53 protein-coding genes and 1 tRNA gene (1 of these 54 running past the window's edge) are annotated in these 57671 nt (G+C 62.4%); 36 read left to right on the top strand and 18 right to left on the bottom strand.

The genetic code is table 11. The features are described from left to right. Positions 1-224, top strand: the 3' end of a protein-coding gene (malQ, locus tag BMX62_RS05950) for a 4-alpha-glucanotransferase (protein WP_090205846.1). The gene continues 1276 nt to the left of window position 1, outside the view; 224 of the gene's 1500 nt are visible here — the last part of the coding sequence; its start codon lies beyond the left edge, outside the window; the stop codon is at positions 222-224. On the opposite strand, the gene BMX62_RS05945 is transcribed toward malQ, so the two are convergent. The 11 genes from BMX62_RS05945 to bchF form a co-directional block, all read right to left on the bottom strand. Beyond that, positions 209-3472: a sensor domain-containing protein gene (locus BMX62_RS05945; RefSeq protein ID WP_090205842.1), complete on the bottom strand. Its 3264-nt coding sequence runs from the start codon at positions 3470-3472 to the stop codon at positions 209-211. The genes malQ and BMX62_RS05945 overlap by 16 nt on opposite strands. Positions 3473-3571: 99 nt before the next feature. Further along, positions 3572-4201, bottom strand: coding sequence for a bacteriochlorophyll 4-vinyl reductase (bchJ, locus tag BMX62_RS05940; RefSeq protein WP_090205838.1), 630 nt, complete (start codon positions 4199-4201; stop codon positions 3572-3574). A gap of 14 nt (positions 4202-4215) precedes the next feature. Beyond that, positions 4216-5085 carry a putative photosynthetic complex assembly protein PuhE gene (gene puhE / locus BMX62_RS05935; protein WP_090205834.1) on the bottom strand — a complete coding sequence of 290 codons (870 nt, stop codon included), beginning with the start codon at positions 5083-5085 and terminating at the stop codon, positions 4216-4218. Positions 5086-5137: 52 nt separating this feature from the next. Continuing rightward, positions 5138-5632: a photosynthetic complex assembly protein PuhC gene (puhC, locus tag BMX62_RS05930; protein WP_090205830.1), complete on the bottom strand. Its 495-nt coding sequence runs from the start codon at positions 5630-5632 to the stop codon at positions 5138-5140. Further along, a complete protein-coding gene (puhB, locus tag BMX62_RS05925; protein ID WP_090205828.1) occupies positions 5629-6318 on the bottom strand; it encodes a photosynthetic complex putative assembly protein PuhB in 690 nt (229 codons plus the stop codon). Before puhB ends, puhC begins: the two co-directional genes overlap by 4 nt. Continuing rightward, positions 6315-7145, bottom strand: a complete 831-nt coding sequence (gene puhA / locus BMX62_RS05920) for a photosynthetic reaction center subunit H (RefSeq protein WP_090205825.1) — start codon at positions 7143-7145, stop codon at positions 6315-6317. Before puhA ends, puhB begins: the two co-directional genes overlap by 4 nt. Before the next feature lie 26 nt (positions 7146-7171). After that, positions 7172-8608, bottom strand: coding sequence for a BCD family MFS transporter (locus tag BMX62_RS05915; RefSeq protein WP_090205822.1), 1437 nt, complete (start codon positions 8606-8608; stop codon positions 7172-7174). Next, positions 8605-9324 (bottom strand): magnesium protoporphyrin IX methyltransferase, encoded by a 720-nt coding sequence (bchM, locus tag BMX62_RS05910; RefSeq protein WP_090205819.1) that lies wholly within the window; start codon positions 9322-9324, stop codon positions 8605-8607. The genes BMX62_RS05915 and bchM overlap by 4 nt, the downstream gene beginning before the upstream one ends. Positions 9325-9455: 131 nt before the next feature. Beyond that, a complete protein-coding gene (gene bchB, locus BMX62_RS05905) occupies positions 9456-11054 on the bottom strand; it encodes a ferredoxin:protochlorophyllide reductase (ATP-dependent) subunit B (RefSeq protein WP_090205816.1) in 1599 nt (532 codons plus the stop codon). A 4-nt stretch (positions 11055-11058) separates the two neighbouring features. Continuing rightward, positions 11059-12321 (bottom strand): ferredoxin:protochlorophyllide reductase (ATP-dependent) subunit N, encoded by a 1263-nt coding sequence (locus BMX62_RS05900; protein ID WP_090205813.1) that lies wholly within the window; start codon positions 12319-12321, stop codon positions 11059-11061. Next, complete coding sequence (gene bchF / locus BMX62_RS05895; protein ID WP_090205811.1) at positions 12318-12818, bottom strand: 2-vinyl bacteriochlorophyllide hydratase; 501 nt, start codon at positions 12816-12818, stop codon at positions 12318-12320. Before bchF ends, BMX62_RS05900 begins: the two co-directional genes overlap by 4 nt. A gap of 336 nt (positions 12819-13154) precedes the next feature. Between bchF and BMX62_RS05890 the strand changes: the two genes are divergently transcribed. From BMX62_RS05890 to BMX62_RS05870, 5 genes are all read left to right on the top strand, one after another. Continuing rightward, positions 13155-14084, top strand: a complete 930-nt coding sequence (locus BMX62_RS05890) for a cobalamin B12-binding domain-containing protein (protein WP_162273507.1) — start codon at positions 13155-13157, stop codon at positions 14082-14084. 41 nt (positions 14085-14125) lie between these two features. Next, entirely contained in the window at positions 14126-15550 is a 1425-nt protein-coding gene (ppsR, locus tag BMX62_RS05885; protein ID WP_090205948.1) for a transcriptional regulator PpsR, read from the top strand. 149 nt (positions 15551-15699) lie between these two features. Further along, positions 15700-16599, top strand: a complete 900-nt coding sequence (gene chlG, locus BMX62_RS05880; RefSeq protein WP_090205803.1) for a chlorophyll synthase ChlG — start codon at positions 15700-15702, stop codon at positions 16597-16599. Between the two features lie 125 nt (positions 16600-16724). After that, entirely contained in the window at positions 16725-17912 is a 1188-nt protein-coding gene (locus BMX62_RS05875) for a geranylgeranyl diphosphate reductase (protein ID WP_202906216.1), read from the top strand. A gap of 10 nt (positions 17913-17922) precedes the next feature. Beyond that, complete coding sequence (locus tag BMX62_RS05870) at positions 17923-18186, top strand: hypothetical protein (protein WP_090205799.1); 264 nt, start codon at positions 17923-17925, stop codon at positions 18184-18186. A gap of 51 nt (positions 18187-18237) precedes the next feature. On the opposite strand, the gene BMX62_RS05865 is transcribed toward BMX62_RS05870, so the two are convergent. The 4 genes from BMX62_RS05865 to BMX62_RS05850 form a co-directional block, all read right to left on the bottom strand. Further along, the gene (locus BMX62_RS05865; RefSeq protein WP_090205794.1) at positions 18238-19725 is read right to left on the bottom strand and encodes an alpha/beta fold hydrolase; all 1488 of its coding nucleotides are present in this window, start codon (positions 19723-19725) and stop codon (positions 18238-18240) included. After that, on the bottom strand, positions 19722-20417 hold the full coding sequence (locus tag BMX62_RS05860; RefSeq protein WP_090205791.1) for an HAD-IA family hydrolase: 696 nt from the start codon (positions 20415-20417) through the stop codon (positions 19722-19724). Before BMX62_RS05860 ends, BMX62_RS05865 begins: the two co-directional genes overlap by 4 nt. A 3-nt stretch (positions 20418-20420) precedes the next feature. After that, entirely contained in the window at positions 20421-21134 is a 714-nt protein-coding gene (gene ubiG, locus BMX62_RS05855) for a bifunctional 2-polyprenyl-6-hydroxyphenol methylase/3-demethylubiquinol 3-O-methyltransferase UbiG (protein WP_090205940.1), read from the bottom strand. 119 nt (positions 21135-21253) lie between these two features. Then, entirely contained in the window at positions 21254-22591 is a 1338-nt protein-coding gene (locus BMX62_RS05850; protein WP_090205936.1) for a TRZ/ATZ family hydrolase, read from the bottom strand. A gap of 108 nt (positions 22592-22699) precedes the next feature. Between BMX62_RS05850 and mtnA the strand changes: the two genes are divergently transcribed. The 18 genes from mtnA (at position 22700) to BMX62_RS05760 (ending at position 43215) form a co-directional block, all read left to right on the top strand. Continuing rightward, positions 22700-23758: an S-methyl-5-thioribose-1-phosphate isomerase gene (mtnA, locus tag BMX62_RS05845; RefSeq protein ID WP_090205787.1), complete on the top strand. Its 1059-nt coding sequence runs from the start codon at positions 22700-22702 to the stop codon at positions 23756-23758. A 153-nt stretch (positions 23759-23911) separates the two neighbouring features. Next, positions 23912-24988 (top strand): hypothetical protein, encoded by a 1077-nt coding sequence (locus BMX62_RS05840; RefSeq protein WP_202906215.1) that lies wholly within the window; start codon positions 23912-23914, stop codon positions 24986-24988. Positions 24989-25144: 156 nt separating this feature from the next. After that, a complete protein-coding gene (gyrA, locus tag BMX62_RS05835) occupies positions 25145-27721 on the top strand; it encodes a DNA gyrase subunit A (RefSeq protein WP_090205784.1) in 2577 nt (858 codons plus the stop codon). A gap of 106 nt (positions 27722-27827) precedes the next feature. After that, complete coding sequence (gene serC / locus BMX62_RS05830) at positions 27828-28910, top strand: 3-phosphoserine/phosphohydroxythreonine transaminase (protein ID WP_090205779.1); 1083 nt, start codon at positions 27828-27830, stop codon at positions 28908-28910. 1 nt (position 28911) lies between these two features. After that, positions 28912-30075: a phosphoglycerate dehydrogenase gene (locus BMX62_RS05825; RefSeq protein ID WP_090205776.1), complete on the top strand. Its 1164-nt coding sequence runs from the start codon at positions 28912-28914 to the stop codon at positions 30073-30075. A gap of 29 nt (positions 30076-30104) precedes the next feature. Further along, a complete protein-coding gene (gene pheA, locus BMX62_RS05820) occupies positions 30105-31196 on the top strand; it encodes a prephenate dehydratase (RefSeq protein WP_090205771.1) in 1092 nt (363 codons plus the stop codon). Positions 31197-31272: 76 nt separating this feature from the next. Further along, positions 31273-32397: a histidinol-phosphate transaminase gene (hisC, locus tag BMX62_RS05815; protein WP_090205768.1), complete on the top strand. Its 1125-nt coding sequence runs from the start codon at positions 31273-31275 to the stop codon at positions 32395-32397. After that, positions 32394-33251 (top strand): prephenate dehydrogenase, encoded by an 858-nt coding sequence (locus BMX62_RS05810; protein WP_090205765.1) that lies wholly within the window; start codon positions 32394-32396, stop codon positions 33249-33251. The genes hisC and BMX62_RS05810 overlap by 4 nt, the downstream gene beginning before the upstream one ends. Before the next feature lie 29 nt (positions 33252-33280). After that, positions 33281-34609, top strand: a complete 1329-nt coding sequence (aroA, locus tag BMX62_RS05805) for a 3-phosphoshikimate 1-carboxyvinyltransferase (RefSeq protein WP_090205928.1) — start codon at positions 33281-33283, stop codon at positions 34607-34609. Further along, entirely contained in the window at positions 34609-35295 is a 687-nt protein-coding gene (gene cmk, locus BMX62_RS05800) for a (d)CMP kinase (RefSeq protein ID WP_090205764.1), read from the top strand. The genes aroA and cmk overlap by 1 nt, the downstream gene beginning before the upstream one ends. 101 nt (positions 35296-35396) lie before the next feature. Next, positions 35397-37082, top strand: a complete 1686-nt coding sequence (rpsA, locus tag BMX62_RS05795) for a 30S ribosomal protein S1 (protein WP_090205760.1) — start codon at positions 35397-35399, stop codon at positions 37080-37082. 88 nt (positions 37083-37170) lie between these two features. After that, on the top strand, positions 37171-37470 hold the full coding sequence (locus tag BMX62_RS05790) for an integration host factor subunit beta (protein WP_090205757.1): 300 nt from the start codon (positions 37171-37173) through the stop codon (positions 37468-37470). 45 nt (positions 37471-37515) lie between these two features. Further along, positions 37516-37809 carry a LapA family protein gene (locus BMX62_RS05785; RefSeq protein ID WP_090205754.1) on the top strand — a complete coding sequence of 98 codons (294 nt, stop codon included), beginning with the start codon at positions 37516-37518 and terminating at the stop codon, positions 37807-37809. 6 nt (positions 37810-37815) lie between these two features. Beyond that, positions 37816-39015, top strand: coding sequence for a lipopolysaccharide assembly protein LapB (gene lapB, locus BMX62_RS05780; protein WP_090205753.1), 1200 nt, complete (start codon positions 37816-37818; stop codon positions 39013-39015). Positions 39016-39095: 80 nt separating this feature from the next. Continuing rightward, positions 39096-39815 (top strand): orotidine-5'-phosphate decarboxylase, encoded by a 720-nt coding sequence (gene pyrF / locus BMX62_RS05775; protein ID WP_090205750.1) that lies wholly within the window; start codon positions 39096-39098, stop codon positions 39813-39815. A gap of 110 nt (positions 39816-39925) precedes the next feature. Next, on the top strand, positions 39926-40210 hold the full coding sequence (locus BMX62_RS05770; RefSeq protein ID WP_090205746.1) for a ComEA family DNA-binding protein: 285 nt from the start codon (positions 39926-39928) through the stop codon (positions 40208-40210). Between the two features lie 155 nt (positions 40211-40365). After that, a complete protein-coding gene (gene galU / locus BMX62_RS05765; protein WP_090205743.1) occupies positions 40366-41253 on the top strand; it encodes a UTP--glucose-1-phosphate uridylyltransferase GalU in 888 nt (295 codons plus the stop codon). 39 nt (positions 41254-41292) lie between these two features. After that, positions 41293-43215 carry a hypothetical protein gene (locus tag BMX62_RS05760; RefSeq protein WP_238375876.1) on the top strand — a complete coding sequence of 641 codons (1923 nt, stop codon included), beginning with the start codon at positions 41293-41295 and terminating at the stop codon, positions 43213-43215. A 7-nt stretch (positions 43216-43222) separates the two neighbouring features. Here the strand turns inward: BMX62_RS05760 and BMX62_RS05755 are convergent, their stop codons facing one another. From BMX62_RS05755 to BMX62_RS05745, 3 genes are all read right to left on the bottom strand, one after another. Beyond that, the gene (locus tag BMX62_RS05755; protein ID WP_090205736.1) at positions 43223-45820 is read right to left on the bottom strand and encodes a CHASE domain-containing sensor histidine kinase; all 2598 of its coding nucleotides are present in this window, start codon (positions 45818-45820) and stop codon (positions 43223-43225) included. A gap of 132 nt (positions 45821-45952) precedes the next feature. Continuing rightward, a tRNA-Asn gene (locus BMX62_RS05750) sits at positions 45953-46028 on the bottom strand. A gap of 62 nt (positions 46029-46090) precedes the next feature. Further along, complete coding sequence (locus tag BMX62_RS05745) at positions 46091-47278, bottom strand: pyridoxal phosphate-dependent aminotransferase (RefSeq protein WP_090205733.1); 1188 nt, start codon at positions 47276-47278, stop codon at positions 46091-46093. Between the two features lie 139 nt (positions 47279-47417). On the opposite strand from BMX62_RS05745, the gene uvrB reads away from it, so the two are divergent. The 12 genes from uvrB (at position 47418) to BMX62_RS05685 (ending at position 57531) form a co-directional block, all read left to right on the top strand. Beyond that, positions 47418-49409, top strand: a complete 1992-nt coding sequence (gene uvrB, locus BMX62_RS05740; protein ID WP_090205729.1) for an excinuclease ABC subunit UvrB — start codon at positions 47418-47420, stop codon at positions 49407-49409. Continuing rightward, positions 49409-50365 (top strand): L,D-transpeptidase family protein, encoded by a 957-nt coding sequence (locus tag BMX62_RS05735; protein WP_238375875.1) that lies wholly within the window; start codon positions 49409-49411, stop codon positions 50363-50365. The genes uvrB and BMX62_RS05735 overlap by 1 nt, the downstream gene beginning before the upstream one ends. A 56-nt stretch (positions 50366-50421) precedes the next feature. After that, on the top strand, positions 50422-51774 hold the full coding sequence (locus tag BMX62_RS05730) for a M48 family metalloprotease (protein ID WP_090205726.1): 1353 nt from the start codon (positions 50422-50424) through the stop codon (positions 51772-51774). Beyond that, positions 51771-52454: a TVP38/TMEM64 family protein gene (locus BMX62_RS05725; protein ID WP_162273506.1), complete on the top strand. Its 684-nt coding sequence runs from the start codon at positions 51771-51773 to the stop codon at positions 52452-52454. Before BMX62_RS05730 ends, BMX62_RS05725 begins: the two co-directional genes overlap by 4 nt. 110 nt (positions 52455-52564) lie before the next feature. After that, entirely contained in the window at positions 52565-53140 is a 576-nt protein-coding gene (locus tag BMX62_RS05720) for a hypothetical protein (protein WP_090205720.1), read from the top strand. 93 nt (positions 53141-53233) lie between these two features. Further along, a complete protein-coding gene (locus BMX62_RS05715; protein WP_090205717.1) occupies positions 53234-53950 on the top strand; it encodes a DUF3581 domain-containing protein in 717 nt (238 codons plus the stop codon). An 82-nt stretch (positions 53951-54032) separates the two neighbouring features. Continuing rightward, positions 54033-54344, top strand: a complete 312-nt coding sequence (locus tag BMX62_RS05710) for a type II toxin-antitoxin system RelE/ParE family toxin (protein WP_090205711.1) — start codon at positions 54033-54035, stop codon at positions 54342-54344. Then, positions 54337-54624, top strand: a complete 288-nt coding sequence (locus tag BMX62_RS05705; protein WP_090205708.1) for a helix-turn-helix domain-containing protein — start codon at positions 54337-54339, stop codon at positions 54622-54624. Before BMX62_RS05710 ends, BMX62_RS05705 begins: the two co-directional genes overlap by 8 nt. Before the next feature lie 39 nt (positions 54625-54663). Further along, the gene (locus tag BMX62_RS05700; RefSeq protein WP_090205705.1) at positions 54664-54924 is read left to right on the top strand and encodes a FitA-like ribbon-helix-helix domain-containing protein; all 261 of its coding nucleotides are present in this window, start codon (positions 54664-54666) and stop codon (positions 54922-54924) included. A 62-nt stretch (positions 54925-54986) separates the two neighbouring features. Beyond that, positions 54987-55370, top strand: coding sequence for a DUF6394 family protein (locus BMX62_RS05695; RefSeq protein ID WP_090205701.1), 384 nt, complete (start codon positions 54987-54989; stop codon positions 55368-55370). 22 nt (positions 55371-55392) lie between these two features. Then, the gene (locus BMX62_RS05690; RefSeq protein WP_090205698.1) at positions 55393-57120 is read left to right on the top strand and encodes a potassium channel family protein; all 1728 of its coding nucleotides are present in this window, start codon (positions 55393-55395) and stop codon (positions 57118-57120) included. Between the two features lie 30 nt (positions 57121-57150). Then, positions 57151-57531, top strand: coding sequence for a YajD family HNH nuclease (locus BMX62_RS05685; protein ID WP_090205695.1), 381 nt, complete (start codon positions 57151-57153; stop codon positions 57529-57531). Positions 57532-57671: the final 140 nt, after the last annotated feature.

Here is a 57671-nt window from a genome sequence, read left to right as displayed (position 1 = left end):
CCGAAGCCATGCCCTGGCCACTGGTACGCTGCGCCCTGGCCTCGGTGGCCAGGCTGGCCATATTGCCCATGCAGGATATTCTGGCCCTGGACGGACGCCATCGCATGAACGTGCCAGGTACCTGTGAGGGCAGCAACTGGTCTTGGCGTTTTGACTGGCATCAGGTGCCTCCGGGGCTGGCGGAGGACATGCACCGGATGCTGACCCTCTACGGGCGTTGCTGATCCTGCTGTTCTGCCTGGGGCAGTAACCGGGCGGATGTGTGCAGCAAGGGTTCAATGTCCTCAGGGGGGCGGGGATGACTGAACAGAAAGCCCTGTCCCCGTACACATTGATGGTCGAGCAAAAATTGCTGCTGGTGCAGGGTTTCCACCCCTTCCGCCACCACTTCCAGGTCCAGGTTGAGCCCCAGCCCGATCATGGCCTTGACGATGGTGGCCGCCTGTCCGCAATGCTCGTTGTCCTGGTCCAGATTTGTGATGAAAGACTGGTCGATCTTGATACCGTGGACGGGCAGGTGGCTGAGATAGCTCATGGAGGCGTAGCCTGTGCCAAAATCATCCAGGGATAACTTGAACCCGGCAGCCCGCATCCTTGCCAGGATGGCAATGGCATCCTCCATGGATCGCATGGCTGTGCTTTCGGTGATCTCAAACTCCAGCAACCCAGGGTCGATCTGAAAGGTATCCAGGGTTTTTTGGATGTCCTGTACCAGATTGTGCTTGTACAGTTCCTGGGTGGTCAGGTTGATGGCCACTGGCACCGGGGTGATGCCGGCTTCCCGCCAGTGCAGAATCTGCTGGCAGACCTGGCGTAACACCAGAGGGCCAAGATTAAGGATCAGGCCGCTACTTTCTGCAATGGGGATAAAACGGGCGGGGGGCAGCAGGCCCAGATCCGGGTGTACCCAGCGTGCCAGGGCCTCCAGACTGAGAATCTGGCCGGTATGCATGTCCACTCTGGGTTGGTAGTGCAGCAGCAATTCATTATCCCGGCCCAGTCCCCGGCGCAGGGCCTGTTCCATCTGAAAATTTTCCCTGAGCTGCTTGTTCATGCTGGCGGTGAAGAAGCAGTAGGCATGGCCACCGTCGGCCTTGCACCGATAAAGGGCCGCGTCTGCCCGCCGCAGCAGTTCATCGACGCTGTCGGCATCGTCCGGAAACAGGGCAATACCGGTACTGGTGGTGATCACCAGATTTTGGTCCTGAATGATCAGCGGGGTTTCCATGGCCTGATGGATGCGTTCGGCCAGTTGTACCGCATCCTGGGTTCTGGCCAGATGGGTGGCCAGAATGACAAAATGATCTCCCCCCAGTCGAGCCAGGGCGTCATCCGGGCCGATCAGGGTCTGTAGCCGGTCGGCCAGGGTTTTGAGTAATTCATCACCGGCCCCATGTCCCAGAGAATCATTGACCCGTTTGAGATCGTCCACATCAATGGACAACAGGGCCAGGTGGTCTGCCTTGCGTTGGGCAACCCCCATGGCCTGACGGATGGATTCCCGCATCACGGCCCGTTTGGGTAGGCCGGTCAGGGGATCATAGTGGGCCAGATAGCTCAGCTGGTCGGACAGGGCCTTGCGGTCGGTGATATCCACCAGCCCGCCATAGAGCTGGATCTGGCCGGATGATGTGGTGGAGGGCAGCAGGCATTCGGTGGTGGCCATGACCCACCGGGGTGAACCCAGTTTGCACCGCAGGCGCAGTTCACAGCGGGAGGCCCGACCAGGCTCAAGATTGAGAATTTCCTGGCGGAAGGTGTCCTGATCTTCCTCCAGCACCAAAAAGCCCCAGCATCCCTGGGCATGGATTTCCATGGCACTGTAGCCGGTCACCGCCTGAATGGAGTCGGTGATCCATTCCAGCTTGAATTGCCCCTGTTCATCCCGCCGACAGGAATAGGCAATATCGTTGGTTACGGCACAGACATGGCGATAGCGGGCCTCGCTGTCCTGGAGTTCCTTTTGGACCCGGCAGCGTATCATCAAACTGACCAGATGTTCTGCCACCACCCGCATTCGGGCAGGTAAATCAGGATCATGGTCTCTGGTCTCCCCGGACCAGGCATCCAGCACCAGGACACCCAGTAGATCTCCATTGCTGGCCATGGGTACCAGCCGGGTCAATACCGGATGGTCGGGACTGAGCAGTTGATGTTCTCTGGCCAGTTCCGGGGGCTGTCCTGGCCCTCGCTCCAGGGTGAGTATTTCCCTGGCCCGCATCCGGTGGGTCGTCCAGGGCAATTGGGTCACCGGCACCGTGTCTGTCATGGTTGCGTCCCGTTGATCCGGGTCCGGGGTCGACCACAGATGGGTCAGGGCCAGACAGGTCTGGTCCGGGCAAAATTCCAAAATCCGGCCACGGGCCATCCCAAAGAAGCGACCAATCTGTTCCAGGGCCTGGACCATGGCCAGTCCCAGGTGATCCATGTGGACGTTCACAAACAAGGAGGAGATATCCGCCAGCATGGCCTGAAAACGCAACTGATCTTCCAGGGCCTGATGGGCCTGCTGGGCTTCGGAAACGTCCCGGTTGATCCCCCGGTGACCCATAAAACGGCCATGACTGTCGATCACGGGATTGCAGATATGTTCGATCCAGCGAATGTCTCCAGAGCGGGTGAGAATACGCAGACGCAGCGGTGTGGGGAGGGTGGTGCCGGCGGCCTGACCGCAACTGGCCTTGTGGTCACGGTAGCGGGCCAGGTCATCGGTATGGATGATTTGTTCCATCAGGGCAGGATCTTCCATGAAGGCTTCCGCCCGATAGCCGCTGATTCGTTCGCAGGCCGGGGAAATATAGCGTAATTCCCCATCCGGTCCGGTCCAAAAGTCCCAGTCTGGTGAAAAATCAGCAAGAATACGGTAGTTGTCCTCACTGTCCTGCAGCCGGGCATAGGATTCCAGCAGGGCGTCCCGTTGCTGGATAGGCAGGGTCTGGTCTACCACACTGCAGATAAAGCCAGGCTGGGCACCATCGGGTTCGGGAATACGGATCAGGGCCACATCGGCAATCAGGGGCCGACCATCCGCCCGCCGCAGTCGCACCCCTTGGCAGTCTGCCCGGCCATCGTGACGGGCGCGCTCCAAGGCGTTTTCCAGAAAGCTGCGATGTTTGGCTTCCGAGAGTTGAGTGAACAGGCGTCGGTTCAGTGCCAGCAGGCGATGGGCCGCCGTATTGGCATCCTGCAAAAAACCGGACCAATCAATACGCAGCACCGGCAGTGGCAGTTCCTGGTAAAGCCGGCTGAACCGGCTCAGGGCCAGTTCCGTGGCTTCCTGACTGTCCAGCAGGGCTTCTTGCTGAATCCGCAGTTCGGCATGGTAAATATGCAGCTCTTCCAGCAAGGTCTCCATGTCCAGTTCCCCCTGTTTGAGGGAGAACAGGGTATTTTCAAAGCTGCGATCCTTGAGAATTTGTCTGGCGCGTTCACGCAGGGCACTGGAGCTGAGCATGGATTGCTTGAGAGCCATGGAATGATCCGAAAAACGCCTTTTTATCAATAAAATGTGCGCAAAAATACTGCGGGCACGGCCCCGGTCACTGGCTTGACATGCTTGACACTGGGCGCATTACCGGGCCTTTTCGGTTGCTGTTTTCGTTGACCAGCGTACTTCAAACAGGCAGACAGGCGCCCCCATGGCGCCGCAGGCAGTTTCCTGCACCTGGGTATCGGGATGGACCAGTTTTCGGAACAGATGTTCAAAGGTGGCCGCGTAATAGTCACATACAGGCATATCTGCGCGCACCGCCTTGCAGATGGGGCCGTTAATGATCCGCAATGTCAGGTCCGGGCCATGGCGCACCTCAAACTGGCCGCTGCCGGTAAAGGTCCAGGCATTGCGGGCAATGGCGGCAAGCAATATCCGGGCAGCCGGGCCAGCAGGCAGGATCCGCAGCAGAATCTGTACGGGACGGGGAATACGGTGGGCCAGCAGGTAATCGGCGGTCAGTTGGCCTGCTTCCCTGCATACCGCCTGGGCTTGCTCCGGGGTCAGATGTTCCCTGATCACCTGATGCAGGGCCGTGACATCCTTTTCATCCACCATCTGTTCCGGGGGGGCGGCCAGATGATGGGCCAGGCCGGCGGCCTCGAAAATACGGGCGGCAACGGCGTCCCCCTGCTGGAGAGATAACGCCTGGGCCATACGGGTAATGGAGTTGGGGCCAATGGTGCCGGGGGTCTGCGCGTGGGAAGTCATCTGGGATCTTTGAGCTATGAACGAAATCGGGTTGGACTGGCGGTCAGTCCGCTGTCGGGAGCATCCTTGTCAGCATCGTTGGCTGCCGGAATGCTGGGGCTGATGGGGTGAAACTGAGGTTCGGACTGACGGGAATGCAGCGCCCAGTTCCACAGGGCCTGGGATGGCATCGGCAGCACCAAAAACCAGTGTTCCAGGATAGCCAGGATCATGAGAATGGCCAAAAAGGTGGCCATGGTGGCCTGATGGGCAGACACCTGATCACTTAATGCCATCTGTACCAGCCACACTGCCGCCACTGTGGAGAGGGTGACGGACACCGGAAACAGCAGATTCATGGGGCGCTTGCGGAAATAGCTTTCCAGGTAGCGCAGATGGTCGGGCAGCCATTCCTCATTGAGATTGCGCACGCCTAAAAAAACATTGAGCTTGGTGCTGGTGCGCATCACCCACAGGATAAGGAAGGTGTACAGGCCCATGAGGTTAGCCCCTCCCCAGGTGACCCAGAGGATGGCAGCGGCGCCGATCAGCAGTGCCAGTTCGTGATGAATGATGGCCTGGATGGCATAAAGGAAGCGGCGCCCGCCGTGGACATTGTCCGGGCAGCGGGTGCGGCGGGAGCCGGTGATCAGCCCCATGAGAAAACTCATCTCCACCCAGCCCCAGATCAGGATGGCGCAGGTGAAGGCAATATAGGCTCCGGCCACGGACACATCGTTGCTGGTGACAGCCAGACCATAAAGCGCTGCTGCGCTCAGTACAGTGGCTCCCAGCATACTCCAGCGATAGGTACGCCGGGGCAGTCCGTCCAGATAGATGATGGCTCCGGTGCTAAACCACCAGAGAAAGACCACATAGAGCATTGGCAGGCCGAACTGTGTCACGGAAGCAGTTTACCCGGTTTCGCGGCCTTGGGCGCAAGTGAAGAGGCCGAGGTCAGGAATCCCTGGCGGCGTCCAGAAGCTGACCGAATGCAGCGGCGTTGGTGGAGCCGAAGGCGTTGAGTTCGTAGCGCAGGCCGGTGGCGGGGTCTTCCAGGGTCAGATGACCATTGGACCAGCGGGTAAGCAGCAGCGGTGCAGGATCACGTTTTTCTGCTTCGGTGCGACGATCCAGTGCAATGATACGCACCACCGTGCGCATGAAGCCCCCTTCGGAAGGGGCCAGTACCTGCAACACCCGGTCGTTTGAAGCGTCCAGTACCGCCAGGTAGCCACCAGGTCGGTCTTCGGTACGCAGATTGAGGGTGTGTACGGCAGTGACCGGCGTGGCATCAGCCGGAGAGGCATCGCCCTGGGTGGGGGCGGAACGGGTGGCCGTGGCGCTGGCGCCGAGGTAATACACCCCGGCGGCCAGCATCACTGCCAGCACCCCCACGCCCGCCAGTACCCATGGGGTTATGGATCGTTGGCTGGACGGTTGCTGGGTCATGGTGCGGTCTGGCTCGATGAGGTCTGATGGGTTGCATTGCTTCCGGGGGTGCCGCCGGTCAGCATCCCGGTGAGTTCCGGTCTGGCATTGGGATCAGCCGGCACATACTCCCCCTGGATGGCCTTGCCCAGCAGTTCGGCAACCCGACCTGCGTCGGGAATGCAGCGCAGCATGGGCTGAGGCGTCAACAGCCGCCAGGGACGGACATGGGGCCACATGATCATGTAGGACACCCGCTCAGGGGGTTCCAATGCCAGGGGAATGTCGCCGGTACCGTCACCGTGAAGCTTGACCGAGGCAGACTGAATCACCCGGTAGGGCAGGTTCACCGACATCTGGATGGCCACACCAAAACGAATGACAATCCGGCGGTTGGTGATGGTATAGACCGTAGCCCGCGCCATCACCCAGGCCAACAGGTAAAGCAGCGCAACTGCCGTCACCGAAAGCGTGAAAAACAGGGCAACATCGCCCAGGGCTGCACCGAAACCGCCGCCCTGCATCAGGGTATAGCTGCCTCGGGCTGCCAGGAAGATGCCCAGATAAATCATGACCTTTCTGACATGGAAAGCCCGCCGGGCAAGGGCGCCCCACAGGGGGACGCCTTGCCACAGAATGTGCTCCCCCTCGGGGGGGAGCTCGGGCAGACCACGGATCGGTTCAGGAGCGTGGTCGTCGTGACTCACAGGAAGGCTTCCCTGCGTTCCTCGGAGGCGTAGAAGTGACCACCGCCAAAGTAGGCCATGATGCGGTCTTCTTCCAGGCGAGTGACAGACTCGGCGTTGCGGGTCAGGGGGGCATCGGCGAAGTGATGGGACATCACGGACACCACGCGCACCTCGAAGGGACGACCGTCGATCATACGCTCACCCAGATCGGCACCGGCCTTGGCCTTGGCAGCGCGGGCCACTTTGGCCAGGAACATGGGAACCAGAACGGTGCGGTTGGCGATGTCGGAACTGACTTCCACTTCCAGGTAACGGGGCATGGCCTCGGAACGGTCCACCCAGATGTCACGCACGGTACCGGCCACCTTGCCGTCAGCGGCGAAGACGGGCATGCCGCGGGGATCGGGATCACGGGAAGGCACACCAAAGCCGTGGCTGGTGATACGCATGGGCACGATACGGGGAATGCCGTCCATGGTGACATCAGGCTCATCAGCCCGCTGGGCCCAGGAGGCCGGACCCACACCATCAATCATGGGGTTGCCGGTGGGCTCCAGCGGCGAACCGGGGAACGGATTGCAGGGCTTGGCGTGAACTTCACGGGTATCCGGGTTGCCGTTGGCGATGATGATGGCGCCACCGTCAGCGGTCAAGAACTGCTTGGGACCGGGGGCGGGGGGGAAACCCTGAACCGTGATGTGGGGCGAACGATCAGACTCCAGTGGGTAGCCTTCACGCTTGTTTTCACGATGGAGATAGTACACTAGGCCCGCAAAGAAGAACCAGAAGACGTACAGCGTGACTTGCGCGACATCCATATATTCAGTAATGGCACCGGTTGGCATTGCATTTCCTCCAAGTTTCGAGCGGCCTAGCCGGGGAAGTCGGCCATGCCGAACCTCGATGAAGATTGCTCTCGGGAGGCGCCCTTGTTGCGCATGAGCGGCCCGATTGCGATGAGTGTGGCAAACAACAGCACTATTTCAATCTGGTAGACCACCGTGTAGCCCCATTCCGGCCCGGTCAGGGCCGGTCCCAGCAATTCCCGGCTGGTGATGGCATTGACGACGTCGCGGATTACGCCCCCCAGGATGATTCCCAGGCCCAGGGCGGTTGCCTGTACGGCACCCCAGGCGCCGAGGGCGATACCGCTTTGTCCACCATTCTCCCGGCTCATGGCCGCAATCAATGTGCCCACGGCGAAAAAGCCTGTACCGAAACCGATGCACGTGGCACCGATACGGAACAGCAACGCCGAATCCATGGGTGCTGCAAGGATCACCGCCGTGAACGCACCAATGCCGATCAGTGCGCCCAGGGCCGAGAGCCGATAGGGGTTCCCGCCGCGATTGAGCCACCAGGCCGCCAGGGCCAGGGAAGCCAGAGTACCGCCCGCAAGCAAGGCCGTCAGTGTCGTTGTGGCACTGACGGACAACCCCAGAATTTCTCCGCCATAAGGCTCCAATAATATGTCCTGCATCTGGAAACCGGCCGTTCCCAGCCCCACCACCACCAAAAACCGCATTGCATGGCTTTGGTTCATGTAATTGCGCCAGGCGTCTTTGAAAGGCTGTCGCGGCGCATGTTTTGAGGTGCGGGCAGGGTTACGGGCCTCTTGCTTCCATAATGCCAGACAATTTACAAGGAAAGTCACAACAGCCGCGCCTTGTATGACCTGGATCAGTTTCATTTCGCTGAAATCAATCAGCAATGCCCCCAGGGTCAGGGCGCTGATCAGCATACCCACCAGGAGCATGGTATAGAGCAGGGCCACCACCCGTGGTCGCTTGTCTTCCGGGACCAGATCGGTGGCCAGGGCCAGTCCCGCGGTCTGGGTGGTATGCAGGCCGGCGCCGGTGAGGAAAAAGGCCAGGGCCGCGGCGGCGGGTCCGGCCCAGTCCGGCCCCATCTCGCCGCCGCTGGACATGAGCAGCAGGGCAAAGGGCATGAAGGCCAGACCACCGAACTGCATCAGTGTGCCGATCCAGATGTAGGGTACCCGTCGCCAGCCCAGGGCGGAACGATGGGTGTCGGAGCGGTGTCCGATGAGGACACGGAAGGGCGCGAACAGGACCGGCAGGGCCACCATCAGGGCCACCAGGGCCGCCGACAGACCCAGTTCCACGATCATGACCCGGTTGAGGGTGCCCGTCAGCAGGACGATGGCCATGCCCACGGAGAACTGGAACAGGGACAGGCGCAACAGCCTGCCCAGGGGCAGATCCTGGGTGGCGGCATCGGCGAAGGGTAAAAAGCGCGGCCCTACCTGGGACAGCGCCCTGGCGATCTGTCGGCTGACGGCCTTCACGTCACATTATTCCTGCCTGTGCTCAGCTCCAATGCCTGGGAAGTATAAAATCCCTTGGAGATTCGGTGGGTTTGGACGGGTTTCCAGCCGTCCAGGGCGGGTTCGGCGGCAATCAGTCGCAGCAGTGTCTTTTCGGCCACCGGCTCGATGGCGGGAGAGCGGTCGCTCTTGGGAAATACCTTGCCCACCGTATGCATGATGGCCAGGGCCGGGGTGCGGGGGGCAAAGGTGAACAGCAGCCCCGCATGGGTGCGGGCCGCCAGCACCGAGAGGGCCTGGACGATGTCCTGGGACTGATAGTGGATCAGGGAGTCCATGGCCACCACATAGTCAAATTCCCCCAGCTTGGGGTCCAGGTAGTCGCCCACATGGAAGGTAATCTCACCGGTGCCCAGGTCTTCGGATTCGGCCCGTTCACGGGCCATGTCCACCAGATTCTGGGACAGGTCAATGGCAATCACATGGGCCCCGCGCCGGGCGGCCTCCACCGACAGCATGCCGGTACCGCAGCCTGCATCCAGCACCCACTTGCCCGTAAGATCCTGGGGCAGCCATTCCAGCAGGGTGTTGCGCATCTGTTCCCGGCCAGCCCGCACCGTGGCCCGGATGCGGCCCAGGGGTGTATCGGAGGTGAGTTTTTTCCAGGCATCGACAGCGGTCCGGTCGAAGTAGGTTTCCAACTGGCCGCGTCGCTTTTGATAAGAGGGAGAAGGCATCAGGAAAATCCGTGTGAGTCAAAATGGGGCAGGATGATCCCTGATTATAGCCGGCCACGGGGCAGTCCTCATCCCCGCAGGGGGGCGATCCTGATCAGGGACATGGCAGCGGGCGCCCGGGCCGGCATGGGTCACCGGCCAAAATGGGCCTTGGCGTCGTACAGGGTGTCGATTTCGATGCGACTGATACCCCGTTCCCTGGCAAAGCGTTCGGTGTTGCGTCGTGCCTTGCCACGGACGAAAAATGGAATCTTGCGCAGTTCCTTTTCCGCCTCCGGGGACCAGACCGGCTCGCCGTCCGCCGCCGTGGCTTCCGGTTCTGGGGTATCCGCCGTGGCGGCGGCAGGGGCCGTTGCCGCCACCGGGCGGGTTTCCGCCGGTGCACTGGCCCCCAGATGGGAAGGGCCCGCCTCGGCATGGAACTCGAAGTCTTCTCGGAACATGCCCAGCAGGTGTTCCTCCAGGCCCATCATCAGGGGATGGACCCAGGTATCGAACAGGACGTTGGCGCCGCCAAAGCCCATCTGGGGGGCGTAACGGGCCGGGAAGTCCTGCACATGGACCGGCGCGGAGATGACGGCGCAGGCCACCCCCAGACGCTTGGCGATATGCCGCTCCATCTGGGTGCCCAGCACCAGTTCCGGATGCAGTTCCGCCACCTGGGCTTCCACTTCCAGATAATCGTCGGTGATCAGGGGTTCGATGCCGTACCGTTTGGCGGCCTCCCGCACCTCCCGGGCGAATTCCCGGCTGTAGGTGCCAAGCCCCACCACGGTAAAGCCGAATTCCTCGGTGGCCACCCGGGCCGCGGCGACGGCATGGGTGGCATCACCGAAGATGAACACCCGCTTGCCGGTGAGATAATTGGAGTCCACCGAGCGGGAATACCAGGGCAGGCGGGAGTCGCCGTCCTCCAGGGCGGGCGCCGGGTCCACACCGGCCAGGGCGGCCACTTCGGCGATGAATTCCCGGGTGGCGCCGACCCCGATGGGCACCACCTTGGTGAAGGGTTGCTTGAACATCCGCTCCAGCCATTTGGCGGCGGTGGCGGCGATTTCGGGATACAGCACCACATTGAAATCCGCCTCGCCCAACCGGGTGATGTCCACGGGGGTGGCGCCCATGGGGGCGGTCACATGGACATCAATACCGAGGCGGTTGAGCAATCGGGTGATTTCCTGAATGTCATCCCGATGCCGGAATCCCAGGGCCGTGGGGCCGAGAATGTTGCACCGTGGCCGTTGTCCTTCGGGGCGGGGCGGGCGCTCGGTACCCGGCGCCGGGGCCTGGGGGCCGGCCAGCCCCCGGACCAGTTGGTAGAAGGTTTCCGAGGCGCCCCAGTTCTCCTTGCGCTGATAGGACGACAGTTCCAGCGGGATGGCGGGAACCGGCAGGCCCAGCCCTTTGGCCAGACCGCCCGGATCATCCTGAATCAGTTCTGCGGTGCAGGAGGAACTGACCAGCATGGCCTGGGGCTTGAAGCGCTCGCAGGCTTCCCGGGCCGCCGTCATGAACAGTTCAGCGGTGTCCTGGCCCAGATCCCGCCCTTTGAAGGTGGTGTAGGTGACCGGCGGGCGCTTGTCCCGGCGCTCGATCATGGTGAAGAGCAGATCCGCGTAGGTGTCCCCCTGGGGGGCATGAATCACATAATGCAGCCCTTCCATCCCGGTGGCCACACGCATGGCGCCCACATGGGGTGGGCCTTCATAGGTCCAGACCGTCAGTTGCACGACATCAGACTCTCAGTTTGGCCTTCCGCAGCAGCGGACGGGCGAAAAGTTCAGCAAGATCAGCCGCCTGGTCATAGCCCTGAATGGGGGTGAAGACCAGTTCGATGGACCACTTGGTGGTGATCCCCTCGGCTTCCAGCGGATTGGCCAGTCCCAGGCCGCAGACCACCACGTCGGGCCGGGCGGCGCGACAGCGGTCAAGCTGCTTGTCCAGATGCTGGCCTTCGCTCAGGGTGGTGCCTGCCGGCAGCAGTGCCAGTTCTTCCGCCAGATGCTGGCGATGGAGATGGGGGGTGCCGATCTCCAGCAGTTCCATGCCGGCTTCCCGGTGCAGGAAGCGGGCCAGCGGAATCTCCAACTGGGAATCGGGCAGCATGAACAGGCGCTTGCCCGCCAGTTGTTCACGCATTCGGGCCATGCCCCGTCGGGCACGTTCAATGCCGGGCGCGGTCACCTGATCGAACCGGTCCCCGGCAACACCAAAGGTATCCGCCACCGCCTTGAGCCAGCGGGTGGTGCCTTCCTCCCCCAGGGGGAAGGGCGCGGCAATGCGGGTGGCGCCCCGCTGTTCCAGGCAGCGGGCGGTGTCCCCCAGGAAGGGCTGGGCCAGGATGTAGCGGGTGTTGGGACCAACGGCGGGCATCTCGCGGGAATTGCGCGCCGGCAGGAACTGCACCCGGGTGATGCCCATGTCGGTGAACAGGCGCATGAACTGATCTTCCACCACATCCGCCAGGGTGCCCACCACCAGCAGATCGGGGGCGGCATCGGCGGGGGCCTGGGGCAGTTCCGGGACCAGCGCCGCCAGACAGGTGTCCTCGCCCTGGGTGAAGGCCGTTTCCAGACCGCTGCCGGAATAGCTCAGAACCCGCACCTGGGGCTGGTGCTGCTGGGACAGACGGGAGGCGGCCCTCTCCAGATCCAGCTTGATGACCTCGGAGGGGCAGGAGCCCACCAGGAACAGCATGCGGATATCGGGGCGGCGTTCCAGCAGGCGGGCCACCACCCGATCCAGTTCTTCATTGGCATCGGCCAGGCCCGCCAGATCCCGTTCCTCGATGATGGCGGTGCCGAACCGGGGTTCGGCGAAGATCATGACGCCAGCCGCCGACTGCATCAGGTGGGCGCAGGTGCGGGAGCCGACGATGAGAAAGAAGGCATCCTGAATCTTGCGGTGTAACCAGATGATACCGGTGAGGCCGCAGAACATGGAATTCTGTCCCCGCTCCCGAAGGACGGGGATATCCGTCAGCTTGTCACTGCTCATTTGGCCGGCCCTTCCGTGGCGGCGCCCTGCAGACGGGCGGCCCGCAGCTTGATCAGGAACTGGGCGGCATTGATCACGTAGACCGCATAGGCCACCAGGGCCAGATACAGCTGCTGTTCAGTGCTCAGGAAGTTCCAGAACAGGGAGACCATGTAGGCGGTGTGCAGGGCGATCACCAGCATGCTCACCATGTCTTCCCAGAAGAATGCCTTGGCGAACAGATAGTGGCCGAAGACCACTTTCTCCCAGATGGCGCCGGTGACCATGATGGTATAGAGAATGAGTGTCTTGAGGACGATGGAGGCATGGGCTAGCCAGAGTCCTTCGCCGGTCATCAGATAGCGCACCACCAGCCAGGTACTGACGATAAAGACAAAGAACTGCAGGGGGGCCAGAATACCCTGAACCACCGTCCAGGGGGTTTCGTCGCGCCGCCGGCGTTCCTCGGGCGTGTAAAGCGGGCGGGGCTTGCGCTCACCGGCTCCAGCATGCTGCATCGGACCTTTCTCCAGACAGATCAACGTGGTGGCGAGAGTGTGTACAAGGGTCCAGGGTTTGTCAATCAAAGTGGACAGGATGCCGCCGATACGCCGGGGCGGGGCTTTGGCTCGATTACCCCTGGTTTTTTTGGGTAAAGTTCCATGATCCTGCTAGACTTCCGTATCCGTGCGGGGGTCCGGCAGGGCCGGCATGGCCAGGCTCGAACATGCCCACTGCCCCCCGCGGCGGCTTTCCGACATCCTTGGGAGAAATGTATGGTGACTGGGAGACGACCGGCCGGTCTCGATGGCAGGGTGCCGTCCCGTGGCCATGAGACAGAAACTGACCCACGGATGCGTGGTGGCGACGCTCCGGGCACCCCACCGGTTGGCCGGGCCGCCCACGCCGATAACGATCACCCGCAAGACCTGCTGGATCAGGATACCCGGCGGTTGAGAACCGAACTCTCCAGAGTCATCGAGGGGGAGATTATTCCTCGCCTGATGTTGGTTCATCGTGCCCGTGGGCCGGAAGATGGCCATTGTGCCAAGGCGCGGACACCCGACATCCCGATGACGCCGGATGTCCAGGTGTCATCCATTGGCACGCAGGCGGTGGAGACATTTTCCCATCTGGTCATGGCCCAGGATACCGACGCCATTTCGTCCTACCTGGACACATTGCGCGGGCGCGGGGTTTCCCTGGAGATCATTCTGGTGCAGTTGCTGGCCCCTACGGCCAGGTATCTGGGAGAACTCTGGGAGACCGATCAGGCGGATTTTACCGAGGTCACCGTGGGGCTTTGCCGGCTTCAGCATCTGTTACGCGAGCTGGGCAGTGCCTTCGAGGCAGAACCCGGCCACGGATTACCCGGTCAGAAGCGTGTGCTGATGGCGCCGGTGCCGGGGGAGCATCACACCTTCGGGTTGCTCATGGTGTCCGAGTTCTTTCGGCGGGCCGGCTGGGAGGTGACCTGTGACCCGGCCCTCGGCGTTACCGAGTTGAATGATCTGGTGCGCCGGGAATGGTTCGATGTGGTGGCCCTGTCCCTGAGTTGCGAACCCCTGCTGGAGCGGGCGGCCAGTGTCATCAGGGGAGTGCGCCGCGCCTCCTGCAACCCTTCCGTGGGCATACTCATCGGCGGTCGTTTGTTTGCAAACAACCCGGCCCTGGGTGCGGTGGTGGGCGCTGATCAGGTGGCAATCAATGGGCAGGATGCGGTGCAACGGGCCGATGAGATGCTGGCCCGCCAGGTGGGGCGAGTGAATCGGCAGTTATGCTGATGCCGCCCTGATACCTTTAATTCTTGGAAAGTGTGGAGCGTGTGAAGCAGTTCAAGGCCCCAAGGCAGTCCCTCGGGGAACTGGAACCCGACCAGATCGCATCACTGATTGCGGCGGCGGCGGATGTTTCCCTGATCCTGGATGACGCCGGTGTCATCCAGGACATCGCCTTTGGCAGCGATGAGTTGTCCATGGAGGGGTATGGGCATTGGCTGGGCAAGCCCTGGGTGGATACGGTCACGTCGGACAGTCGCAACAAGATCGAGGCGCTGTTACGGGATGCCGATACCGCCGGTGACAGGCGCTGGCGGCAGGTCAATCACCCCTCCAGTCGGGGGCTGGATGTGCCGGTCATGTATTCAGCCATCAGAGTGGGGGATGGGGGACGGGTTGTGGCCCTGGGTCGGGATCTGCGCGCCATTGCCGCGCTTCAGCGGCGTCTGGTGGAATCCCAGCAGATGATGGAGCGGGAATATGCCCGTCTGCGCCAGGCCGAGACCCGTTATCGCCTGTTGTTTCAGGTGGCCTCCGAGGCTGTGATCATCATGGACGCCACCACCCGCAAGGTGATGGAGGTCAACCCCGCCGCCGGTGAGTTGCTGGGGGAGAGTGCGGGAAAAATGATTGGCAGGGTGTTTCCCGATGGTTTTGGCCTGGAGGATGCCCAGCCCGTTCAGGACATGCTGGCCACGGTGCGGGCGGTTGGTCACGGGGCAGAGGTGGGTGTTCGTTCCCAGTCCGGTGAGCGGGAGTTCATCGTCGCCGCCTCCCTGTTCCGTCAGGGCAATGCCGCCCATTTCCTGGTCCGGTTGCGTTGCCCGATGATGGATGCCCTCTCCACGGTGGGGCCGTGGATGCATTCCCAGGTCATGACCCTGGTGGAAAGGGCGCCCGATGGATTCGTGGTCACCGATCCCGGCGGTCGCATCCTGGCTGCCAATCCGGCTTTTCTTGAATTGATCCAGATACCGACGGAGGATCAGGCGCGGGGGCAATCCCTGGGGCGCTGGCTGGGTCGGCCCGGAGTGGATCTGAGTGTACTGATCGGTACCCTGCAAGAGCATGGGGCCGTGCGGTTGTTCACCACTGCGCTACGGGGTGAATACGGCTCAGTTACCGAGGTGGAGATTTCCGCCGTGGCCGTGCTGGATACCGACAGTCCCTGCCTGGGATTCAGTCTCCGTAGTGTGGGACCGCGCATCTCCCGGGATGCGGTGGTCGCCCGGGATGCGCCCCGCTCCGTCGAGCAACTCACGGAACTGGTGGGGCGGGTACCTCTCAAGGATCTGGTGCGGGAAAGTACCGATATGATCGAACGCCTGTGTATCGAGGCCGCCCTGGAACTGACCAACGACAACCGGGCATCAGCCGCCGAGATGCTGGGTCTGAGCCGACAGAGTTTCTACGTGAAGCTCAGGCGCTACGGCCTGGGGGATCTGACCCCGGAGAACGAAGACAAGTCATGACGCCCGACGGGATTTGCGGGGGGATATTCAACTTCGATCCCTGCCCACGGAATGATCCGGGGCGATGTCCATCCTTCATTACTTATGGCGCCCGTGGGCGGTGTAAATGAAGCTTGACGATCCTGTTGGCCGCGTATAATTTACCCGCCATGTCGATTCCAGCACCCCGCGCAGTCCTTGAACTGCTCAAGCCCGTCACCTGGTTCCCGCCCATGTGGGCCTTTGCCTGTGGCGTCGTGTCTTCCGGTGTCGCCCTGCAGGAGCGGTGGTGGCTGATCATCGTCGGCGTGATTCTGGCGGGGCCGCTGATCTGCGGCACCAGTCAGGCGGTCAATGACTGGTTTGACCGCCATGTGGACAAGATCAACGAACCCAATCGGCCCATTCCCTCGGGGCGGATTCCTGGCCGCTGGGGGCTTTACATCGCCATCATCTGGACCATCCTGTCCTTGCTGGTGGCCACCCTGCTGGGATTCTGGGGCTTTCTGGCCGCCCTCTTCGGCATGATCCTGGCCTGGGCCTACAGTGCGCCGCCCACCCGTCTCAAGCGCAACGGCTGGTACGGCAACTCCGCCGTGGCCATTTGTTATGAAGGGGTGCCCTGGTTCACCGGTGCCGTGGTGATGACCGTGGGCACGGCGGCGGCCGGTTTCCCCGACTGGCGCATCGTGGCGGTGGCCCTGCTGTACAGTGTGGGCGCCCACGGCATCATGACCCTTAACGATTTCAAGTCCGTGGAAGGGGATACCCGCATGGGTCTGGGTTCCCTGCCGGTACAGCTGGGTGTGGACCGGGCCGCCCGCCTGGCCTGCTGGGTCATGGCGCTGCCCCAGGTGGTGGTGATCGCGCTGCTGTTCTCCTGGGGCGCCCTGTGGCATGCCCTGGCCATCACCGTGCTGCTGGCGGTGCAGGGCGGGTTGATGCTGCGCCTGCTCAAGCAGCCCAAGGAACTGGCGCCCTGGTACAACGCCACCGGCGTGACCCTCTATGTGAGTGGCATGATGATCACGGCTTTTGCCCTGGGCAGCATGAATCTGATGGCATCGTGATCAGCACCTTGCCAGGGTGATTTTCGGGGGGGAGTCGCGGCGGACAGGTTCGCCGGACTCCCCTTTTTTGTGACTTTTTTCCGTGGTGCGGTAGCTGGCCGCGGAGCTGGACAAAGGTGAAGCAAATGGCTGAGATGGAAACCTATGACGTGGTCGTGGTCGGCGGCGGTCCCGCCGGGGCAACGGCCGCCACCGATCTGGCCAGGGCCGGGCGCAAGGTGTTGTTGCTGGACCGGGAAGGGCGCATCAAGCCCTGCGGCGGCGCCATCCCCCCCATCCTCATGACCGAGTTTGACGTGCCGGAAGAGGTGCTGGTGGCCAAGATTCGCTGCGCCCGCATGTTCTCTCCCTCCGACCGCAAGGTGGACATGCCCATCGACGGCGGTTACGTGGGCATGGTGGACCGCAAGACCTTCGACCCCTGGCTGCGGGACCGGGCCGAGCAGGCCGGTGCCGAGCGCCGCGTGGGCACCTACGAGAAGATCGACCGTGACGCCGACGGCACCGCCGTGGTGCATTACAAGAATGCCGACGACGACGTGGTGGGGGTGCGTGCGCGGGCGGTGATCGGCGCCGATGGCGCCCGTTCTGCCGTGGCCCGTCAGGAAGTCCCCGGCGCCGACAAGATCCCCCATGTGGCCGCCTACCATGAGATCATCAGTCGTCCCACCCGGCCGGACGCGGAATATGATCCCGAACGCTGTGATGTCTATTATCGCGGCTCCCTGTCCCCGGATTTCTATGCCTGGGTCTTCCCCCACGGCGACACCGTCAGCGTGGGGGTTGGTTCCGCCCATCGCGGCTTCTCCCTGAAGGGCGCGGTGGATGAGTTGAGAAAGGCCGCCGGCATGGAAGACTGCGAGACCCTGCGCCGCGAGGGGGCGCCCATCCCCCTGTACCCGATGAAATGCTGGGACAATGGCCGTGACGTCCTGCTGGCCGGGGATGCCGCCGGCGTGGTGGCGCCCGCCTCCGGCGAGGGCATCTACTACGCCATGCTGGGGGGGCGTCTGGCGGCGGAAGCCGTACACAGTTTCCTCACCTCCGGCAAGCCGGCGGATCTGAAACTGGCCCGCAAGCGCTTCATGAAGCTCCACGGTCAGGTCTTCTGGGTGCTGGGCATCATGCAGCGCTTCTGGTACATCAACGACAAGCGCCGGGAGCGCTTCGTGGCCATCTGCCGGGACAAGGACGTGCAGGAGCTGACCTGGCAGTCCTACATGTACAAGAAGCTGGTGCGGACCCGTCCCCTGGCCCAGATCCGTATCTTCTTCAAGGATATGGGCCATCTGCTGGGCATTTCCAAGGTCTGAGGGTCGAGTCATGGCCCAGTGGTTTGCCTCCGGTCTGATCATCGACCTGATCATCCTGGCCATGGTCCTGGAGGCGGCCTTGCTGGGCCTTTGGCATCGCCGTACCGGCCGGGGGATTGCCTTTGTCCGGCTCTGGCCCTTCCTGCTGGCCGGCGTGTCCCTCATGCTGGCCCTGCGGGCGGCGCTGACCGGGGCCGAGTGGTACTGGATCTCCTTCTGGTTGCTGGGAGGACTGGTGGCCCATGTGGCGGATCTGTGGCAACGCATGCGCTGAACAGGCACCCTGACGGCTCCGGCCCCGCCTGAAAAAACCGCGCCGGGCGGCTTAAATCAGCGGAAACATCATGGTCAGGGTCCAGCCCAGGAAGGCGGCCATGGCCAGCCCCCCGGCCCAGGGCCGTTGCGCCGGCAGGCTCACCAGCAGGGGCAGGGCCAGCATCACCGGCAGCAGGGGCAGGATGATGAGCAGGAACATCATGCCGTCCACCAGGGCGGCGGCAATGCCGACGGTGACCATGGTCACCAGGGCAATGCCCAGGCCCAGGGCGAAACCCCGGATACCCTCCCGTCCCAGCAGGGCGGTGGACAGGGCCACGGCCCAGGGCAGGATCAGCACCGTCAGTACCGGCAGATAGGGCAGGCGGTGCAGCGGGGGCCACCAGGCCAGCCAGACCTTGGCGCCGAGCACACCAAAGGCCAGCATCAGCACGCCGAACATGACCATGCCCCAGCCCAGGTCCGCCCATTCCGGGCGGGGCGGCCGGGTGCCCAGGGCCAGCCAGAACAGGCCGGCCAGGGCCAGCCAGAGGGCGAACTGGGGACTCACCAGCATGCCCCCCAGTCCATCCAGATAGATCACCTCACCAATACCGATCAGGGCCAGGGTGGCGCCGATGCCGCTCAGGGTGGCCCGCAGCAGGGGGCGGCGGGTGTGATCCAGCCAGTCCGGGGGCAATCCCAGCAAAGAGGGCGATTCCCGTTGAGCGAACAGGGGAACCAGGGCGTGCCACAGGATCAGCACGGCCAGCAGGTGCAGCAGCCACCAGGCCAGGGTGGGATTGGGGGAAACGTCCGGGATGGAAAGATCCCAGGCGCGAGCAAACCAGTCCAGGGAAGCAGCGTGGGCATCCTGGCGGAACAGGATGCCGATGTGTTCGGCCTGGGGAATGACGGTGAGGGCGCGGGCGGTGCCCTGCAGGGGATCTCCCCCCTCGCCGCCGGCCTGTTCCAGCAGGGTGTTCGCCGCCGCCAGGAAGGGGCCTTCCCAGGCGCCGGCCATGAGCATCAGGTTGCGGGGGCTGTCCGGGCCGACCTCGCTCTGGCCGGGGGAGATGGCCACCACGGCGCTGACATCGTCCAGGCGCAGCCTGCCGGCGTCAATGGCGGCCCCGGCTCCCAGGGAATGTCCCAGCAGCCCCAGGCGCCGGTGATCCACTTCCGGGCGACTCAGCAGCAGATCCAGGGCGGTCTGGACATCCCGCTGAAACTGTTCTGGATCATTCCACCAGTCCAGGGGGGCCTGATTGCGACCGTGACCACTCAGGTCCGGCAGGGCTACCACCACACCGGCCTGGGCCAGGGTCAGCGCCCAATGGCGCATCAACCGTTCGGAGCCGGCAAAGCCGTGGGCCATGACCACCCCCGGTACCGGTTCGGTCACGGCGGGCAGCAGCAGGGTGACAGGGACGCCATCCTGAGTGAGGGACAGACTCTGCACGCCCCGTTCGGCGGCCAGTACCATCCACCAGGCCAGGGCCATGAGCAGTACCGCGATCAGGGCGGTGCCCAGACGCAGGGGCAGATATCTGTTCATCGTAAGGTGATCCCCACCCGGGACTCGGCGGGGAGCCAGGGCAGGATCTGCTCCGGGTGATCGATGGCCCCATCCGCGCCCCAAGTGGCGGGGGCCTGGGGGTCGTCGATATAGCCGTAGAGGGCCACCAGGGTGTGGGTGCCGGTGGCGCGCCCGGCCTGGATGTCCCGCTCCGCATCCCCCACGTACAGACATTCGGCCGGTTGGCAGGCCGCCTGTTCACAGGCCAGCAGCATGGGCATGGGATGGGGCTTGCGCTGGGGGGTGGTGTCGCCGCTGATGACGGTGACGGCCCGTTGGTGCAGGTCCATGGCGCGCACCAGGGGATCGGTGAGCCAGGCCGGCTTGTTGGTGACGATGCCCCAGTTCATGCCCAGGCGTTCGATGGTATCGAGCAGGGTCTCCATGCCGGGAAACAGACCGGTGTCCCGGCACAGGTAATGCTCGGCGTACAGGGTCAGGAACCGTTGCCGAAGGGTCTCGAACCGGTCCCCCTCGGCGTCGGGAAAGGCCAGTCTGACCAGGGCCGCGCCGCCGTGGGAAACCTGGTTGCGAACCGCCTCGAAGGGCAGCATCGGCACGCCCTGTTCCCGTTGCAGGGCGGCCAGGGCGGCGTACATGTCCGGGGCGGTGTCCGCCAGGGTGCCGTCCAGATCGAACAGCACGGTACGCAGGGGATCGGAGCCGGGCATGGATCAGGCTTTGCGGATGGCGTGAGCCAGATAATTGATGTCCACCCCGGGACCCAGCCGGTAGGTGCCGGAGAGCAACTGGTAATGGATACCCATCAGTTCGTGGAGGCTCAGATCGGTCTCCCGCATCCATTGGGCCAGTTCCGAGGGGCGGACGAAGCGGGCGTAGTCATGGGTGCCCTTGGGCAACATGCGCATGAGGTATTCCGCCCCCAGGATGGCCATGGCAAAGGCCTGGGGGGTGCGGTTGAGGGTGGCGAAGAAGACATGACCGCCGGGTTTCACCAGACGGGCGCAGGCATGGACCACCGACCCCGGATCGGGGACATGCTCCAGCATTTCCATGCAGGTGACCACATCGAAGGTGTCGGGTACGGTTCGGGCCAGCATTTCGGCGGAGGCTTTCTGGTAATCCACCGTCAGGCCGGATTCCAGCAGATGCATGCGGGCCACCCCCAGACCGTCCTCGCTCATGTCGATGCCGGTGACCTGGGCGCCCCGCTGGGCCATGGCTTCCGCCAGCAGGCCGCCGCCGCAGCCCACGTCCAGCACCTTGAGGCCCTTGAGGCCGCCGCAGCCTTCATTGACGTAGTCCAGGCGCAGGGGATTGATCTCGTGCAGGGGGCGGCATTCGCCACTGGGGTCCCACCAGCGGTGGGCCATGTCGGCAAACTTGGCGATCTCGGCGGGGTCGACGTTGTGATGGGTCTCGGACATGGGGATCGGTCTGCTGGAATGATGGGGCATTGTACTCACCGGGGCGACATTTTATCCACCTGGCGCCGGAATCCTCCGGGTGTGGTCCCGGTGGGAGCGGCCCGAGTGCCAGTCCCGGCTCATTCGGCGACGGTCTGATGATCCGCCCTGGCGATCTTCTCCTGCCAGATGCCGATGCGCCGGTGCAGGTCGGCCTCGTCAATGGTGGTGAGCTGGCGGTCCCGCAGCAAGGGACGGCCCGCCACCCAGACATCGCTGACCTGATGGCGGCCGCAGGTATAGATCAGGTGGGACACCGGGTCATAGACTGGCCGGCATTCCAGATCGTCCATGAATACCGCGGTGATGTCTGCCTGCTTGCCGGGGACCAGGGAACCGATGTCATCGGCCAGGCCCAGGGCCCGGGCACCGTTGAGGGTGGCCATGCGCAGGGCGGTATGGGCGGGCAGGGCCGCCGCGTTGCCACTGACTCCCTTGGCCAGCAGGGCGGCGGTGCGCATCTCGCCGAACATGTCCAGATCGTTGTTGCTGGCGGTACCGTCGGTACCCAGGGCCACGTTGACCCCCGCCTCCAGCAGGGTCTGTACCGGGCAGAAGCCGGAGGCCAGTTTCAGGTTGGATTCGGGGCAGTGGACCACATGGGTGCCGGCCTGGGCCAGGTGGGTGATCTCCGCCGGTTGCAGCTGGGTCATGTGGATGGCCATGAGATGGTGACCGCTCAGGCCCAGTCCGGCCAGTCGCTCCAGGGGACGGACACCGAAGCGGGCGGTGGCCTCATTGACCTCATGGGCGGTTTCATGGATGTGCATGTGAATGGGCAGGTCCAACTGATTGGCCAAAGTCACCAGCCGCTTCAGGGGGGCGTCGGACACCGTGTAGGGGGCATGGGGGGCAAAGCAGAAGGAGAGCAGGGCGTTGCCCTTGTGGCGATCATGGATTTCCAGGCCCTTGGCGATGTATTCATCGCCGTTGGCGGCCCAGCGGCTGGGAAAGTCGATGACGATCAGGCCAATGGCTGCCCGGATACCCACTTGGGAGGCCACCAGGGCGGTGGTTTCCGGGAAGAAATACATGTCATTGAAACAGGTGGTGCCGCCCCGCAGCATTTCGGCGGCGGCCAGCAGGCTGCCGTCGTGGACGAAGTCTTCGGCGACGAAGCGCCCCTCGGCGGGCCAGATATGGTTCTGCAGCCAGTCCATCAGGGGTAGGTCATCGGCCAGCCCCCGCAGCAGGGTCATCGGCGAGTGGGTGTGGGCATTGATCAGGCCCGGGATGAGGGCGTGGCGATCCAGGCGGCGGTGGCTGTCAGCCTGGTAGCGCCGTTCCGCCTCGGCGGTGGGCAGCCGATCCAGTATGCGGCCCTCGTGGATGACCAGGGTGTGATGGTCCAGAACCTGGTTGTCCGGTTCCACCGGGATGATCCAGCGGGCGGAGATCATTTTTTCGACGTGTTTCATGCTGGAAAAGATAACCGTACCCCGCAACAGTGGGCAAGCAATACATCGTTGCCGAGGTTGATCCAGGACACTGGCGGCGGAGTCACGGCAGACATACAATTCCGCTCCATGAACACACATGCCCATGACTCCATTCGTGCCGTGCAGTGGACCGGCACCCACCTGCGCCTGCTGGATCAGCGGCGCCTTCCCCATGAATCCGTCTATCTGGATCTGGATACGGCGCCGGAAACGGCGGTGGCCATCCGTGACATGGTGGTGCGCGGCGCCCCAGCCATTGGGGTGACGGCCGCGTATGGGGTGGTTCTGTCCGCCCGCCATGCCTGGACCCGAGACCCGGCCCATTGGCGGGACGCCATGCAGGCGGACCTGGACACCCTGGCGGCCTCCCGTCCCACCGCCGTGAACCTGTTCTGGGCCCTGGACCATATGCGCCGGCTCATGGACCGTCTGCCCGACGGCGTCGACCCCACCGCAGAACTGTTGCTGGAAGCCGAGCGCATCCATCACGACGATATCGAAGGCAACCGCCGCATGGGCGAACTGGGCGCCGCCCTGATCGAGCCTGGCAAGGCGGTGCTGACCCATTGCAATACCGGCTCCCTGGCCACCGGTGGCTATGGCACCGCCCTGGGGGTGATTCGCAGTGCCTATGCCAAGGGCCTGATTCCCCATGTCTTTGCCGACGAAACCCGCCCCTGGCTGCAAGGATCGCGTCTGACCGCCTGGGAACTGGTGCAGGACCGCATCCCGGTGAGCCTGCTGTGTGAGGGTGCCGCCGCCAGTCTGATGCGGGAAGGCCGGATCAGTTGGGTGATCGTGGGCGCGGACCGGATTGCCGCCAACGGCGATGCCGCCAACAAGATCGGCACCTATGGCCTGGCGATACTGGCCCGGCATCACGGGGTGCGCTTCATGGTGGTGGCCCCCACCACCACCATCGACATGGAGGCGGCCGATGGCAGTGCCATTCCCATCGAACAGCGAGGCACCGAGGAGGTGCTGGAACTGGCCGGCAAGCGAGTGGCCGCCGATGGGGCAGGGGCCTGGAACCCGGCCTTTGATGTCACCCCCGCGGAATTGATTGACGCCATCGTGACCGAAAAAGGGGTGGTGGCACAGCCTGATCAGGAGAACATGGCGTTGCTGATGGGGGCCAAAACCTGACGCAACGGTGGGTATGGGGCAGATGTGTCTGCCTGATGGCCGGCACGGCACGGTCATCATGCAAGGATGCCGGGATGGAAACGATCCAGAACAACCCGGATGCCGTGCCGGGTTTGTCTGGATGCCATGGCCTTACCAGGGCAAGGATTTTTCATGCATCGTCTTTTTCCCGTTGTCATCATCGCCGGCTTGTGTCTGGTGCCCGGTCTTGCCGTGGCCCAGCCCCAGCGTCATTGTCCGCTTGATGGCTGCGACTACATGCCCGATGTGCCATGCACCGGGTTTCCCGATCCGCCCGGCTGTTTGTCGCCTCCGGCACCGGCCCCGATGACTTTCGGGCCGTGGCCCTGGTGGTCCCGTTGTGGCGGCCATGTCATTGACATGCTGGATTGCACCCGCAGTGGTCTGTACGGCACTACGGACTGGATCGCACGAGGGATTGATGGCTGGTTTGGGGATGAGGATGCCTTCAAGGAGGGTCGGGGCGTATCCGGCGACCTGAAGCTCAATACTCTGTGGCGGCAGGACCGTTCCCTCAATACCAATCTGCGCCTCGGCGCCCGGATGGACCTGCCCAACCTCAAGGATCGGGCCTACCTGTTTTTTGGTCTGGATAACGAAGATGAACTGATCAGGGATCAGCCGGAAGCCTTTTCCCGCCAGGATCAGTTGCTGGAGGAAAGTCGCCGGGAGGATCAGACCCCCTTTACCGGTCTGGGCTATGCCCTGCGGGAGCATATCGATCTGCGGGCGGGTGTCCGCAGCGCCTACAAGATCTACCTGCAGGCCCGTTACCGCAAGGTGTGGTGGCTGTCGGAACGGAATGCCATCGAGTTTCGTGAAACGGTGTTCTGGACCCTGGATGATCGCTTTGGCGCCACCACGGTGCTCAATTATGAATATGCCTATTCCCCGCAGCTGTCATTTCGCTGGGGCAACAGTGGCACCATTGCAGAAACCACCCAGGGGCTGGTCTGGTCCAGCAGTGTGGGGGTGTTCAGGAGCTTTGGTACTCACCGCCTTTTATCCCTGGAAGCCTTGATCAGCGGCGAGACGGATGCCCGCGTGGAAGTGGCCGAGTACGGTGTTCGTACCGTCTGGCGGCAGTCCCTGCATGAGGACTGGCTATTGGGCCGTTTGATTGCGGGTTATTTCTGGCCACGGGAAGAACATGAGACATTCCGGCGGGAGGCACTGGCGGTGGGTATGGGGCTGGAACTGCGGTTTTGAGCACCGATCCACTCCCGTTCACCGTGGCGCCAGACCGGGGCGGATGACGCTGTCCAGCCCCCCGGATCGAGCACCCGCAGAGGCGCTGTTATGGTATGATCCACCGCGTATTCTGACCCCTTGAATTTTCCGCCCATCATCACGCCCAGAGACTGAATGGCCGAATTCGCCAAAGAAATCCTCCCCGTCAATCTCGAAGACGAGATGCGCCAGTCCTATCTGGACTATGCGATGAGTGTCATCATCGGACGCGCCCTGCCCGACGTGCGGGATGGACTCAAACCGGTACACCGTCGTGTCCTCTTCGCCATGCGCGAGTTGGGCAACGACTGGAACAAACCCTACAAGAAATCCGCCCGCGTGGTGGGTGACGTGATCGGTAAATATCACCCCCATGGTGATTCCGCCGTCTACGACACCATCGTGCGCATGGCCCAGCCCTTCTCCATGCGCTACATGCTGGTGGATGGACAGGGCAACTTCGGCTCCGTGGACGGCGACGCTCCGGCGGCGATGCGATACACCGAAGTGCGCATGGCCCGGATCGCCCACGAAATGCTGGTGGACATCGACAAGGAAACCGTCGATTTCGTCGACAACTACGACGGCTCCGAGTCCGAGCCCTCGGTCTTCCCCGCCCAGTTGCCCCATCTGCTGATCAACGGCTCTGCCGGCATCGCGGTGGGCATGGCCACCAACATCCCGCCCCATAACCTCACCGAGGTGGTGAATGCCTGTATTGCCCTGATTGATGACCCGGAATTGGGTATCGACGGACTGATGGCGCATCTGCCGGGGCCGGATTTTCCCACCGCCGGCACCATCAATGGGGACCGGGGCATCCACGAGGCCTACCGTACCGGTCGTGGCCGCATCTATGTACGCGCCCGCACCGAGATCGAGACCGACGAGCGAACCGGGCGTCAGTCCATCATCGTCACCGAACTGCCCTATCAGGTGAACAAGGCCCGTCTGCTGGAGCGCATTGCTGAACTGGTCAAGGAAAAAAAGCTCGAAGGCATCAGCGAACTGCGGGACGAATCCGACAAGGACGGCATGCGCATGGTGGTGGAACTCAAGCGCGGCGAAGTCCCCGAGGTGATCATCAACAATCTTTATCAGCACACCCAGATGCAGAACGTGTTCGGCATCAACATGGTGGCGCTGGTGGATGGTCAGCCCCGCCTGCTGGATCTCAAGCAGATTCTGGAAGCCTTCCTGCGTCATCGCCGGGAAGTGGTGACCCGTCGGACCATTTATGAGTTGCGCAAGGCCCGTGACCGTGCCCATGTGCTGGAAGGTCTGGCGGTGGCCCTGGGCAATATCGATCAGGTCATTGCCTTGATCAAGGCCTCCGGTAGCCCGGCCCAGGCCAAGGCGGCGTTACTGGCCCAGGGCTGGAACCCCGGATCGGTGACCGCCATGCTGGAACGTGCTGGTGCCCTGGCCTCTCGCCCGGAGGATCTGGCGCCGGAACTGGGCCTCAAGGCGGATGGATACCATCTGTCCGAGACTCAGGTTCAAGCGATTTTAGACCTGCGTCTGCATCGCCTGACCGGGCTGGAACAGGACAAAATCGTTGCCGAGTATCGGGAACTGTTGGCGCGCATCCATGACTTGCTGGAGATCCTCGCCAGCCCGGACCGCTTGATGGCCGTGATTCGTGAGGAACTGGACATCATCCGGGAACAGTATGGGGATGAACGTCGGACCCATATTCTCAGCACCCAGCTTGACCTGACCCTGGAAGACCTGATCACCGAGGAAGATGTGGTGGTCACCCTGTCTCATGCCGGATACGCCAAGTATCAACCCCTGAGCACCTATCGTGCCCAGCGTCGTGGGGGCCGGGGCAAGACCGCCACCACCTTCCGCGACGAGGATTTTGTGGATCGTCTGGTGGTGGCCAATACCCACGACACCATTTTGTGCTTTTCCAGTCGCGGCAAGGCCTACTGGCTCAAGGTCTATGAACTGCCTCTGGGCAGTCGTACCGCTCGGGGTCGTCCCATGGTCAACCTGTTGCCCCTGGAGGAAGGGGAGCGGATCAATGCCATCCTGCCGGTGCGTCAGTACCGGGAGGATGTCTACGTCTTCATGGCCACCAGTGAGGGGGTGGTGAAAAAGACCCCACTGGTGGATTTCTCCCGTCCCCGTTCCAACGGCATCATTGCCGTGGGTCTGCGGGAAGGAGACGGGCTGGTGGATGTCAAACTCACCGACGGTCATCAGGACGTGATGCTGCTCACATCCGCCGGCAAGGCCATTCGTTTCAACGAAGATTCCGTCCGCCCCATGGGCCGGACCGCCGGGGGCGTGCGTGGTGTCAAGCTGGGTGAAGGGCAGCAGGTGATTTCCCTGATCATCGTCGATGAGGGCACCATCCTGGTGGCTACCGAGAACGGTTATGGCAAGCGCACGCCACCAGAAGATTTTCCACGCCATGGTCGGGGCGGTCAGGGGGTCATTGCCATTCAGACCAGCGGCCGCAACGGCAACGTGGTCGGCGCAACCCTGGTGGGCGACGAGGACGAGGTCATGCTCATCACCAACGGCGGCACGCTGGTGCGGACCCCGGTGGCCGATATCTCGGTGCTGGGTCGCAATACCCAGGGCGTGAGGCTGATTCGTCTGGCCGACGACGAGAACCTGGTGGAACTGGCCCGGGTGGAAGGTCTCAACGGCGAAGGCGAGGAAGAAGCCGAGATGTCTTCAGAGACTGCCGATGCCTGACGCCATTGTGGTTGCTGCGGCCAAGGCATCGCCCCCACGGTGCGCTGTTTCTGCCTGGATGGCAACAAACCGTATTCAGTAGTGTGATTCAATTCTGGAGTCAACCATGACACGAGTCTACAACTTCAGCGCCGGCCCCGCCGTGCTGCCCGAGCCGGTGCTGGAACGCGCCCGCGAAGACATGCTCGACTGGAACGGGACCGGCATGTCGGTGATGGAAATGAGTCACCGTGGCAAGGCCTTTGTGTCCATTGCCAATCAGGCGGAACAGGATCTGCGGGATCTGTTGCAGATCCCCGCCAACTACAAGGTGCTGTTCCTGCAGGGTGGTGCCACTGGCCAGTTCGCCGCCATCCCCATGAACCTGCTGCGGGGCAAGACCCGGGTGGACTATGTCAACACCGGCGCCTGGTCCAAGAAGGCCATCGCCGAGGCCAAAAAATATGCGGATGTGAACGTGGTGGCCACCGCCGCCGACAGCCACTTCACCACCATCCCGGCCTTTGATGGCTGGCAGCGCGGCAGCGATGCCGCCTACCTGCACTACACCCCCAACGAGACCATCGGCGGGGTGGAATTCCACTGGATCCCCGAATCCGGTGACGTACCCCTGGTGGCGGACATGTCCTCCAACATCCTGTCCGGTCCCCTGGATGTCTCCCGCTTCGGCCTCATCTACGCCGGTGCCCAGAAGAACATCGGTCCCGCCGGCCTCACCCTGGTGATCGTCCGTGACGACCTGCTGGGCGGCGCCATGGCATCCACCCCCAGCATCTTCGACTACCAGGTGCAGGCGGAAGCCGAGTCCATGTCCAACACCCCGCCCACCTATGCCTGGTACCTGGCCGGACTGGTGTTCCAGTGGCTCAAGGAGATCGGCGGCCTGAAGGTGATGGACGAGATCAATCGCCGCAAGGCCGAGAAGCTCTACAAGGCCATCGACAACTCCGCCTTCTACACCAACCCGGTGGATGTGGCTGCCCGCTCCCGCATGAACGTGCCCTTCACCCTGGCGGACCCCGAACTGGACGGCCTGTTCCTCAAGGAAGCCGAGCAGGCGGGACTGACCACCCTCAAGGGCCACCGCTCCGTGGGCGGCATGCGTGCCAGCATCTACAACGCCATGCCCGAGGCCGGCGTCGATGCCCTGGTGGAATTCATGGTGGACTTCGAACAGCGCAAGGCATGACATGTACAAGATCCTTACCCTGAACAACATCTCTCCCAGGGGCCTGGACCGGTTCGGCCACGAGCATTATGAAGTGGCCTCCGAAATCAGCCAGCCCGATGCCGTCATGGTGCGTTCGTTCAACATGCATCAGATGGAGATTCCCGCCAGCCTCAAGGCCGTGGGCCGCGCCGGCGCCGGCGTGAACAACATCCCCCTGGAGGCCATGACCGAGCGGGGCGTGGCGGTTTTCAATGCCCCCGGCGCCAATGCCAACGCGGTGAAGGAACTGGTGCTGGCGGGGATGCTGCTGGCGGCTCGCAATATCTGCCAAGCCTGGGACTACACCCGCAATCTGACCGGGGATGACGCAACCCTGCACAAGCAGGTGGAAGCCGGCAAGAAACAGTTCAGCGGCTTTGAACTGCCCGGCCGTACCCTGGGGGTGGTGGGTCTGGGGGCCATCGGCGTGCAGGTGGCCAATGCCGCCCGCGCCCTGGGCATGAACGTCATCGGCTTTGATCCGCACATCACCGTGCGCGCCGCCTGGCTGCTGGATGCCGGTGTGCAGCAGGCTCTGAGCGTGGACGACCTGATCGCCCGATGCGACATGGTCACCTTCCATGTCCCCCTGAACGACCATACCCGTCACCTGCTCAACCGGGAGCGGCTTCACTCCATGCGGGACGGTGCCGTGGTGCTGAATTTTGCCCGCGAGGGCATCGTGGACGAGGCCGCCGTGCTCGAGGCCCTGGAAGCAGGCAAGCTGCGCAGTTATGTGTGTGATTTCCCCAGCAACAACCTGATGGGCAAGGCCGGGGTGATCGCCCTGCCGCACCTGGGTGCCTCTACCCAGGAAGCGGAGGAGAACTGCGCCGTCATGGTGGCGGATCAGCTGCGCGAGTACCTGGAGCACGGCAATGTGCGCAATTCCGTGAACCTGCCGGAGGTGGTGCTGCCTCGGGCGGGCAAGACCCGTCTGGCGGTCATCAACCGCAATCTGCCGGACATGGTGGGGCAGATCTCCCATGTGCTGGGGCAGAACAGCATCAATATCGTCCACATGGTGAATGAATCCCGCGCCGGAGTTGCCTACAATCTCATCGACGTGGAAGACGAGATCGGTGAAGAAGCGGCCCGCGCCATCGCGGGCATTGACGGCGTGTTGCGGGTCCGCGTCCTGTAACAGGTCCCACGGCTAGAGCAGATCGAGATATGAGTGGTCAGGACGGGGAGACGCTGGACGGCATTCGCCGGCGCATTGATGCGCTGGACGATGAGATCATGCGTCTGATCAGCGAACGGGCCGACTGTGCCCAGGAAGTGGCCCGCATCAAGCGGGCCGCCGATGCCCGGGCGGAGTTCTACCGCCCGGAACGGGAGGCCCAGGTATTGCGCCGGATTCAGGCGGCCAATCCCGGCCCCCTGAACAGCGAGGAGATGGCCCGGTTGTTTCGGGAGATCATGTCCGCCTGTCTGGCCCTGGAGCAGCAGTTGTCCATTGCCTTTCTGGGGCCGGAGGGGACCTTCACCCAGGCCGCCGCCCTCAAGCATTTCGGGCATTCGGTCAATACGGTCCCCATGAATGCCATCGACGAGGTCTTCCGTGAAGTGGAGTCCGGCAGTGCCCATTACGGGGTGGTGCCGGTGGAGAACTCCACGGAAGGGGTGGTGACCCATACCCTGGACCGCTTCATGCAGTCTCCCCTGAGCATCTGCGGCGAGGTGGAGCTGAGAATTCATCACCACCTGCTGTCCACGGCCGACGCCCTGTCCCGGGTGGAGCGGATCTATTCCCACCAGCAGTCCCTGGCCCAGTGCCGGGAGTGGCTGGATGCCCGTCTGCCCCAGGCCGAGCGCCTGTCGGTGAGCAGCAATGCCGATGCGGCCCGGCGTGCGTCCCGGGAGCCGGGGGCGGCGGCCATTGCCAGCGAGGCGGCGGCGGAGCTTTACGGCCTCAACGTGCTGGCGGCCAATATCGAGGACTCACCGGACAATACCACCCGCTTTCTGGTGATCGGCCCCCGTTCCAGCGGTCCCTCCGGCAACGACAAGACCTCGCTGCTGGTATCGGCCCGCAATCGCCCCGGTTCCCTCCATGGTCTGCTCTCGCCCTTTGCCGATAATGACGTGAGCCTGACCCGGATCGAATCCCGGCCTTCCCACTGCGTGAACTGGGAATATGTGTTCTTCATGGACATCGAGGGTCATGCCCAGGATGCCCACGTGGCCAAGGCCCTGGCGGAACTCAAGCAGGAAGCGGAACTGGTCAAGGTGCTGGGGTCTTACCCCAAGGCGGTTCTGTAGGCCCTGGTATCGGCGGCGGTCCATCCGCGCCCGGGCAGTTTTGTGACGGCTTCCAAGAATCAACCCCGGAGACAACATGAGCTGTGATTACCGTGCCCTGGCCAATGCCGGCGTTCAAAGCCTGATGCCTTACCAGCCCGGCAAGCCGGTGGAGGAACTGGAGCGGGAACTGGGCATCCGCGAGAGCATCAAGCTGGCCTCCAACGAAAATCCCTTAGGTCCCAGTCCCCGTGCCATTCAATCCCTGGGGGGATTGCTGGAGGGGTTGGCCCTGTATCCCGATGGCGGCGGTTTTGCCTTGCGCCGGCGTCTGGGGGAAGTGCTGGGGGTGGAACCGGCCTGCATCACCCTGGGCAACGGCTCCAACGATGTGCTGGAACTCATTGGCCGGGCCTATCTCTCCCCCGGCCGCAACGCGGTCTTCTCCGCCCATGCCTTTGCCGTCTATCCGCTGGTGGTGCAGGCGGTGGATGCCGAGGCCCGCGTTGCCCCGGCCAATCCCATGGATCATGCCATGCCCTACGGCCACGACCTGGCCGCCATGGCGGAGCGGGTGGATGCCCATACCCGGGTGATCTTCGTCGCCAACCCCAACAATCCCACTGGCACCTGGCTGGACGCGGCTTCCCTCAAGGCCTTCATCGCCGCTCAGCCCCGGGAGACCCTGGTGGTGGTGGACGAGGCCTATTTCGAATACGTGGAAGAAGCCGAATACCCGGATACCACCCGCTGGCTGGCGGAATTCCCCAACCTGGTGGTGACCCGGACCTTCTCCAAGATCCACGGTCTGGCGGGTCTGCGCATCGGCTACGCGGTGTCCAGTCCGGAGGTGGCGGACATCCTCAATCGGGTGCGTCAGCCCTTCAATACCAACACCCTGGCCCAGGCCGGTGCCCTGGCGGCCCTGGAAGACGATGCCCACGTGCGTGAATCTGTCCGGGTGAACCGGGAAGGTCTGGATTTTCTCACCGCCGCCTGCCGTGAGCGGGGTCTGGATTTCATTCCCTCGGTGGGCAACTTCCTGTGCATCGACATGGGCCGGGAAGCCGGGCCGGTGTATCAGGCTCTGCTGCACCAGGGGGTGATCGTGCGTCCCGTGGGCGGCGGTTACGGCCTGCCCCATCATCTGCGGGTGACGGTGGGACGTGCCCACGAAAATCGCCGCTTCATGGATGCTCTGGATCAGGTGCTGGGCCGGTGATTCGTCGTCTGACCATTTTCGGTGTCGGCCTCATCGGCGGTTCCCTGGCCCTGGCCCTGCGCCGGGCGGGCGCCTGTAAGGAGGTGGTGGGCTGTTCCCGTTCCGAAAATCATCTGCGCCAGGCGGTGGAACTGGGGGTGATCGACCATTACACCCTGGACCCGGCAGCGGCGGTGGCGGGTGCCGACATGGTGGTGCTGGCGGTGCCCCTGGGGGCCATGGGCGGCGTCTGCGCCGCCATCCGTGACCATCTGGCACCGGATGCGGCCCTCACCGATGTGGGCAGTGCCAAGGGCAGCGTGGTGGACGCGGTACGGGCAGGGTTCGGCGAACTGCCCCATGGCTTCGTGCCCGGTCATCCCATTGCCGGGACCGAGCGCAGCGGTGTGGAGGCGGCCTTTCCGACCCTGTTTCAGGGCCGGCGGGTGATTCTGACCCCGCTGGATACCACGGACATCGGCGCCCTGGCCAAGGTGCGTACCCTGTGGGAGTTGACCGGGGCGGTGGTGGAAACCATGTCCGTGGCCCACCATGACGAGGTTCTGGCGGCCACCAGTCATCTGCCTCACCTGCTGGCCTTCGGCCTGGTGGACAGCCTGGCCCGCATGGGCGAGCGGGACGAGATCTTCCGTTATGCGGCCGGCGGTTTTCGCGACTTCACCCGCATCGCTTCCAGCGATCCGGTGATGTGGCGGGATATCTGCCTGTCCAACCGGGAAGCGATCCTGTCGGTGATGGCCCATTATCAGGAAGATTTGACCCTGATCACCGAGGCGGTGTCCCGGGGTGACGGTGAGCGGCTGCTGGAGATCTTTCAGCGCGCCAAGGCCGCCCGGGATCGGTTCTGTGAGTGAATGTTCTTTTCGTGGATGCAGGTGAGCTGATGACACATGGCAGTACGCTGGAATTTCGGGTGGAACCGGGCGGTCGGCTGGAAGGCCGCTGCCGGGTTCCCGGTGACAAATCCATCTCTCATCGCGCCATCATGCTGGGGGCGCTGGCGGAAGGCACCACCGAGGTGAGTGGTTTTCTGGAGGGGGAGGACTGCCTGGCCACCCTCAAGGCTTTTCGCGCCATGGGGGTGCGGATCGACGGCCCCGAAGCCGGGCGGGTGACCATCCACGGCGTGGGCTTGCAGGGTCTCAAGGCCCCCGGCGCCCCCCTGGACCTGGGTAACTCCGGGACGTCCATGCGCCTGATGGCCGGCCTGCTGGCCGGACAGCCGTTTGATACCGTGCTCACCGGCGATGCCTCCCTGAGCCGTCGACCCATGGGCCGTGTCACCGAACCCCTCTCACGCATGGGTGCCCGCATCGACACCGGCCCCGAGGGCCGTCCCCCCCTGACCATCCGGGGTGGGCAGGCGCTGGAAGGTATTGACTATGAGATGCCCATGGCCAGCGCCCAGGTCAAGTCCAGTGTGCTGCTGGCGGGCCTCCATGCCCGGGGCCGGACCTGCGTGACCGAACCGGCACCGACCCGGGACCACACCGAGCGCATGCTCACCGGGTTCGGCTATGACGTGGCCTGTCACCATGGGCGGGTCTGCCTGCAGGGTGGGGGGCGTCTACGGGCCGCTGCCATCGACGTGCCGGCGGATATCTCATCCGCGGCCTTCTTCCTGGTGGGGGCCTCCATCGCCCCCGGTTCCGAGCTGACCCTGGCGCATGTGGGGGTCAATCCCACCCGCACCGGCATCATCGACATCCTGCAACTGATGGGGGCCGACATCCGCCTGGAAAATCCCCGTGAAGTGGGTGGCGAGCCGGTGGCGGATCTGGTGGTGCGGGCCGCCCCCCTCAAGGGCATCCGTATCCCCGAGGCCCTGGTGCCCCTGGCCATCGACGAATTTCCCGCCCTCTTCGTGGCGGCCGCCTGTGCCGAGGGGGAAACCGTGCTCACCGGTGCCGAGGAACTGCGGGTCAAGGAAAGCGACCGGATCCAGGTGATGGCCGATGGCCTGGCCGCCTGCGGTATCCAGGCGCGACCCACGCCGGACGGTATCGTGATTCAGGGTGGCCGGCTGCAGGGCGGGGTGGTGCACAGTCACGGCGATCATCGCATTGCCATGTCCTTTGCCATGGCGGCGCTGCGGGCCCAGGGTTCCATCCGCATCCAGGACTGCGCCAACGTGAATACCTCCTTCCCGGGTTTTGCCGCGCTCGCCGGTGGGGCGGGGCTGAACATCCATGTGAAGGAGGAGGGCGTCTGATGTTCGTGCCCGTGATCACCCTGGACGGTCCCGGTGGTTCCGGCAAGGGGACGGTGAGCCGCCTGCTGGCCGAACGATTGGGCTGGTCCTTCCTCGACAGCGGTGCCTTGTACCGTCTGGTGGCCCTGGGCGCCCTGCGTCGCGGGATGGCGCTGGACGACGTGGCGGGAGTGTCCGGGCTGGCCCGTCATCTGGATGTGTGCTTCGAACTGGATGAGGCCGGCGCCCCCGCGGTTCGCCTGGACGGCGATCGGGTGGGCGGCGAGTTACGTACCGAGGCCTGTGGCGATGCCGCTTCAAAAGTGGCCGCCATTCCCGAAGTCCGGCAGGCCCTGCTGGATCGGCAGCGGGATTTTCGCAGCGCTCCGGGGCTGGTGGCCGATGGCCGGGACATGGGCACGGTGGTCTTTCCCGATGCGCCATTGAAGGTTTTCCTGACTGCGGACACGGAAGAAAGGGCCCGGCGTCGCTACCTGCAGTTGAAGGAGCAGGGCCTTAATGCTAACCTGCCAGCCCTCATAGAAGAGCTGGCCGAACGTGATCGGCGTGATGCGGAGCGGGCCGTGGCCCCGCTCAGGCCCGCGGAAGATGCCATCGAGGTGAACTCCACCCACATGAGCATTGATGCGGTCCTGAACGAGATCCTTGCATTGGCGGCGCAACGCGGTCTGAAGGCAGTACCATGATCCTATGGTCCGGGGCAGGCAAGCCCGGGATCCTTTTTGAATAACCGGTCTGTCACCGGATAGTGCAGGCCCCAATACCATTTTGCAGGTTCAACCAACCCATGACTGAAAGTTTCGCGCAACTGCTCGAAGAGAGCTTGTCCTCCATCGAGATGCGGCCCGGCTCCATCTTGAACGGCACTGTCATCAACATCACCAATGACATGGTGGTGGTCAATGCCGGCCTCAAGTCCGAGGGCGTCATCCCCATCGAGCAGTTCTACAACGAAAAGGGTGAGCTGGAAATCCAGATCGGCGATCTGGTGGAAGTGGCCCTGGAGTCCCCCGAAGATGGCTTCGGCGAGACCCGCATGTCCCGCGAGAAGGCCAAGCGTGCCAAGGCCTGGGAACGCCTCGAAGAAGCCATGGAGAAGGACGAGACCATCGCCGGCATGATCAGCGGCAAGGTCAAGGGCGGCTTCACCGTGGAACTGGGCGACATCCGCGCCTTCCTGCCGGGCTCCCTGGTGGACGTCCGCCCCGTGCGCGACACCGCGTACCTGGAAGGCAAGGAACTGGAGTTCAAGCTCATCAAGCTGGACCGTCGCCGCAACAACGTGGTGGTGTCCCGCCGCGCCGTGGTGGAGAAGGAATACAGCGCCGAGCGCGAAGCCCTGCTCAAGAACCTGCAGGAAGGCATGGTCCTCAACGGTATCGTCAAGAACCTCACCGACTACGGTGCGTTCCTGGATCTGGGGGGTATCGACGGCCTGCTGCACATCACCGACATGGCCTGGAAGCGGGTCAAGCACCCCTCCGAAGTGGTCAACATCGGTGACGAGATCCAGGTCAAGGTGCTCAAGTTCGACCGCGAGCGCAACCGCGTCTCCCTGGGTCTCAAGCAGCTGGGCGAAGATCCGTGGGAAAACATCACCCGCCGTTATCCGGTGGGCACCCGTCTGTTCGGCAAGATCACCAACATCACCGACTACGGCTGCTTCGTGGAAGTGGAAGACGGCGTCGAAGGTCTGGTGCACGTCTCCGAGATGGATTGGACCAACAAGAACGTGAATCCCGCCAAGGTGGTGGTGGTGGGCGAGGAAGTGGAAGTGATGATCCTCGACATCGACGAGGAGCGTCGCCGCATCTCCCTGGGCATGAAGCAGTGCCAGCCCAACCCCTGGGACGAGTTCGCCGCCATGCACAACAAGGGCGAGAAGGTCTCCGGCGTGATCAAGTCCATCACCGATTTTGGCATCTTCGTGGGCCTGGACGGTGGCATCGACGGTCTGGTTCACCTGTCCGACCTGTCCTGGAACATGCCCGGTGAAGAAGCCGTGCGCAATTTCCGCAAGGGCGAGGAAATCGAAGCCGTGGTCCTGTCCGTGGACCCGGAGCGTGAGCGCATCTCCCTGGGCCTGAAGCAGCTGGACAAGGATCCCTTCTCCAACTTCGTGGCGGAAAATGCCAAGGGCAGCATCGTCAAGGGTGTGGTCCGGGAAGTGGACGCCAAGGCTGCCGTGGTGGAACTGGGCGATGGGGTTGATGGTATCCTGCGGGCTTCTGAACTGTCCCGTGATCGGGTGGAAGATGCTCGTTCCATCCTGACCGTTGGCGAGGCCGTGGAAGCCAAGTTCGTGGGTGTGGACCGTAAGAACCGCACCGTGACCTTGTCCATCAAGGCCAAGGAAAGTGACGAAGAAGCCGAAGTGATGCAGGATTACAGCGGTTCTTCTGCGGCCACCACCTCCCTGGGTGCATTGCTCAAGGAACAGCTGGCCGGCAGTAGCGATAGCGACAAGAAGTAAGGTTCTCGCCGACATCCCCGGATGGGATCCATCCGGGGATGTTTGTGTGCCGGGAGTCATGGTCGTGTAACATGCAGGGGGCAGGACGATGACGAAATCGGAACTCATCGATATACTGGCTCGCAAGCAGAGCCAGCTCGCGTACAAAGATGTCGAGTTGTCCGTCAAGACCATACTCGAACAGATGAGCCAGGCACTGGCCACCGGAGACCGGATCGAGATTCGGGGTTTTGGCAGTTTCTCGCTGCACTTCCGGCCGCCACGGGTGGGGCGCAATCCCAAAACAGGAGAGACAGTGTCTCTGCCGGGTAAGCATGTGCCTCATTTCAAGCCTGGCAAGGAATTGCGGGAGCGGGTCAACGAGCCGGAAAAGACCGGGATCCGCTGACGTGGAAAATACACCAATACATGTCCACAATCGGAAAAGCAGCCCATGAGTCGAGTCATTCTTCCGTTGGTTCTCATCCTGGCCGTTCTTCTTGGAGCCAGTTTCACGATTCTCAATGCCGGAGAGGTGGATGTGCATCTGTACCTGGAAAGCTTCCAGGTGCCGCTGTCCATCGTCGTCTTCGTCAGCATGTTGCTGGGGGCTGTTCTGGGGGGACTGGCCTGCAGTGGACTGGTGATGCGTCGTGGCCGCGATGCACGCCTGCTGCGCAAGCGCTGCAAGCGGGCCGAGGATGAAATCGCCAGACTGCGCGCATTGCCCAGCAACAACAAGGTTTGATCTTTTATGATGGAAGTCCTGTGGCTGCTGCTGCCGGTAGCGGCAGCCTCGGGATGGTTGGCGGCCCGCAGGACCGCCCGGCATGAGGTCGGGCGGTCCCGGGGCGTTCCCTTTCCTGATCAGTACATCAAGGGTCTCAATTATCTGCTGACCGAGCAATCGGATCGGGCGCTGGAAGTGTTCATCGATATGGTGGACGTGGACCCGGATACCGTAGAGACCCATCTGATTCTTGGTAGTCTGTTCCGGCGTCGGGGAGAAGTGGATCGGGCCATCCGCATCCATCAAAATCTGGTGGAACGGAAAAACCTGGACCCGCCCCAACGGGCCAATGCCCTAATGGAGCTGGGGCGTGACTACATGAAAGCCGGTCTGTTGGATCAGGCTGAATCCCTGTTCAAGGAACTCATTCAACTGGGCTTTCTCCAGGCAGAAGCCTGGCGGTGCCTGCGAACGCTCTACGAGCGGGAACGGGACTGGGCCAATGCCATCCGGGCCAGTGAGCAGCTATGTGCATTTTCCACCGACCCCCAGAACCAGCGGATTGCCCAGTATCATTGTGAACTGGCAGAGATGGCCCGTGCCGGGGGAGAAGCGGCCCTGGCCGGACAGCATGCCCGAAAAGCACTGAGTTTTGATCGGGGCTGTGCCAGGGCCGATATCCTCATGGGAGACTTGGCGATGGATGATGCCGATCCATCACGGGCAGTGGCCCATTACAGCCGGGTGGTGCGTCAGGATGCCGGCTTGTTGCCCTTGGTATTCTCCAGACTGGACAGGGCCTTTCAGGATGCAGGACACGATGAGGGGCTGGTATCCCTGCTGATGCAATTGCAGGATCAGCAGCCCTCGTCAACGGCGCTGGCCCTGGCCCTGGCCCAAACCCTGGAAGCCAGCGACCGGATGGATGACCTGGAAGCACTGCTGCAAAATCAGCTGGCCCAGGAATCCACCGCCCTGGGTCTGGTACCGGTTTATTTACGTTGCAAGATTCGTCATGGCCCCCTGACTGTGGAGACGCTGACAGGGATGATGCAGATGGTGGAACGGTATCTGGAAGGGCACCCCTGTCACACCTGTACTCAATGTGGATTTCAGTCCCGAACCCATTTCTGGCATTGTCCCGGATGTCGGGGTTGGGCCACCATCCGCCCCATCGACAGTCGGGTGGAACAGCGTCCCGAGACCTGTTTGACCCCCCCTTGAGTTTTAACCAACAGTGCTTCAAGCCCCCGGCTTTGGTCGTGGGGCGCGGTCCAATGTGCTAACACGAGGTTTGCCTGGATATGTTTCCAACTACTGCCGGTCCACGGGTGATTGTTGCTCTGGACTATCCCGATGCCGCCGCGGCCCTGGCCCTGGTTTCCCGTCTTGACCCATCACAATGTCGCCTCAAGGTGGGATTTGAACTGTTTGTCAGTGCTGGTCCCGGTCTGGTGGAGCGCCTCCAGACCCTGGGCTTTGAAGTCTTTTTAGACCTTAAATTTCACGACATTCCCAACACGGTGGCCGGTGCTTGCCGGGCAGCGGCCCGGTTGGGGGTATGGATGGTCAATGTCCATGCCAGTGGTGGCCGGCCAATGATGGAGACAGCCCGGGAGGCCCTGGAAGCGGCGACAACCTCGGCGCCCCGGCCCTTGCTGATCGCGGTGACCGTATTGACTTCCATGGATGATGCCGATCTGGCCGGTTGTGGCATCAATCGCCCGGTGACTGATCAGGTCCGGTATCTGGCAACCCTGACCCATGAGGCTGGTCTGGACGGGGTGGTATGTTCCGCCCATGAGGCGGGCGAGTTCAGAGCCGCTTTAGGGGAACAATTTCTGCGGGTGACTCCGGGTATCCGTCCGGCCACGGCGGACCTGGGGGATCAAAAACGGGTCATGACACCCTTCCAGGCACTGACACTGGGGGCCACCCATTTGGTCATGGGTCGCCCCGTGACCCAGGCCCGTGATCCTGGGGCAGTTTTGACGGCGATCAATAGCGAAATCAGTGCGGCTTGAATCGGCAAGACATTTGGGTCATAGTACCCCTGCGGGTACAACGGAGTGCAGGAACATGTTACCCGCGTTTAACCATGGAATGCCAAGGATATCCTCAAGGAGGCAATGGTATGAAAACTCTCATGTCCCTGATCGTGTTCTTCTCCCTGCTGTTCACCGCCGGTAGCGCCTGGGCTATGGGTACCGTGAACGTCAATGAAGCAGATGCCCAGACCATCTCCCGTGCATTGAGCGGTGTGGGGATGGCCAGGGCCGAGGCCATTGTGGCCCATCGGGAGCAGAATGGCCCCTTCACCTCTGTCCATCAACTGACCCAGGTCAGGGGGATCGGTTCGCGCACTGTGGAACAGAACCTGGACCGGATAGTCGTGGGTGCCCAAGGGCAGCAGGAATGACGCCTGCTCATGCCTGATGGTTCAGCCCCCAGGGTTGAACCCGATACCAGCAAGGGGCGGGATTACCGCCCCTTGTTTGTTTGGCAAAATCCCCACCGCCTATACTGATCGTGGCACTGAGTCATCCATTCACTTCGACCGATGAAGACGTGGTTATGCAAAAGAAGATACGTAAGGCGGTTTTTCCCGTGGCGGGAATGGGTACACGTTTCCTGCCTGCCACCAAGGCCAATCCCAAGGAAATGCTGCCGGTGGTGGACAAGCCACTGATCCAGTACGCTGCAGAGGAGGCAGTTGAAGCCGGTATCGACGTGCTGGTGTTTGTTACCGGTCGCAACAAGCGCTCCATTCCCGATCATTTTGACAAAGCCTACGAACTGGAAACCGAGTTGCAGGAGCGCGGCAAGGAAAAAATGCTGGAGATTGTCCGCAACATCCTGCCTTCAGAGATCACCTGTATCTACATTCGTCAGGCCGAGGCCCTGGGTCTGGGACATGCGGTAGGCTGTGCCCGGCCAGTGGTGGGAGATGAACCCTTTGCCGTGATTCTGGCCGATGACCTCATCGACGGCGGTGGACAAGGGGCACTCAAACAGATGGTGGATATCCATGAACAGCATGGTTGCAGCATCCTTGGTGTAGAGGAAGTGCCTCCCACGGAAACCCAGAAATATGGCGTGGTCACACCAGAACCCTTGGCAGAGCGGCTTTGGAACGTCAAGGGTATTGTGGAAAAACCAGCCCCGGAAGTGGCTCCGTCGAATATGGCTGTGGTGGGGCGCTACATTCTCACCCCCCGCATTTTCGATCTGCTGGAGAATACCCCTCAAGGGGCGGGGGGTGAAATCCAGCTCACCGATGCCATTTCCGATCTGCTTAAGGAGCAGCAGGTGCTGGCCCACCGCTTCAATGGTATCCGCTATGACTGCGGCAGCAAGCTTGGCTACTTGCAGGCCACCGTGGAATACGCTCTGAAGCATCCAGAGCTCAAGGACGATTTCCGGGAGTATCTGCTAAAACAGGTTTGCAGTCGCGTGAGTTGACTGTAGGTATCAGGTCACATCATCACAGGTCGGCACAAAGTGCCGCCCGTAACAGGCATCGGTCAGGACGTGAGCTGGTTTAGATTCATGGGGTGGTCTGGCCGTCCCAGGGAAAATGCCGTTTCCCTGGGACGGCGGGATGATGAGCGTTACCAGCGCTGGTCCAGGGCCGTCAAGCGGACACGGGTTTCCCGCAATCTGCTCAATATTGCCTGGACGGCAGGTCCGGTGACGGTACTGGGCCTTTCCGGTGGTTACTACATTGGCTATGGTCGCCCACCTTCCCTGGAACTGGTCACCTATTTTGTCAGCTTTACCGTACTCTCCGGCCTGATTGGTCTGGTGGCCAAGATTGTCTATGACAGTATCCACGGTAGCGCCAAGGAGCAGGCCCGGGTGGATGTCATGGAAGCCATCGACACACTGGGGGATCTGATCCTGGCGGTACGGGATCTGGCCATGGAGGGATTGGAACCGGAAGTCCGTCGCCGTGAGGCCGCTGTGCAGTTGCTGCAACGGGTAGATCTATCCCCCGAAGGGGTGGCTTTTGCCTGTGAGGAACTCACCGGCAATCCGGCCCTGGGGCGCTGGTTGGCCCAGATTGATACCTTCCGCCGGGCCGGCCTGTATTCCCGCATTCGTGATATTCACCAGGAAAAAGGCGAAGAATTCGAGCATATCGTTGCAGATCTTCGCCAGATTGCCCCGGTTGCCGCAGGTATTCTGCGGGAACGCTATCTGGGTCGGGCGCCCCGGCTCCAGTTGGGAGCGCCCCGGGATGAGTTTTTTCTGGAACGGGTGATGGCGGCCATCGAGCAGGATAACTTCCTGTTAATGACCACTGCCGATGTGGAGGCCATGCTGGTGCTGGCCTTTGAGCTGATCAATGGGCGGGAGATCCCCATGTTGATGTTCAGCTATACCGGCAAATGGCGTTTGGCCGGAGCGCTGGACCGGATGGAAGCGGCCCGTAGCCGTTACCGTATCGCCCAGGCGGCTGCCAGTAACCGGATTCGCGCCCTGGCGTCCTGGCTGGTGGAGGCGGATCTACTGCTCTACGAAGCGGTGCCCGAAGGATTGTCTTCCCATCTGCTGGTGGAACGGGTGGTGCTGGCGCTGGATACCCTGGCCGCTCAGGTGGATGATTTGAGCCGGACCGGAGACATGCCAAAGTCCCGTGGGGATCTGCTGCGATTGGCAGAACATCTGGCCACGGCCCTGCGCCTGTATCGCACCGCTCACGAGGCTTTTCAGGAAGTGGGGCGTGTCCATGCAGAACTGCTGCGGGCATCGGAGGCCTGGGAGGCGCTGACTTCCCGGGATCTGGATGCCTCCGAGCAATTGCGGGTAGGACCGGGGCGGCGAGGGCTTCGCATCGTGGAAAAAGTGGTCAGCCTGGACGAGGAAGCCCGTGAATCCGTCTGTCAGCATCTGGTGAAGTATCTCCACGGGGAGCATCTTGAAAAACGGGGGCGCCGGTTTTTCACCCGTAGGGATGGTCGTCGCCGGCCCCTGACCCTGGATGGTGCCAGACAACTGGCGGTGGAAGTGGCTCTGGCCCTGGAACCCCATATCGGTCTGTCCCGACCAGAAGTACAGCGGGGGGTGGGGGCAACCCAGGCCAGTTATTTAGGCAATCTGGAGCCGGGCATGAGTGCCCAGGAAAAACGTATCCTGGGGGAAGCCATGGCCCTGGAGGTGGAGCAGGACATGAGTCGGGCCGCAGAACGTCTGGCCCTGGCCCTGGTGAAGCATTACCGGGTCAGGCTGACGGACGCTGCCCGTCACTTTCTCATCGAGACCTACGGTGCCCGCCCGCAGGTACTGGGCATGATTTCCCAAAGCCACGTGGAAGAGATGCCCCGAATCAGTTTACTCAGTCTGCGTCCGCCCCTGGTACCCAGCCCCCGGCGTCACTGGTATCGGGGGCTGGTCAGGGCGCGCCGTCTGCTGGCAGACTGACGGGCGCTCAGGCCCTGTCCACGGCGCCGGGCCGTGCTGCTTCCGGGGCTGATTCTTCCTGGGGTTCGGCCATCGGCAATTCAATCCAGAAGATGCTGCCCTGGGGTTTGTGGTGCGTGGCACCAATGTGGCCGTGCATCAGTTCTACCAGATGCCTGCAAATGGCCAGGCCGATGCCGGTGCCCTTGATTTCGGGGGCTTCCCTTTCATGGAGCCGGATAAAGGACTGGAACAAGGTATCGATGCGTTCCGGCGGAATTCCGCGCCCGGAGTCTGTCACCCTGATGTGGACGGTGCCCTGGGTTCGGTCTGCTTCGGCGTGAAGCCAGACTTCCCCTTGCGGTATGTTGTATTTGATGGCATTGGACAAAAGATTCAGCACAACCTGCTTGAGCCGCAAGGGATCTGCCTGAACATACAACCGGGTCGCTTGGGTTCGATGCAGCCGCACCTGATGCTCTGCAGCCAGAGGGACCATCAGAGCGGCACATTCATCAAACAGGCTGTCCAGACTCTGGGGTGACAGGCTGATCTGGATTCTGCCTGCTTCGATTCGTGACAGATCGAGAATTTCGTCGATGAGTCGCAGCAAATGCCGTCCCGCGTGGAGAATTTCCAGAACATTCTCCCGCTGTTCCTCATTGAGTTCCGGGTCTGCTTCCAGAAGCTGGGAAAATCCCAGTACCCCATTCAGGGGCGTGCGCAGCTCATGGCTCATGCGTGAAAGAAATTCGGATTTGGCCTGATTGGCCTTTTCCGCCTGGGCACGACTGGCTTCCAGTTCACGGGTACGCAGTTCCACCAACCGGTCCACGGACAGTTGCCGTGAGCGCAGCATGAAGGCCATGAAGGCCGCCAGCAGGCTCATGATCGACCCCAGCAGCCCCACGGCCCAGGTACCATAGACAGGATGGTCGTCAAAGAAATCCTTTCTGGGGATGGCCACCAGAGCATGGGTCTGATCAAACTCCAGCAGGGGATAGGCCCGCTGGAAAGGGCTGCTGACCAGGTTGATCCGCAGATTTTCCATTTCGCTGCCCCTGTTCAGGGAGACAGCTTGATGGGGCAAAAAGTTGGGGGTTTCGACAGGCGCGGGGGCGCTTTCTTCCAGGCCGTTGTGGGTACCCGGATGACGGGCCACTACCGTGGGGCTGTTATCTCCATCCAGGGCCACCAGTTGCAGCAGCATCTGCGCACCTTGAACATCGTGCATGCCCATGACCCGTTCCAGGGCATCCTGAAACAGCAGGGCAGCGGCCACCAATCCCTTGGCCGTCAGGTCGCCATCCATCATGGGTTCAGTCCGTGTCTCCACCCGCTTGAAGATCAGGCTGCCCCGGTCATCAGGGGCCTGATCCTGGAACAGCAGGGGTACAGGCGGGGTACCGATGACCCGGCCAGTGCTGACAGCCCGCATCAGGGCAATGCGGTGATGTCGCTGGGACCCCATATCAAATCCCAGGGTGGACCAGCCCTTGCCGGGCGGTTCGATATACAGTGCCGGGTAGTGGATTTTGAGGGAATCTTCCGGCACCAGCCGGATGCCGCCGAGCGGATCGTATTCATACAGCCGAAATCCGGTGAGGCCATCCGCCTGGGCTTCCCATTCCATAAAGGGCCGGGTCTCCGGGGTGACCACCGGTACCCACATGTAGGCCTGCAGGGGCGAGCGCTGGATCAAGGGCCGGACATAATCACTAAAGTCCATGCGCCCCTGGGCGCCGTGTACTTCCATGAATCGGGCCAGGGTATGCAGATCGTCCGAGGCCCGTTGCATCACTTCCCGTAGCCGCTGGGCATGCTGGGACGCCTGTCGTTCAAAGCTTCTTTCCTGTTCCTGCAGACCAATCTGCTGCGCCAACAGGGTGCCCAGACCCGTGAGCATCAAACCAATGAGCAAGGTGACCAGAAACACGATCCCGGCCCCCTGCTCCTCCTGTTGATTCCGGGAGGGACCAAGGACCCGCAGGATGATCACGGCAAAGAGGGCCACCAGCAGGATTGCGGCGATCAGTCCAGGCAGAAAGGTCTGACGCAGAAACTGATTCCAGACTGCTGCCGGAATCTCCACCTTGACGATCAGCAGCACCTCTCCGGTGCGGGGATGAAGAATGGGTGCCAGAGCGCGGGCATGATGACCGTAGCCATTGTCATGCTTGCCGCTGAACAGGGGTTGCCCGGTATTGAGCACCGTATCCAGGCTCTGGGTCCTGGCCTCATAGGGCTGGCCCTGCAGGGTGTTGTCATGGCTGCCGGGGCCGAACAAAAACGCGCCATCCCGGGGGATGAGGGTGAAAATCCGCAGATGTTCATACAACGATGAAAAGCCTTCCAACTGCCGTTTGACCGCATCCGGGGTTGGCGCCCGCTGCTGGAGATCGGTTTGGGCCAGGGTTTCGGCATCTTCCCATCCCAGGGCTGCAGCCAGTTGAGTGGCCTGATCGAGCAGTCGTTCCTTGAGGCTGTGGGCGGTGATGTTCACTTGCCACAGGGTCAGGGCCAGCACCAGCACCACCAGGGCGGTTCCGGCCAGTCCCAGGGACAGGGCTACCCCTGACTTTTGTGAGAGCCAATCCGTGGTAGAAGGTGGCTTGGAGTGTTCCATGGGTGGAGTCCCGTTGCAAAGCGCGACCTGAATACCCGACAAGCCCCAATCTGGCTGGCGTTACCCAGCGGAAGGGTATGCCTTGGGCACGAAAAAAGAGGCCAGAATAACCTCTGGCCTCTTTCTCTGTTTTGGCTCCCCGGGACGGGCTCGAACCGCCGACCTAGTGATTAACAGTCACCCGCTCTACCGACTGAGCTACCGGGGAATTGCTTGGAAGCCCGGCATAATACGGGTTCCCCCGGGCTTCGTCAACACCTTTTGTGAAGTTTATTTGCCTTCCACCGCACGGGCGATTCTTTCCACCGCCTGCTTGAGATTATCCATGCTGGTGGCAAAGGAAATGCGCACGTGACCGTCGGTGCCGAAGGCGGAACCGGGCACCAGGGCCACGCCCACCTTGTCCAGCAGGTACTCGGAGAACTTCACGTCGCTGTCCATGCCCAGCTTCTCCATCGCACCCTTGACGCAGGGGAAGACATAGAACGTGCCGTCGGAGGGCAGGCATTCCACACCGGGGATGGCGTTCAGGGCTGCCACCAGATAGTCATGGCGCTGCTCGAAAGCCTTGCACATCTCGGCCACGCAGCTCTGGTCGCCGTTGAGGGCGGCCTCGGCGGCCTCCTGGGCGATGGAGGTGGGGTTGGAGGTGCTCTGGGACTGGATCTTCTTCATGGCGGAGATCAGGGCCTTGGGGCCGCCGGCATAGCCGATCCGCCAGCCGGTCATGGCATAGGCCTTGGAGACGCCATTGAGCACGATGGTGCGGTCATACAGTGCCGGGCAGGCCATGAGGATGTTCACAAAGGGCACGCCCCGGAACATCATGTGCTCGTACATGTCGTCGGTGGCCACCAGCACATGGGGATGCCGCAACAGCACTTCACCCAGGGCGGCCAGTTCCTCGCGGCTGTAGGCCACGCCGGTGGGGTTGGAGGGGCTGTTGATCACCACCAGGCGGGTGCGGGGGGTGATGGCGGCTTCCAGTTGCTGGGGGGTCATCTTGAACCCCTGGGACTGATCGGCGGAAACGATCACCGGCTGGCCATCGGCCAGCAGCACCATGTCCGGGTAGGAAACCCAGTAGGGCGCGGGGATGATGACTTCATCGCCTTCGTTGAGCAGGGCCTGGGCCAGGTTGAAGAAACTCTGTTTACCGCCACAGGAGACCAGAATCTGGTCAGGCTGGAATTCGTGTCCGTTGTCACGCTTGAATTTATCAATGATGGCCTGCTTCAGGCCGGGAGTGCCATCCACCGGGGTATAGCGGGTCTTGTTGTTATGGATGGCGGCAATGCCGGCTTCCTTGATGGGGTCCGGGGTATGAAAATCCGGCTCGCCGGCTCCCAGGCCGATCACGTCCCGGCCCTGGGCGCGCAGTTGGGCAGCCAGGGCGGTCACGGCCAGGGTGGGGGAGGGTTTGATGCGCTGAACGCGGGAAGAGAGCTTGATGTCCAAGGCGATGTCCAGGGAATGGGGGTGTATGGATGGGGTGCACCATGGGCACACCCGGTGGAGGCGTGCAAGGGCGCGTACAGGAAAGACACGCCGAGTCGATGTAGGATGATACTTAAACCTGGTTGATAAGATAAGCCCAATGGACGCCTGTTTTCAGCTCAAAACCCCATACCGTCCCGCCGGTGACCAGCCTGCTGCCATTGACCGTTTGCTGGAGGGGCTGACCTCCGGGCTGGCCCATCAGACCCTGTTGGGGGTGACCGGCTCGGGCAAGACCTTCACCATTGCCAATGTCATCCAGCACACCCAGCGCCCGGCCCTCATTCTTGCCCCCAACAAGACCCTGGCGGCCCAGCTTTACGGGGAGATGAAGGGATTTTTTCCGGACAATGCGGTGGAATATTTTGTCTCCTACTACGACTATTACCAGCCAGAAGCCTATGTCCCGGCCTCGGATACCTTCATCGAAAAGGATTCGGCCATCAACGACCACATCGAGCAGATGCGCCTGTCTGCCACCCGTGCCCTGCTGGAGCGGCGTGATGTTGTCATCGTGGCCAGTGTGTCCGCCATCTATGGCCTGGGAGATCCCCGGGCCTATCTGCAGATGGTGTTGCATCTCAAGCGGGGGGATGTGATCGACCAGCGCCAGATTCTGCGTCGGCTGGCAGAGTTGCAGTACACCCGCAACGATCTGGACCTCCGGCGGGGCACCTACCGGGTGCGGGGGGAGGTGATTGACATTCACCCGGCAGAATCAGACCGGGAAGCGGTGCGTATCGAACTGTTCGACGAAGAAATCGAACGACTCTCCTACTTTGACCCGCTCACCGGGGAAGTGCTGCGCCGGGTGCCGCGCCTGACCCTCTATCCCAAAACCCACTACGCCACCCCTCGGGAAACCCTGCTGGCCGCCGCCGAACGGATCAAGGAGGAACTGCGTCAGCGTCTGAACGTGTTACACCAGGGGGATCAACGGCTGGAGGCCCAGCGTCTGGAACAGCGCACCCGGTTTGATCTGGAGATGATGCTGGAGCTGGGCTACTGTTCGGGGATCGAAAATTACTCCCGCTATCTGTCTGGCCGCAATGCGGGGGAACCCCCGCCCTGTTTTCTGGATTACCTGCCCGATGATGCCATTTTGGTCATCGATGAAAGCCACGTTACCGTGCCCCAGTTGGGGGCCATGTACAAGGGAGACCGCTCCCGCAAGGAGACGCTGGTGCAATACGGCTTCCGGCTGCCATCGGCCCTGGATAACCGGCCACTGCGTTTTGAGGAGTTTGAGGCCCTGTCTCCCCAGACCATTTTCGTCTCCGCCACCCCCGGCCCCTACGAACAGGAGAAAGCCGGCCAGGTGGTCGAGCAGGTGGTGCGCCCCACCGGACTGGTAGACCCGGAAGTGGAGGTGCGTCCTGCCGCGACCCAGGTGGATGATGTACTGTCAGAAATCCGCCTGCGGGTGCAGGCCAACGAGCGGGTGCTGATCACCACCCTGACCAAGCGCATGGCCGAGGCCCTTACCGAGTACCTGGGGGAACACGAGGTTCGGGTGCGCTACCTGCACTCGGATATTGACACTGTAGAGCGGGTGGAAATCATACGGGATCTGCGTCTGGGAGCATTCGACGTGCTGGTGGGGATCAACCTGTTGCGGGAAGGGCTGGACATGCCGGAGGTGTCCCTGGTGGCGATCCTGGACGCGGACAAGGAAGGCTTTCTGCGTTCGGAGCGTTCCCTGATCCAGACCATTGGCCGGGCGGCCCGCAATCTCAATGGCAAGGCCATCCTGTATGCAGATACCATCACCGGATCCATGAAGCGGGCCATGGATGAAACGGCCCGGCGCCGGGAAAAACAGACGGCCTATAACCGGCTGCATGGCATCATTCCCCGAGGGGTGCAAAGACCCATTGCCGATATTATGGAAGGGGCCCATGCCCCCGTTGACAAGGTGGCTGAGGACAAGGCCGGTTATGGCCGGTTATCGCCTCGGGAGGCCCTCAAAGCCATCAATCGCCTGGAGGCGCAGATGCTGGAACATGCCCGTAATCTGGAATTTGAAGACGCCGCCCGCCTGCGGGATCAGGTGGCCCGTCTGCGAGAAGAGATGCTGGAGGTGACTTCGTGATGCCGTCCAAACTCCGGTACATTCTGGGTCTGCTGGGGATCGGGGCGTGGAGCCTGTCCGCTGGTCTTGGGGCAACCACCCTGCCCCTGCAACCGGCATCCGATCTGGTGGGGGCGTTACGCCATGTGGAAGCCCGCTACGAGGATACCCTGATCGACATTGCCCGCAGCCATCAGGTGGGATTTGAAGCCATCCGTAACGCCAATCCACATCTGAACACCTGGATTCCCGGTGCCGGATCCAAGGTATTGCTGCCATTGCAGTTTGTATTACCCGATGCTCCCCGCCGGGACATCATTATCAACCTGCCGGAGATGCGGCTGTACTATTTTACTTCCGACGGCCAGCAGGTACTGACCTACCCCGTCAGCATTGGGCGCATGGACTGGAATACCCCCCTGGGCACCCTCAGAATCACGGAAAAACGGGAAAATCCCACCTGGACTCCGCCTCAATCGGTTCGGGAGTCTTACGCGGCCCAGGGCAAAACCCTGCCGGCGGTGGTCCCTGCGGGGCCGGATAATCCCTTGGGGGCGTTTGCCATGCGCCTGAGTCGTCCCAGTTATCTGATCCACGGCACCAACTGGGCCACCGGTATCGGCCTGCGGGCGACCCACGGCTGTATTCGCATGGACAATGATGATATCCGCACCCTCTATGGACACGTGTCCCTGGGCACTGCTGTCCGCATCATCAATCAACCCTTCAAGGTGGGCTGGCAGGGGGATACCCTGTATCTGGAGGCCCATCCACCCCTGGAAGAATTCAGGGCAGATCATAGTCTCACCCCGGCGGTGGAGCGGGTGATGGCCGTGGTGGGGGAGACACCGGCCCAGGTAGACTGGGCCCAGGTACGAAAAGTGGCCCAGGCCGCCACCGGAGTCCCCAGCCCCATTGGCCACCGTCGGGAACCCTCCATCGCCACCGAATCCACCGATGCCTCACCGGCACCCTGAGGCTGTTCACGGTTGCTGATTTGCCAACAGTTGCCCCAAAACCCAAGGAGCTTGCCATGGGCCGCCATCCTGGTCATCGCATTTTTCAGCGCCGCATGACCCGGCGCGATTTTCTCTGGCTGATGTCCGCCAGCACCGCAGGCGCGGTGGTGCTGCCCGCCCTCAAGGGGTGCGCCGTCGATCCTGTCACCGGTCAGCAGCGACTCATGCTCATGTCCGAGCAGGAGGAGATCGCCGTGGACCGGCAGCATTCTCCTCACCAGTTTTCCAATGACTATGGATTGTTGCGGGACAATCGCGTCAACAATTATGTGACCCAGGTGGGGCAGTCCGTTGCCCAGGTCTCCCATCGTCCCCACATGCCCTATTCCTTCAATGTGGTCAATGCCAACTATATCAATGCCTACACCTTCCCCGGCGGCACCATGGCCTGCACCCGGGGCATCATGGTGGAGATGGAGGACGAAGCCGCCCTGGCGGCCCTGCTGGGCCATGAAACCGGTCATGTCAACGCCCGGCATACCGCTCGGCGCCAGACCACGGGTATCGTCGCCGCTGTGGTCCTGGGGGGTGTGGGGATTGCCGCGGCCCAGTCTGATCGCCTGTCTGGTTACAGCAACCTGATCTATGCAGTCACCGCCGTGGGCGCCACCGCCCTGCTGGCCCATTACAGCCGGGAGAATGAGCGGGAGGCCGATGCCCTGGGTCTGGAGTACATGTCCAGTGCGGGCCAGAATCCCCAGGGCATGGTGGATCTGATGGACATGCTGCGGGGCATGTCGGATCGTCAGCCCAATGCCCTGGAGACCATGTTCTCTACCCATCCCATGAGCCAGGAACGGTTCGACACGGCCCAGCGGGAGGCCCGTTCCCGCTATTCCGCCGATCTCAACCGTAATGTGGGTCGGGAGCGTTACATGGACAACATCGCCTCATTGCGGCGCATCAAGCCAGCCATCAAGGAACAGCAGGCGGGGGAGGCCCGTATGGCCCGGGAGCAGTATCCCCAGGCAGAGCGGCATTTTGCCACGGCCCTGCGTCAGGTGCCCGATGACTATCCGGGGCTGTTGCTGATGTCCAAGGCCAAGACCGCCCAGGGCCAGCACCGGGAGGCAGAACGCTATTTGCAGCAGGCCCGTCGTGTCTATCCCGATGAAGGGCAGGCCATTCATCTAAGTGGCATCAACCAGTTGGCCCAGAACCGACCGGATGTGGCTCTGAGTCATTTTCAGCGTTATGAGCGGATTTTGCCGGGTAATCCCAACACTGTATTCCTGCAGGGCGTGGCCCACGAGAACATGCAGAACCGTCAGGCGGCGGCGCAGCAATATCAGCGTTATATCCAGATGGCGGGGACGCAGACCCAACAGGGCCGCTATGCTGCCGAGCGACTGCAGAGCTGGCGTTGAAAACCACCCCCCGTTTTTGGCTGGCCTTGCTCCCGGTGATCATAGGTTTGGGTCTGGCTTTCTGGCAGCCCATTTCCCTGGATGCCCTGCTGGATTTTGGTCATCAGGCCGGCGCCCATCCTCTGGTGGCCGTGGGGCTGGTGCTGTTACAGGCCCTGTTGCTGGCCCTGGCACTCCCCGGCACCCTGATACTCTGGGTGGTGGCCCCGATTTATCCCCCGCTGATCGCTGCCGGTCTGCTCACTGCCGGCAGTGTGCTGGGGGCTTTGGGCGCCTACGAAATTTCCCGGCACCTGCGTGGCCGTCGTCCAGCGGAAGTGGCGACGGGCCGTGTGGTCAACTTGCTTCGGGAGCGGGGGGATTTTCTCACTCAGCTGGTGCTGCGGATTGTGCCGGGATTTCCCCATTCCGTGATCAATTATGGGGCTGGCATGTTGGGCTTGCCCCTGTTGCCGTTTCTGGCCGCTGCTACTTTGGGATTGGCGGTCAAGTGGATGGTCTATGCGGCGGCGGTTCATGCCCTGGTGGAAGTGGGTACCGGGGCAGAAGAGTTCGGCCTGGATGCGCTGGTGCCGCTGGTAGGGCTGGCCCTGTTCCTGGCTGTGGGCGCCGGGGTGCGTCATGCCCTCCAGACCCGTCGTGCCCGGCTTGATGAGACCTCAGGGCAGGGGGGATTATGAAGGTTGTCTATTGACAGAATGTCCGGCGCGGAAGCCCCTGAGTTCAGTCGGGGGAGGAGGCGCCGCCTCCAGACTTGATTCATAGATATATTTTGTCTATATTTAGTGCCATGAAACTGACCTTGCAAATACAACTTCTGCCCACGCCAGAACACGCTCAAGCGCTTGAGGCAACGATGGGCGCCTTCAACGCGGCGGCTGACTGGCTGGCGGGAGAGGCGTTTGCCAGGAAGACGGCCAACAAGATTGCCCTGCAAAAACTTTACTACCACGCTTTGAGGGCGCGCTTTGGTCTGTCGGCGCAAATGGCCGTGCGCTGTATTGCTCAGATGTGCGAAGCCTATAAGCGGGACAAGACAAAACGCCCACGCTTTGGCGAGTTTGCAAGTATACCCTATGACCAGCGCCTGATGAGTTTCAAGGGCGTGGATCGGGTGTCGCTGCTGACGCTGACCGGACGTATCGTGGTGCCTTTCGTCATGGGTCAGTATCAAAAAGAACGCTTTACCAACGCCAAGGGCCAGTGCGACCTCGTTCGCCGCAAGGACGGCAAGTGGTTTTTGCTTGTGACCGTAGATCTGCCAGATGGAACACAAATGCCGACGACCGACTTTATCGGCGTGGACCTGAGCGTGATCAATCTTGCCACGGATAGGGACGGGGATCGTGGAACAACCGTTCTGTAATACCTGCGCACATCCATTCGTGCCTTTTTGCCGCCCCGGCTTGGTACACTACGTCCCCTCAAAAAACACCCGTCAGGCCAGAGAGGATCACCGGTGCCCAGCTATCTTGATGAATTTCATGCCGTCGACAACGGTCTGGTGTACGTCACGCCCGCACAGGCCAGCCGCTTCGCCAAGGAAGTGGCCGGTGATTTCAACCCGATCCACAACCCTGACGCCAAGCGCTTCTGCGTCCCCGGTGATCTGCTGTTCTGCCTGGTGCTGGCCCGCTATGGAGTGAGCGCCCGCATGGCCTTCAGCTTCACCAACATGGTGGGTGCCGGCGTCGGCCTGCATTTCCCCGCCACCGACGACGCCACCCTGGAGATCACCGACGGCGGCGAGCGGGTCTATCTCAGGGTGGAGCGGGACGGCGAGGTATCCCGGGACGGCGCCCTGCTGGAAGGGCTGACAAAACAGTACGCCGCCTTCTCCGGGCAGAACTTCCCCCATGTGATGGTGCCCCTGATGAAGGCCCAGGGTGTCATGGTCAATCCCCAGCGCCCGCTGGTGTTCTACGAGAGCATGGCCCTGGAATTCACCCGCCTGCCCGCCGAGGCACCAAACTTGAGCTTCACCAACGCCACCATGGCGGTGAACGGCAAGCGCGGCGACGTGGTGCTGGAGTTTGCCCTCACCGCCTCCGGCGAACAGGTGGGCACCGGCCGCAAGAAACTGGTCATCTCCGGCCTGCGCCCCTTCGAACAGGACGTGGTGGACGACCTGGTCAGCCAGTATGACGGCTGGAAGGCGGTCTATTCCGCCCGCTGAACACCGGGCGGTGAGCTCGGGGAGGGCGAGGATACCGGCCCTGTGGCTTGACGAAAGTACGGCATTGCCGTAGATTGCGGAAATGCTATTCATCGAAACGTCGACATTCACCAAACTGGTATCACACTACCTCACGGATGAGGATTACGGGAGTCTTCAAACGTATCTTTTACATCAGCCGGATGCGGGTGATCTCATCAAGGGCTCTGGTGGCGTTCGCAAGGTTCGATGGGCACAAGCGGGATCGGGAAAGAGTGGTGGTATAAGGATAATTTATTATTGGAAAAAATCCGATCACGAGATATGGATGCTCACACTTTATAGCAAGTCAGAGCGAGCCAGCATTCCTGGCCATATGCTCAAGCAGATTGCGGAGGCAATTAAAAATGAGTAACAGAAACCTGGGCGCGGAGATCCTTGACGGTATTCATGAAATCAAACAGTTCAAGAAGGGTGAACTCAGTCTGTGCACTCGTGAACTTTCACAACCGTCCCCACCCAAGGTCATTCGGCTGAAATTGAAAATGTCGCAATCAGCGTTTGCCGGTCTCATGGGTGTCAGTGTACGAACGCTTCAGGACTGGGAACAAGGCCGACGGGAACCACAAGGCCCGGCGGTTGCACTGTTGCGCATTGCTGAGCAGCGCCCGGAAGTCTTCTCTCAGCTTCATTGACAATGCTGTCATTGATGCCCTGACATGAGGAGCGATGAGATGGCCACCGTGACCGTAAGAAACCTGCCAGATGAAGTGCATCGTGCGATTCGCGTGCGGGCCGCCCATCATGGCCGCAGCACCGAAGCGGAAATCCGCGCCATTCTTGAAGGCGTGGCCCGGCCGCCCGAGCGGGTGAAGCTCGGTTCCCTGCTGGCCTCCGTCGCCCGTGAGGCAGGCGGCCTGAGCGATGCCAAAGCCGAAGGGGTCCAGCAAATTCGCGACAAGACCCCGGCTGAGCCGATGGGTTTTGAACATTGATCGTTCTCGATACCAACGTCATTTCCGAGTTCCGGCACCCAATCCCACCACACCGGTGAACCATGTCCCTGGAAAAAGTCGTCTTCAGCTTCTTCATCCTTCTGGCCCTGACCCTGAACTTCGGTTTTGTCCTGGGGGAGTTCGACAACCCGGATCATCACCACAGCTTTGAGCTGCTGGCGGTGATCGTGGTGAACCTCATCGCCACCGTGCTCAAGTTCGGGGACCGTACCCAGACCGGGGCGTTGCTGCTGGCCAGTTCGCTGGTGGCGGTGCTGCAGTTGCTGGCCGCCGGGGTGGTGTGGGCCTATGCGGCCCATGTCAGCGCCACGGGCATGGATTCGGTGATGATGGCCAGCATCGTTTCCCTGGCGGCGGGCGCCCTGCTGGCCAATGTGGTGTCGGTGGTCCTGATCATCATCGACACCGTGAATCTGCGCCGCTGACCCGGCGCCAGGTTGATACCCCATGGACAAGGTCATCTTCCTGTTCCTGCGGCGCATGCGCACCCCGTTGCTGGTGCTGATCGGGGCGTACACGGTGTCCGGCGTGGGTCTGCTGCTGATCCCGGGAGTGGATGACCAGGGCGAACCCTGGCGCATGAGCATCTTTCACGCCTTCTACTTTCTCAGCTATACCGCCACCACCACCGGTTTTGGCGAGGTGCCCTACGCCTTCACCGATGCCCAGCGGATGTGGGTCACCTTCAGCATCTATCTCACCATCGTCGCCTGGCTCTATGCCATCGGCAAGATCCTGACCCTGGTTCAGGACCCGGCCTTCAAGCAGGCCCTGAGTTCCCAGGCCCTCGACCGGGCCGTGCGGCGCATGAAGGACCCGTTCTACATCGTCTGTGGCCACGGGGACACCGGCTCCATGCTGGTGCGGGCCATGGTGCGGCGGGGGCGTCATGGGGTGGTGATCGACTACGACCCGGATCGCATCAATGACCTGGAACTGGCGGACCTGACCCTGCATGTGCCGGGGCTGTTGGGGGATGCCAGTGTCTCCCGGCACCTCAAGGCCGCGGGGCTGCAGCATCCCCTGTGCCAGGGGGTGGTGGCCCTGACCGACGACGAGGAAGCCAATCTCAAGATCGCCATCACCAGCAAGCTGCTCAATCCGGAACTGCCGGTGATCTGTCGCGCCCATACCCGGTCCACCGAGGACAATATGGCCTCCTTCGGCACCGATCACGTCATCAACCCCTTCGATGCCTTCGGTGAGCGTCTCGGGCTGGCCCTGTACTCACCGGGGTTGTACCTGTTGCGGGAATGGCTGACCAGCGTACCCGGCGCCCCCCTGCGGGAACCGGTGTATCCCCCCAGGGGTACCTGGGTTCTGGTGGGGTTCGGGCGTTTTGGCAAGGCGGTGCGGCGGGCCCTGGTGGCCCATGGACTGGGCACGGTGGTGATCGAGATCGACCCGGCTCGGGCCGGGTGCGATGGCCCCTGCGTGGAGGGACGCGGCACCGAGGCGGACACCCTGAAGCTGGCGGGCATCGAGCAGGCCGTGGGGCTGGTGGCCGGGACGGAGCAGGACACCAACAACCTGTCGGTGATCATGACGGCCCGGGATATCAAGCCGGACCTGTTCATGGTGGCCCGCCAGAATCATTGCGACAATCAGGATCTGTTCGACGCGGCACGGCCGTCCCTGGTCATGCGCCCCAGCGAGATGATCGTGGAATCCATTCTGGCCCATCTGGGCAACCCCCTGCTGGCCCGTTTTCTGGAACTGAGCCTGGGCCGGGGAGAGTCCTGGGCCAATGAACTCCTCAGCCGGATCAGCGGGGTGACGGATGATCGGGTACCCGAAGTCTGGCGGGTCCATGTCACGGCCAAGGGAGCGCCAGCCCTGCACGCACTGATCCGTGAAGGCCATTCGGTGACCGTGGGGCGGCTGCTGGAGGCCGGTCAGGCCCGTTATGCGATTCTCAACTGTGTACCCCTGATGCTGTGTCGGGAAGACGGTGAGGACATGTTGACGCCGGGGGATGACATCCTGGTCAAGTCCGGGGATCGGCTCCTGCTCTGTGGCCGCGCCAGAGCGGCGGATCATCTGTATCATCTGTTGCGGGATCACCGCGCCCTGCGCTATCTGGTGACCGGGGACAATCGCCCGGATGGCTGGATCTGGCGTATGCTGGGCATGGGGCGACCCGAGCCAGCGATTGGCGCGGATCGGGAGCGCTGAGCAGAATATTTTCGTGTTTCGAGGTGTGAGATGGTGTCCAATTCATCGTCCAGACAGCGTCTGGATCAAATCGTGGCCAACAGCCACAAGGAGCAGGCGGCGCGGGAGCAGGGTTACCGGGCCAAGGCGCTGAAAATGTATCCCTGGGTGTGTGGCCGATGCGGGCGTACCTTCGATCACGGCAACGTCCGTGAGTTGACGGTGCATCATCGGGATCACAATCACGACAACAATCCCCAGGATGGCTCCAACTGGGAGTTGCTGTGCGTGTACTGCCACGATAACGAGCATCAACGCCTGACCGAGGCCATGTCCGGTCATGGGGGTGGGGCGGGTGCCGGGGGCACGGGCAAGGAAGCCACCCATAACCCCTTCGCGGCCCTGGGGGATCTGCTCAAGGGCAAGGACTAAGGCACGCTCCAGCGGTTGACCGGGTGCGGTTCCCGGCGTAGTTTTTCAGCAAAAACCCGCGTGAACCCTCGCCCACTCGGGCGGGGAGGTCAGCGGGGGCCGCGCAAGCGGCCCTATTTTTGTGTCTTCTGCCCCTGAAC

This window comes from Ectothiorhodospira magna, from assembly GCF_900110965.1.
GTDB classification, from domain to species: Bacteria; Pseudomonadota; Gammaproteobacteria; order Ectothiorhodospirales; family Ectothiorhodospiraceae; genus Ectothiorhodospira; species Ectothiorhodospira magna.
This window is presented reverse-complemented; position numbering and strand designations above follow the sequence as displayed.

Excerpts from the sequence above, each read along its gene's own strand:
- BMX62_RS05945 (WP_090205842.1), bottom strand. The coding sequence starts at position 3,472 with ATGGCTCTCAAGCAATCCATGCTCAGCTCCAGTGCCCTGCGTGAACGC.
- bchJ (WP_090205838.1), bottom strand. The coding sequence starts at position 4,201 with ATGACTTCCCACGCGCAGACCCCCGGCACCATTGGCCCCAACTCCATT.
- puhC (WP_090205830.1), bottom strand. The coding sequence starts at position 5,632 with ATGACCCAGCAACCGTCCAGCCAACGATCCATAACCCCATGGGTACTG.
- puhA (WP_090205825.1), bottom strand. The coding sequence starts at position 7,145 with ATGCCAACCGGTGCCATTACTGAATATATGGATGTCGCGCAAGTCACG.
- bchM (WP_090205819.1), bottom strand. The coding sequence starts at position 9,324 with ATGCCTTCTCCCTCTTATCAAAAGCGACGCGGCCAGTTGGAAACCTAC.
- BMX62_RS05900 (WP_090205813.1), bottom strand. The coding sequence starts at position 12,321 with ATGAGCAGTGACAAGCTGACGGATATCCCCGTCCTTCGGGAGCGGGGA.
- bchF (WP_090205811.1), bottom strand. The coding sequence starts at position 12,818 with ATGCAGCATGCTGGAGCCGGTGAGCGCAAGCCCCGCCCGCTTTACACG.
- BMX62_RS05890 (WP_162273507.1), top strand. The coding sequence starts at position 13,155 with ATGCGTGGTGGCGACGCTCCGGGCACCCCACCGGTTGGCCGGGCCGCC.
- chlG (WP_090205803.1), top strand. The coding sequence starts at position 15,700 with ATGTCGATTCCAGCACCCCGCGCAGTCCTTGAACTGCTCAAGCCCGTC.
- BMX62_RS05875 (WP_202906216.1), top strand. The coding sequence starts at position 16,725 with ATGGCTGAGATGGAAACCTATGACGTGGTCGTGGTCGGCGGCGGTCCC.
- BMX62_RS05870 (WP_090205799.1), top strand. The coding sequence starts at position 17,923 with ATGGCCCAGTGGTTTGCCTCCGGTCTGATCATCGACCTGATCATCCTG.
- BMX62_RS05865 (WP_090205794.1), bottom strand. The coding sequence starts at position 19,725 with ATGAACAGATATCTGCCCCTGCGTCTGGGCACCGCCCTGATCGCGGTA.
- BMX62_RS05860 (WP_090205791.1), bottom strand. The coding sequence starts at position 20,417 with ATGCCCGGCTCCGATCCCCTGCGTACCGTGCTGTTCGATCTGGACGGC.
- ubiG (WP_090205940.1), bottom strand. The coding sequence starts at position 21,134 with ATGTCCGAGACCCATCACAACGTCGACCCCGCCGAGATCGCCAAGTTT.
- BMX62_RS05850 (WP_090205936.1), bottom strand. The coding sequence starts at position 22,591 with ATGAAACACGTCGAAAAAATGATCTCCGCCCGCTGGATCATCCCGGTG.
- mtnA (WP_090205787.1), top strand. The coding sequence starts at position 22,700 with ATGAACACACATGCCCATGACTCCATTCGTGCCGTGCAGTGGACCGGC.
- BMX62_RS05840 (WP_202906215.1), top strand. The coding sequence starts at position 23,912 with ATGCATCGTCTTTTTCCCGTTGTCATCATCGCCGGCTTGTGTCTGGTG.
- gyrA (WP_090205784.1), top strand. The coding sequence starts at position 25,145 with ATGGCCGAATTCGCCAAAGAAATCCTCCCCGTCAATCTCGAAGACGAG.
- serC (WP_090205779.1), top strand. The coding sequence starts at position 27,828 with ATGACACGAGTCTACAACTTCAGCGCCGGCCCCGCCGTGCTGCCCGAG.
- BMX62_RS05825 (WP_090205776.1), top strand. The coding sequence starts at position 28,912 with ATGTACAAGATCCTTACCCTGAACAACATCTCTCCCAGGGGCCTGGAC.
- pheA (WP_090205771.1), top strand. The coding sequence starts at position 30,105 with ATGAGTGGTCAGGACGGGGAGACGCTGGACGGCATTCGCCGGCGCATT.
- hisC (WP_090205768.1), top strand. The coding sequence starts at position 31,273 with ATGAGCTGTGATTACCGTGCCCTGGCCAATGCCGGCGTTCAAAGCCTG.
- aroA (WP_090205928.1), top strand. The coding sequence starts at position 33,281 with ATGACACATGGCAGTACGCTGGAATTTCGGGTGGAACCGGGCGGTCGG.
- cmk (WP_090205764.1), top strand. The coding sequence starts at position 34,609 with ATGTTCGTGCCCGTGATCACCCTGGACGGTCCCGGTGGTTCCGGCAAG.
- rpsA (WP_090205760.1), top strand. The coding sequence starts at position 35,397 with ATGACTGAAAGTTTCGCGCAACTGCTCGAAGAGAGCTTGTCCTCCATC.
- BMX62_RS05790 (WP_090205757.1), top strand. The coding sequence starts at position 37,171 with ATGACGAAATCGGAACTCATCGATATACTGGCTCGCAAGCAGAGCCAG.
- BMX62_RS05785 (WP_090205754.1), top strand. The coding sequence starts at position 37,516 with ATGAGTCGAGTCATTCTTCCGTTGGTTCTCATCCTGGCCGTTCTTCTT.
- lapB (WP_090205753.1), top strand. The coding sequence starts at position 37,816 with ATGATGGAAGTCCTGTGGCTGCTGCTGCCGGTAGCGGCAGCCTCGGGA.
- pyrF (WP_090205750.1), top strand. The coding sequence starts at position 39,096 with ATGTTTCCAACTACTGCCGGTCCACGGGTGATTGTTGCTCTGGACTAT.
- BMX62_RS05770 (WP_090205746.1), top strand. The coding sequence starts at position 39,926 with ATGAAAACTCTCATGTCCCTGATCGTGTTCTTCTCCCTGCTGTTCACC.
- galU (WP_090205743.1), top strand. The coding sequence starts at position 40,366 with ATGCAAAAGAAGATACGTAAGGCGGTTTTTCCCGTGGCGGGAATGGGT.
- BMX62_RS05755 (WP_090205736.1), bottom strand. The coding sequence starts at position 45,820 with ATGGAACACTCCAAGCCACCTTCTACCACGGATTGGCTCTCACAAAAG.
- uvrB (WP_090205729.1), top strand. The coding sequence starts at position 47,418 with ATGGACGCCTGTTTTCAGCTCAAAACCCCATACCGTCCCGCCGGTGAC.
- BMX62_RS05735 (WP_238375875.1), top strand. The coding sequence starts at position 49,409 with ATGCCGTCCAAACTCCGGTACATTCTGGGTCTGCTGGGGATCGGGGCG.
- BMX62_RS05730 (WP_090205726.1), top strand. The coding sequence starts at position 50,422 with ATGGGCCGCCATCCTGGTCATCGCATTTTTCAGCGCCGCATGACCCGG.
- BMX62_RS05720 (WP_090205720.1), top strand. The coding sequence starts at position 52,565 with ATGAAACTGACCTTGCAAATACAACTTCTGCCCACGCCAGAACACGCT.
- BMX62_RS05710 (WP_090205711.1), top strand. The coding sequence starts at position 54,033 with ATGCTATTCATCGAAACGTCGACATTCACCAAACTGGTATCACACTAC.
- BMX62_RS05705 (WP_090205708.1), top strand. The coding sequence starts at position 54,337 with ATGAGTAACAGAAACCTGGGCGCGGAGATCCTTGACGGTATTCATGAA.
- BMX62_RS05700 (WP_090205705.1), top strand. The coding sequence starts at position 54,664 with ATGGCCACCGTGACCGTAAGAAACCTGCCAGATGAAGTGCATCGTGCG.
- BMX62_RS05695 (WP_090205701.1), top strand. The coding sequence starts at position 54,987 with ATGTCCCTGGAAAAAGTCGTCTTCAGCTTCTTCATCCTTCTGGCCCTG.
- BMX62_RS05690 (WP_090205698.1), top strand. The coding sequence starts at position 55,393 with ATGGACAAGGTCATCTTCCTGTTCCTGCGGCGCATGCGCACCCCGTTG.
- BMX62_RS05685 (WP_090205695.1), top strand. The coding sequence starts at position 57,151 with ATGGTGTCCAATTCATCGTCCAGACAGCGTCTGGATCAAATCGTGGCC.